This window comes from Arhodomonas sp. AD133, assembly GCF_051195215.1.
Lineage (GTDB): Bacteria > Pseudomonadota > Gammaproteobacteria > Nitrococcales > Nitrococcaceae > Arhodomonas.
Window position 1 is genome coordinate 1 of sequence record NZ_JBNAZM010000017.1, and the last position, 57671, is coordinate 57671.

Consider the following 57671-nt stretch of genomic DNA (forward strand, 5'->3'; position numbering starts at 1 on the left):
AATGCCGGGTTACCCGCTTCGAAAAAAGTCGCCCAATACGACTGAGGCAAGAGCGTCGATTTAACGGCGCTTACGGTTCAATGGAGGAGAGCCAGAGGCGTAGACAACCAGGCAGGGAAGCCCACGAGGACGACGGTTCCGAGACAAGACGACTACGCAGGAAGCGTTGCGGGGGGCTGGTCCTGCCTGACCCGGATCAACAGCACAAGGAATGGTGTCAATTCCGATTGAGGTGCTACCAATGGAACCCCGACTTCGTCAGCGACTACCGGCGCCCCCAGCCCGTGCACCGCGACGGCCACGCCGTCCGCTTCTTCGCCGTGGCCCCTGGGCACATTCGTCGGCATGTTCGGATCGGCCGTCGCCTTCTACCATTACTGGCAGTGGGACTTGTCACGGCAACTCCAGGCCGTTGCCACTGAGGCACGAAGCGCGCTCGCGGCCGCACGAGAACGTGAAGCAGCAGCAGACGAGCGCCGAGCTCGGTTGGCCGAGCGCCGTGCCGAGCGAGAGCGAGAGCGAGAGCGGCAAGCTGCGATCAAGCGGCACGCCGGACGTGCAACTTCTGGCGGCAGGAATTATGAAACGAACCCCACGCGGAAAGCAAAGCACTATCGGCGACTGGCCTGCAATCGACTCGACTCTCTCCGCTGACACTGAAAAGCGTGGCTAACGCATTGCATCCGAACTGCAACGCGGAGTCACCATTACCACTCATCTAGTCTTCTCCTAGTCTGCTAGCGCACCACCTTCACTCTGGTTTCACACCCCACGTAGCGCAGATCACCGCCCGCAGTCTAAGGCCGCTGAGCCATAAGAATGGTTAGCCAGCGTCACGAGGTCATTACTCACACTGCGTCACCTGTCTTTTGCCCGGTACCGGACCACTCTGGACGAACTGGCGCAAACATCGGCTCTGGCGCCTCGACACTCCGTCACCCATCAGACACTCAATGAACCCAGCACTAGAGCTTCATGCAGACACGCCTGGACGCAAGTTTCGCTCAAATTCTTTCCGTTGCTTGTCCCTGTTTGTCCCTGATTGTCCGTGCTTATCGGTGATTGTTGATGCTCTCCAACATTCACACCGGATTGCTCCATACTCCGTGTTGACTCCAAATTTTGAGACGGAAAGCTGCAGCTCAGCCACATTTCGGTTGCGTTTTGACACCATCCACCATAGAATGCCAAGTAAGCCAAAGACCTGGGTCAAGCACTAATGGAACACGCACTAACGGAAACCGACCTGAAGGAGCTCAGAGCGACGGTGAAGGAGGCCGCTGATTCTGCTACGTGGGCCGCGTTAGCAGGGGACGGCACGGCGGAGAAGCTCATCGCCCTAATCGACCGCGAGCTAGCTCGAAAAGAGAAGGCGCGACGTGCAAGCACAGTTGAGCCAGAGGAAATCGACGAGCTCCCTCCAGAACTGATCAGCCAGCTTTCGCTATCCAAGTCGGACCGCGAAGAAATGAAGATCGTGCAGGTGCTGAATGATGCAGGCGGGACACTTTCGCTAGACCGCCTACTGATAGAGCTATACCGGGCCACCCGCGATATCTATCAACGGCGCCAACTAACCCAGCGGCTCTACAGGATGATATCGAAAGGCATGGTCCGAGCCGTACCTGGTCGAAAAGGCGTATACACAACGGACCCCGGAGAGACAGAAGAGGAGACATGAAGAGAACGCAGGACGCGCCGGCCCCTTGGCCGAGGGACCGACGCGGAAAACTGCCAGGCAGGGAGTCGGAGAGGACCCTACCCCCTTGATGACAGCGATGAGGTTAGTGTCGTTTTATCAGTGCATCACGACTATAGCCTCACCTGTCGCTGCCCTCAAGGTGAATCACCTCTCCGAGGGAGGTGTTCATGTAAGTGCGGAGCAGAAAGAAGCGTAAGCCGGCACCGCCGGGGTTTCGTTGGCAGTGTTGCCGTTTCCGTCGAGTCAAGAACTCGAATAGGTATCTCGATGCCTGGGAATACGGCTACGACGCCTGGTGTTTCCTCGTACGGTGCTAGGAGGCAAAGCGACGTGCCAACCCCCGGTTGGCACGTTGACTATCAAGGTGAAAACGCAAACCTGACAGGTGAACCGATCATGGCTAAGACATTTAAGCCTGGAGAGCGTGCCAAGCGCTCAGGTCAGTACGCAATCGAAGGTCCCCGAGGTGGACACACCGGCAAAGAGCGAACCGTTACACGAGGGGAGCCGTTGCCACCAACACCTAAGCAGGGCCAGAAGTACCGGCTGACCGATCCCACCAAGCACTAATTGACCCATCATAGGCGACCGCAATGGCGGTCGCCTTCCGTTCACCCTCCCGACCACGGGCATCCGCTCCCTTGTAGGTCGCCGCACAGCAAGCCCCACCGAAGCACTCTACGCACACGGCTAGAATCACGATATGTGCGGCCGCTACGAACACCACTCACCCCGGTACGAGTACGCGGAGAAGGTCGGGCATTCTGTGCACTGCCGGCGGGCGTGGGTGACAGAGAAGAAGACACCGAGGTCGATCAACCTACCGATGAAAACAATAGCGACGAGCGGTCATTGTCGAGTGCATACGTTGTGCATACCCTAAGATCATATGGATGTGGAATGGGACCCGGCCAAGGCGAAGGCCAACCAGCGCAAGCACCGGGTGAGCTTTGCGGACGCTGCCGGCGTTCTGTTCGATCCCGAGGCGTTGGTGATGGAGGATCCGGACGCCGAGGACGAACAGCGGCACGTGGCCCTGGGCATGGATCACCTGGGGCGGGTGCTGGTGGTGGTGTTCAGCTATCGCGGTGAGGCGGTCCGGCTGATTTCGGCCCGCAAGGCGAGTCCCGGCGAACGCCGGCAGTACGAGGGTTGAGGGTATGCGCAACGAGTACGATTTCAGCAAGGCGAAGCGCGGGCCGGCCGTCTCCCAGCGCGGCAAGACCCGTGTGACGCTGTGGCTCGACAACGAGGTCATCGAGGCGTTCCGCTCGCAGGCGGAGGCGGCCGGCAAGGGTTACCAGACGCTCATCAACGAGGCGTTGCGGGAACACATCGGTGCGTCACCGAAGCCGCTGGACGAGGAGGCGCTACGGCGAGTGCTGCGCGAGGAGTTGAAGCACGCCGGGTAGTGTCAACGCGAACGGCTTTTATTGTGCCATATAGTGGCGAAACAGAATCATAACCCACTGATTGCAGGGGAATAGTAGCGCTTTGCGCCCTTTCCCGGCGCTCTTGTAATCTGCTGTTCGCTGGTTCGAGTCCAGCAGGGCCCACCAGAACATTCAGGTACTTGGCTGAAGCTCGCCCCTTGGGGGAGCTTTTTTATGGCTAAGTGTCGGCCAAGTGTCCACGGCCCCGCCCCGGTCACCTCCGTCGCAACCTAGAGACGCGAGCATGGCTTGGAAGCAATCGCCATAACACACTGAATTACTGGCGCTTTTGTATCGGTTACTCGACGCCCGACGTTGCCGGCACAGGTTCGGTGGCAATAGCCCGCACTGAAATGGAAGCTAGTCGTCGTGTGATTCAGTAATCCAAGTAAGCCCAGATGATATTCCGCCCCGCATTTACCTGGATACTCGCCGCTTGCGCCTTCGCCGCAGGCGCTCTCAGCGGTTGCCACGCTTACGGCGGTCCCATCGGCGACCGACCGCCCCAGCACCCGAGCGCTCGGCACGTGAACATCCCCGAAGGGCATATGCCCCCCCCCCCCTGGCGAGTGCCGCATCTGGTTCCCAGATCGACCGCCGGGCCAACAACCACCACCCGGAAACTGCTACGAGCTCGAGCAGCGCGTCCCGCCAGACGCCATTCTGGTCCGCGGCTAGACCCAACCCCGATCTCGCCGTTGCGACTACCTTGCTCTGTTTGAGCGCCCGTGGGTTTCGGTGCGGCAGTCCGGCGCAAGGCAACGCGGCTAGTGGTCACCTGTGGTTACCGGATCGAACGCAACGACCACCGTGGCCGGCTTCGCCGCAGTCCGGTTGCCGCGCGGCAGGTGATCACCTGCATGTAACGACTAACGTGGCGTACGCCCCATCTCTCCAAACACCGGCCGGCGCCCCCATGAACGGGGCATGGCTCGTCATTTCCGTTCCTCAGCATGAAGACAGTCACTCGTGACAAGCGCCAGATTGATCAAACGGTGCCTGCCAATCTTGCGGGTGGGAAGTTGCTGGCGGGCGACCATGCCGCGGACCTGATCGAACGACAGCCCGGTAAGCTCCGCGAACCGCTCCTTGGTCACCAACGGCCAGACCACCAGTTGCCCGGCTTGGAGGTCTTCCATATCCTCGTTCCTACACAGTCAACCACGTTGCAGCACACACGTTAATTAACGTATGCGTTAGTTGACGTTAATACGTGAGATAACGTATGTTAACGCTCGCCACACGCTTGCGTGCGATCCGACAATCCACGGGTATGGGCCGGACCCGCTTTGGCGAATACGTCGGCGTACCCTGGCGGACAATTGAGAACATCGAGCAGAAAGGCAGCACTCCCCGTGGTGATGTGCTGGCCGCAGTTGCAGCGAAGTTCCCGGAGTACAGTGTCTGGCTCCTCACTGGAACGGAGCAGCCGGAGCAACGACAAACACGGCCGATGGCAGCAGCAGACCTCGAAGGCCCCGACAGTGAGGCGGCCGCTCCGTAAACATCGAAACGCGTCGTTATCGCGTTTGGACAGCCCCCATTCGCTCAAGCTCGTACGGCAGGTAGCGCATTCAACCGGTTACTCCACATGTCCGGGCACTCATCTCGCGTGTGGGAGATGCTTCACGGCGAGGACGAAGATGCCATCCTTGCCCCGGTGGGCTTCAGTTGGATCGCCAACCGAGCCCGCTCCACAGCCCCCCCTTCTCACCATGGGCAATCACCGACTAGAAGCTGCCTTCCCGCACCTGACTCGCGAACGCCAATAGCGTCGTCCACGTAAGCATACTGCCGTGAAAACGGCGGCCACTTGTCGCCGAGGCCGATGGCGTCGTTGATGACGAGCACCTGGCCGTCGCAGGCGGTGCCGGCGCCTATCCCGATGGTCGGTATGGCGACGGACTGGGTAATGGTCTCGGCCAGTGTGTCCGGGATGTGTTCGAGCACGAGCAGATAGGCGCCCGACTCGGCGATACCGGAGGCTTCGATCAGCACGCGCTCAGCGTCATCGGCCTCACGCCCCACCTGCCCGAAGCTGTTGGAGGTCTGCGGTGTCAGCCCCGTATGCCCGACGACGTCGATGCCATGGTCGACGAGATGGCGGATGACATCGTACTTGGGACCTTCCAGCTTCACGCTGTCGGCGCCTGCCTCGAGGAGGCGCCGAGCGTTCGTCAACGCAGTATCCGCATCACGGTCGCTGCCATAGGGCAGGTCCGCGACGATGTGGGTGTCGCCAGCGCCTCGCCGAACCGCGCCGACGTGATACTCCATGTGCGCCATCGTGACGTGCCGGGTGCTGTCGAAGTCCATTTCCACCATTTCGACCGTATCGCCCACGAGAATCACAGGTAGCCCCGCTTTTTCGAGGCAACGTGCGACGGGGGTGGTATAGGCCGTCAGCATCGGGATCGGTGTTACCGACTTCATGTGACGAAGTGCTTCTGCACTGTGCTTCATTGCACGACTCTCTTTGCATGAACACGGGACGTTGCGTGCATTCGACGCTGACGCCGCAGCGATTCAATAGCCGTTCGGATAGTGCCCCGTCAACCTGGGCCCGGGAAGTACGTTACCGGATCCCGTTGCTACACTTCGTTGATGCCAAATCAGACCGCAAAGTCCCGGCCATCCGAGCCGAGTCAGCAGTCACGAGCCGGATATGACGGCCACGCGGCCGTTCGGCAGCTACAACGATGTCTACCGCCGGGCTCTCATTCCCCCATCGGCAACATCGTGGCGCGCCGCGGGTATCGACTGGAGCGCGTTCGCATCGGCGCACCGACGCTCATTGTCGTCCTGCGTGGTGAGAAGACGTTGTTTTACGGTGGCCAGCCCATCGTGGGCCACTCCGGCGACTGGCTCGGCTTGCCCGCAGGGTGCGAGATGGATGTCATCAACCGGCCGGAGCACGGTCTTTACCATGCACTGGCCATCCCCTTCAATGCCTCGGATATCGCCGCGGTGCGCGCACTGGCACAACCGCCCGCCATCGACCGGGCCACCGACATTCGTATTCACACGACACCACCGATGTGGCAGGCCTTGGTCCACTATGCGGAAACGCACGCGGACGCGCCGCCAGCGCTGCTCGCTCATCGCCGGCGCGAGGTACTGTTGGCGGCACTTCTGGAAGAGGCGACGCCGCAGCTCCTTATCGGTCCGGGCGATAGCACGGCGACGCGGGTCGCCCACCTGCTTGCCACCGATCCCGCCGCGCCATGGTGCGCGCCGGACGTCGCCCAGCGGCTTGCGGTCAGCGAGGCGACACTCCGGCGTCGGCTGGCCGCGGAGCATACGAGCTTCCGTGAACGCCTCGTGGAAGTGCGCCTGGCTACCGGGTTGAGCCTGCTTCAACAAGGTGGCGTGTCGGTGGCCGAAGCGGCGAGCCGATGCGGGTACGACTCACCATCGCGATTCGCCCAACGCTTCCGCGAGCGATTCGGTACTTCGCCATCCACGGTGTCCACACCCACGCAGTGATCGAAACGGGCGCGTGTTTGCGCGAAAGCGGATAACGCGAAGCTGGCGTCAGAGCTACCTTGACGCCTGTACACCCGCAAACGGAGCGACATCATGCGCCGCTTTCTGCTCTTGGTCGCCATTTCGTTCAGTCCGCTGGTCATGGCGGGCGAATTCACGCTTAGCAGCGGCGACCTATCGCCGGATGCCCCAGTGCCCATGCGGCACGTTTACGACGGTTACGGTTGCCAGGGCGAGAACATCTCGCCGGCGTTGAGCTGGTCGGGGGCGCCCGAGGGCACGAAAAGCTTCGCTTTGACCGCGCGCGACCCCGATGCGCCGACTGACGGCGGCTGGTGGCACTGGATCGTCTACGACCTGCCCGCGACGAGTGACTCATTGCGCCGCGGCGCGAGCGCCCAAGCGCTTCCCCAGGGCGCCGCGCAGGCAACGAACGATTTCGGCCAACGCGCATGGGGCGGTCCGTGTCCGCCGAAGGGCGATGAGCCGCACCGTTACCGGTTCAAGGTCTACGCCCTGGACACCTCAGAGCTGGAAATCCCCGAAGACGCCACCCCAGCCATGGCCGATGCCCGAATTCAAGCGCATGCGCTCGATAAAGCAACACTGACCATCCGGTACGGGCGCTGAAGGAAAGGCGCGGATGCGCCGATGGTGATACGCGTCACCCGTGCTCGGGCGAAAGGAAGCTTCATGCCCTCGTGCCTCCGTCCGGCATTGCCTTCGGGGCTTGGGCTGCCAGGTCACTGGCATCGTCAGGCTCCCGGGCGAGCGCGGCAAGGATGCCGCATTGCTCAACGGGGTGATGCCCGTCGCAAGCCGCCTGCAAGCGTTCGAGCCGGGCAGCCAGCGCGGTCAGCCGTGTAATGCGCTGCCGGACGTCAGCGAGGCGCTCTCCGACTTTCTCGTCGACGGCGTCGCACGGTCGCTGGGGAAGATCGGCCAGCTCCAGCAGCTCGGCGATGTCGGCAAGGGGAAAACCCAAAGCGCGGGCGTGGACGACGAACTGCAAACGCTGAATATCGGCATCCGTATAGTAACGGTAGCCATTCGCCCCCCGCTGCGGCTCGGGCAACAAGCCGACACGCTCGTAGTAGCGGATCGTGACCGTCGGGCAACCGGCGACCTGCGCGGCCTGGCCAATGGTGTAGGGCATGGCGTGTATGCCACCTCGATGCTTTACCTTATAGCGACTATAAGCCTTAAAGTGGGAGTCGTCATACACGATATCGGACGCCTGTGATGGCCGGATGCTGCCACGAGGACGACTGCCACCTCACCGCGCTGCGCCAGGCGCGCACGCTGTGGGTCGTGCTCATCATCAACGCCAGCATGTTCGTCGCCGAGTTCACCGCCGGCTGGATCGCCGACTCCACCGCGCTTCTCGGCGATTCCCTGGATATGCTCGGCGACGCTCTGGTTTACGGATTCAGTCTCTGGGTGATCGCGCGCAACACACGCTGGAAGGCGGTCGCAGCCGGACTCAAAGGCACCGTGATGGCAGTGTTCGGCGCTGCCGTATTGATGGAGGCCGCAAGCAAGGTAGTCTGGGGCGGCATGCCGCAGCCCCCGATCATGGCGCTTTTCGGCGCGATCGCCCTCGCCGCCAATAGTCTCTGCCTGCTGATGCTGACGCGTCACCGCGGCGATGACGTGAACATGCGCTCGTCGTGGATCTGCTCACGCAATGACCTCATCGCCAACGGCGCGGTGCTACTGGCCGCCGCCATTGTCGCCGTATCCGCCAGCCCCTGGCCGGATATCATCGTGGGTGTGGCCATCGCCGGGCTTTTCCTCCGCTCGTCAGGCCACGTGCTCGCAGACGCCCGGCGTACATACCGCGCATCGACACCCGCAGATAACGTGACGGGCTGACAGGCGACTCACCAGCCCGGGCCCCACCATTGCGAACGCCTCGACCATCGGCCGACCGCCCACATCCCGCCGCCCCGAGCGCTATGGCAAAATGACGCATTCGTCAGTAACGTTCGTGAAAGGTGCCGGCCAACGTCGTCTTTCCAGCGATGCCGGGCGATGGCGAGCCATTGGCCCCACGGGTGAGGCTGACGCGTGCCCTTGTGCAGGGATGCAGGAACGGGACAACACGACTATGGCAAGACAGCGTGGCTCTTCGGATACCAATCTACACGTCGCTTATTCACGCTTACGCCACGACCTGATCAAGCAGAAGTTCCAACCCGGGCAACGGCTCGTGGTCGCCGACCTGGCCGCCGCCTACGATGTCAGCAACACTCCGGTGCGTGAGGCATTGAACCGCCTGCACGAAGCGGGCTTCATTCACTTCGAGCGTGGCCGGGGATTCTTCGTGAAGCTGCCCTCGCCGGACGAGATCCAGGCGCTCTACGAGCTGCTGGCCGTGCTGCTCAAGCATGCGGTGCGAACCGCCGTCGGTGCCGGGCAGAAGGACGCAGTGCTGAACGCCCTCGCGAACACCCGCAAAGCGTTCACACGGACCGCGCAGGCTAGCGGCCCCCGCGAGGCGGGTGAACAACGGGCCGACGAGCTCGAAACCATGATCGAACAGCTCGTCCGGCTTCATTGCGCAGAGGAAGTGCTTCACGTCATCCGCAACACGCTGGATCGGACCCACTACGTGCGCTGCATCGACCTGGAGTCACGCACGGGCGTGGTCGACGTCTGCGAAGCAATCAGCGGTCTCGAGGATGCCGTCCACGACGAGGACCTCGCCCGTTGCGATGCGTCGATCGAACGTCAGATCACCGGCAAGATCCACCGGGTGCCGAGCCTCGTGCGCGAGGGTACCGGCCGGTATTACGCCCCGTACTAATCCGATCATAGGTAATGCGGCTCAGGGGCGTGACTCCCAGGCCACATAGGGCTCCTCCACCGTTAGGTGGCTGACCAGCAGTTTCAGCGCGAGAAGAGGCAGGAACCACTCGACGCCTGGCGCGGGCATGAGCAGATAGAGTTGCGAGAAAACGGCTCCGACACTCGCGAGGAGTGCCACACTGCGCTGCAGTCGGATGGGTACCTCCAGCGTGGCCACCGCCGCCACCAGGATATAGCCGTAAGCGTAAGCGAAATAGAAAATACTCCAATCCAGGAACAGCGCAGCGACGATGGCGACGTGAATGCCATGCAGCGCCACGAAACCAAGCTGCTCACGCCGACCCTGTCCATCACGGTGGTACCATCGCTTCGCGCTCGCGGTGGCGTTGGTGACGACGCCGCCGACGATGTCAAACGCCAGCAGCGCCGCAAGCACGTATTCGATCAGCGACCAGCCCGACACGGCGACCGCCGCATGCACGCAGACACCAGCAGCGGCAAGCGTCGCACTCACCGCCGAAAGCAACTGCTCGGCACGGGTCGCCCCCGGCCCGACGAACCGGTCCCAGGCACCGAGGATCCCGAAACGCGGTGCCGGGTAGCTCCAGTCCGATCGCATAGGGTCATTCCCTCCGTCTGCTCGTTGCGTCGTGGTTGCAGACGCCACCCCTGCGGGGTACCGCTCGGGGCTCCGCCTCCGCCACGGTCACGTCGTTACGTCATGCTCGATTGACGCCGCCGCGTGGGATCGTCCGTCGGCGGCGATCGCCTGGCCCATCGCCACCGTCAGCGCCCGCGGCAGGGCGAGGGCCACGACGTAACCAGGCAATGGCGTCCAGCCAACGAACCGGTACTGGGGGAAATGGCGGTAACGCCCGTCGAAACTGGCACCAGATATCTCCATGGCGGCGACTTCCAGCACTTCGAATCGACACCCGTGGCCGCAACGCAGGAGCTTGGCGAGCGCCTCCTTCGCCGTCCAGAAAGCGGTTCCCCAGAATTTCGTATCCACGCCCAGACGGTCACCCACCCCCTGCTCACACCGCGACATCTGTGCGCGCATGATCTCGGCGCGGTTGCACGCAGCACGCTCCAGATCCACCGCTATCGGGGTGACCGTCGGAGCGGCAACCGCGCAAGCCAACTGATCATCGTGGGAAATCGATATTTCGGTACTGCCGCCCTCATTCAGCACCGGCTGCCCCATGGCACCCGGAATGATCGCTGCCCGAGTGATGGGCTCGGCGACAGCGAGCGCCTGCTTCGCCGCGTGCCGGCCCAGCAGAAACGACAGCCGCCGCCGATCCGACGACACCTGGTCGAAATAGTCACGCTCCAGCGGGTGAAGTATCTCGCCGGCCCGGGCGACAGAGTTCCCGATATCCCGCGACCATGCGATTCGCGCAACGCGCTCGTGTCCCCCGCCGGAGACGGTGACCGCCGCCTGGCCGTTGGCCCCGTCGAAGCGCAACGCCCAGGGGCGCTCCGGTGTACCTCCCCTCGGGTCAGTCCGGTATTGGTTGCCAGACGCGGCTATCGTCATGCTCGCTACACCTTTCACTCACTCTATGACGGCCCGAAAGCATCCACAGACGCTCCGGCACGACTGTCTCGTTCAACGATGAAACGGTCGCGGGCTCGCTGGCAGCCCCCGGGCGGATACGGAATGGCGCTTCGCGGATTCGCAGACCATCGATGTCAGCCGCCATGGCTGGCACTGGTCTGGGTTGCCGGTGCCGGACAGCGGGTCTCGAGCTCGAGTGCGGCGTATGGCCCGACCGGGAAGGTGCTCGACGGTGTATCAGCGCGACCGCTGAAGGCGGTGGACACCGCACGTCTTCCAGTTACGAACAGCTCCCCGGCGTGTATGAAACCGAGGTCGCCGGTACGCAGGTAATAGGTACCGGGCCGCCCACGGATCTGCGCACGGAACGTCGCACTCGTGTCTTCGTGGCTTCCCAGATAACCGCGCGCCACGCTGGAGCCCGATATCCAGATCTCCCCGACGCGATCCACGCCCAGGGCGCGTCGCGAATCCGGATCGACGATGCGAACGTCCAGCGACGATGCCGGATCACCGCGAACCGAGCCGCAGGCGACCAGGGGCGTACCGCAGGGATCAGGCGTGACGGTCTTGCGATCGATCAGATCACCGCCATCGACGTAAAGAACGTTCGGCGCTTTCGGCCTGTCACACGCGCACACGCAAAGCGTCGACTCGATCAGCCCATAGCACGGCATGTGGGCTTGCGAGCTGAATCCGTTGCGGGAGAAGCGTGCACTGAAGCGTCGCAGCGTTTCCTCGCGAACCGGCTCGGCGGCGTTGATTGCCACCCGCCACCCGGAAAGGTCCACACCGGCAAGCTGGTGATCGCTGACGCGCTCGATACAGTGTTCATAACCGCCGTTGGGTGCACCGGCGATATCCACCCCGTAATCGCCGATAAGGCGGAGCCAGAGATAAGGGCGTTCCGCAAACGCCCTCGGCGACAGGAGCACACCGGTGCTGCCCTCATAGAGCACCTGGACCACAACCCCCACCAGCCCCATCGCGTGGTGAAGAGGCAGCCAGCTGCCGTGAACCGAATGCTCGTGACTGCCCCAGCGCGCCTGCATGAGGGCACTGTTATCCAGGAGATTGCGGTGGTCGACCATCACGCCTTTAGGCGGATTCATTGCCGCCCACGGGTACTGCAGCAGTGCCAGCACGTCAGGGCCAATGTCCGGCGCAACCCACGGTTCGGAGTCATCTTTGGCAAGCGCCGATATGGACGACACCACAACGTCCGCGTCGAGCTGGGTCCGGAAATACGTCACCATGCGCCCGCGCCAGCATTCGTCCACGAGTACGCAGGCGGGCGTTGCATCGCTGAGCACATGTCGCACGTGCGCGAAGTCGTGGCTCTCGCCGCTCGGCAACGGAACAGGCACGGGAATGGCGCCCGCATACAGACAGCCGAGAAACGCACGGACGAAATCCTCCCCCGTGGGAAACAACAGCATCACCGGCCGCTGGAAAACATCCAGTTGCCCGATCCGGGCAGCAATGGCCATTGCGTCACTATGTAACTCGGAGAACGTAACGTTTCGTTCTTCTGCCCCGGTCTCTCCGAGGAACGTGAACGCCGTTTTTTCGGGAATGTGCGCAGCGTGCCGGGCGACCAATTGAACGAGCGTGTCTTCGTCGCTGCCGGCCTTCGTATTCGACAACCACACGGCCAATCACCGTTCCCTGTTTACTAACCTTCTCAGAGGTATTGTCATGCATCAGCCGGTCTGTGCGCCGATGGGGCGCCGCGCCGCCACGAGCTCCTACGTCGCGTAATCGATGACGTATGGAACATATCCACGGGTCCAGTGGCGGTCAATCTACAGGAGAATACACCGAAAAAAATATTGTATTATATTTTCTTGAAAATATTGTTCTTGCACGCCAAGAAACCCCTTCTCGCAACTGCCGACAACGACCGTCATTCACTGATCTTTTCAGAGGTATTGCAAGGAGACGCAATCGGGTACGACGGGACAACCGCTCATGAATCTCCGGCACAGGCGCTGTTATGCTGCGGCGCAACACTTTGCTCTAGAGTAGGGGGTGTTCAATTGCAAGCCGGAGGCACCTCGCCATGGAACACTGGTATCTGCTGAGTGGCTCGGCTGACGCCGACGCGCCACAGTTGGTGAAAGTTCGAGCCCATGACCGGGCGGAGGCGCTGGGCAAGGGCCGTTCGCTGGGCTTCGACGAGCATTCGTGCGTTATCGACGAGCAGGCCACGGCCCGGCTGAGCCGCTACGGCGCCAATGTGGAATTTCTCTTCCGAAGCGCCCTGACACTGGACGAAGCACTGGTGTCGTGAACCCGACATCCGATGCCTGATAGCCCCCGCGAACCTTCGCGCGTCATGGCGTGCCTTGTTCGCGAATGCATTGATCGACCGGCGGCTCGCGCAAATCGTTTCGTGTTTCCTCAATGCACGCCCCGGTGCCATTACCCAGCGTCGCCGGCACCGGGGCGGCAATCACGACACTCCCGGCAGGTGGCACGATACTTGGTGCCGCACGCGAACACCGGTTTGGTGAGCATCCGCCCGGACATCGTAGACTTCGCGGATGTGCGGACGTTACGAACGACATACACCCCGGGATGCCTATGCCGAGCAATTGAGTCTTCGGCTGCCGCCGGGTGGGGACGAGCCTCGATACAACATCACCCCGGGCATGGTGGTGGACATCATCGTGGCCGCGGCCAGCGGTGGCCAAGCGCGCTTCGTTTTCGACGAAGCCTTCTGGGGGTTCAAACCCAACTGGGTCGAGGATGACAAGGCGCCCCGACCCATCAATGCGCGCGCGGAGAATGTCGCGCTCAGCCGTTACTTCCGTGACGCGTTCAGACACCGTCGCTGCCTGGTGCCGGCGGACGGCTGGTACGAGTGGAAGCGCACGGAGCACGGCGGCAAGCAGCCCTACTATGCCACCACCGGGACCCCACTCGCTTTCGCCGGACTCTATACACCGATGGACGAAAACGCATCGCGGCTGGGCCTGGCGATTATCACCGAACCGGCCCGCGGATCCGCGAAAGCGATTCACCCGCGCATGCCGGTTGTCCTGGACGCGTCGTGCTGGGGCGCGTGGCTGGACCCGGCACTGACCCGTCGCGAACGCATCCGCCGGGCGACCAGGCGCGTGCCGAGCGGGCAGCTCCAGCTGTGGCCGGTCAGCACGCGTGTCAATTCACCGAATCACGATGACCCGTCACTGATCGAACCCGACGAGGGCGGTCAATCAGCGAGCTGAACGCCGCCCGGGGCCGCAAGCGCGCCCCGGGCGGCGTCGAGGGACGCCCGGCTACTGCGCCTGGACGCGATCGAGCTCGGCCTCCAGCTCGGGCAGCGCTTCGAACAGGTCCGCGACCAGGCCGTAGTCGGCCACCTCGAAGATCGGGGCCTCCTCGTCCTTGTTGATCGCCACCACGATCTTGGCATCCTTCATGCCCGCGAGGTGCTGGATGGCACCGCTGATGCCCACTGCAACATAAAGCTTCGGCGCGACGATCTTGCCCGTCTGTCCCACCTGGTAGTCGTTGGGCACAAAGCCCGCGTCCACCGCCGCGCGCGAGGCACCGATCGCCGCGCCGAGCCTGTCGGCGATACGTTCGATGAGCGCGAAGTTCTCGCCGGAACCCAGGCCCCGGCCACCGGAGATGACGACCTCCGCGGCGGTGAGCTCGGGGCGCTCGCTCTCGGTGAGCTTCTCGTCGACGAACTCCGCCACGTCGGAATGCGGGACCGCCTCCAACGTCTCCACCGGGGCACTCCCCCCCTCGGTGGCCGCCGGCTCGAATCCGGTCGCGCGGACACTCACCACCTTGATGGCATCGCTGCTCTGCACTGTGGCGATGGCATTGCCGGCATAAATGGGTCGGCGGAAGGTGTCGGCGCTCTCGACGGCGATGATGTCCGAGACCATGCCGACGTCGAGGGCCGCCGCGACCCGGGGCAGGAAGTTCTTGCCGAAAGTGCTCGCCGGCGCCAGCACGTGGGAATAGTCCCGGGCCACCTCGGTGGCGAGTGCGGCAAGATCCTCCGCGGTCGGGTGCTCGTAATGGGGCGCATCGGCGTGGAGCACCTTGGCAACCCCCGACACTTTCGCGGCAGCCTCGGCCACACCGCTCGCATCGTGGCCGGCGATCAGGACGTCCACGTCGCCGCCGAGCTGACTCGCGGCGGTCACCGTAGCGAGCGTCGCCGGGCCCAGATTCCGGTTGTCGTGTTCGGCGATGATCAGCACGTTGCTCATGATTCAGATCACCTTCGCTTCGTTCTTGAGCTTGTCCACCAGCTCGGCGACGCTGTGGACTTTCACGCCTCCCTGGCGCTTGGGCGGCTCGGCAACCTTGAGGGTCGTCAGCCGTGGCGCGGTGTCCACGGCGAGCTCACCGGCAGTGAGCACATCCAGTGGTTTCTTCTTCGCCTTCATGATGTTCGGCAGCTTCACGTAGCGCGGCTCGTTCAGTCGCAGGTCGGTGCTGACAACCGCCGGAAGCTTCAGGCGTACCGTCTGGTTGCCTCCGTCGACCTCGCGGGTGACCGTGGCAGTGCCGCCTTCGAGCTGTAGCTCACAGGCGAACGTGCCCTGGCCCCAGCCAAGCAGCGCAGCGAGCATCTGCGGCGTCTGGTTGGCATCGTCATCGATCGCCTGCTTACCGCAAATCACCAGGTCCGGAGATTCACGCTCGACCAGCACCTTGAGCGCCTTCGCCACGCCCAGCGGCTGCAGCGCTTCCTCGGTGGATACCAGGATGGCGCGATCCGCGCCCATGGCAAGCGCCGTACGCAAAGTCTCCTGGCTCGCCTGCGCGCCGAGGGAGACAGCCACGATCTCCTCGATCTTGCCCGCCTCCTTCAAGCGCACCGCCTCCTCGACGGCGATCTCGTCGAAGGGGTTCATCGAATGCTTGACGTTCGCCGTCTCCACACCCGAGCCGTCCGCCTTCACGCGGACCTTGACGTTGTAATCCACCACCCGTTTGACCGGGACGAGTACCTTCATGATCGCTCCTGTCACTTGACTATCGGGCCTGTGGGATCTGCCACAGAAGAACACAGATCGTGGCCGCCGAGTGAGAACCTGAGATTCTGGCTGCCAACCCCGACGCCTCTGGGTTGCGCACCAAAGCCGCTCGAACCGGGATTACGCGTCGCGTCATCCACCCCACCCCGCCGCTTCACTCGTACGTGCGCTGGTCATCGATCACCTTGCCGTCATTGGCAAGCGTGCCCGTGGGCACCAGCGCCACCTCGCCACGCAGGTGGCAGACCTCCCGCAATCGCTCGGCGAGAGCGGCCTCCAGACCTTCGGGGTCACCGTCCACCTCGCACTGCAGGGTCATGACGTCTCGATGATCACTTTGCGTGATCACCAAACGCGCCCGTCGCACGGCCTCGCAATCCCGGGTAACCGCATGCACCTGCGACGGATGCACGAACAGACCACGTACCTTGGCCGTCTGATCCGCACGCCCCATCCATCCACGGATACGCTGGTTCGTTCGTCCGGTCGGGCACTCGCCGGAGAGAACCGCGGAGAGATCCCCGGTGGCGAAACGGATCAGGGGATAATCGGGGTTAAGCGTGGTGACGACAACCTCGCCCACTTCGCCCCCGGCGACCGGTTCGCCCGTGCCGGGGCGCACGATCTCCACGAGCACCCCCTCATCGACGACGAGCCCCTCCCGCGCGGAGGTCTCGTAGGCAATCAAGCCCAGATCCGCGGTGCCGTAGCATTGATGGACCTCAATACCACGCTCGCGGAACCGCTCCACCAGCGATGGCGGCAGCGGCTCGGCAGTCACAAGGCCATGGGTCAACGAGCCGATGTCCTCACCGAGCTCGTGCGCCTTCTCCAACAGGATGTTGAGAAACGATGGCGTGCCCGTGAAATACCGCGGACGCAGCTGCGCGATGGCCTTGACCTGAAGCTCCGTCTGGCCGGTACCCGCCGGGAAGACCGGGCATTCCAGCGCCTCGGCGGCATTGTCGAACATCGCCCCGGCAGGGGTGAAATGGTAGGCGAAGGTGTTGTGCACCAGCCCGCCGCCACGCCGAAACCCCGCAGCGACCATCGCCCGGGCGAAACGCCAGAAATCGGGGCGACGCGTCTGTGGCTCGTAAATCGGCCCCGGCGACTGAAACACTCGCTGCATGGCCCCGAAGTCTACTGCAGCGAGCCCACCGAAAGGTGGCTCCGCCTGTTGCCGCTCGATGAGCTCGGATTTGCGCAGCACCGGCAACCCGGCGAGCGCCCCCGCGTCCACGATTTCCTGCGGCGCCACTGCCGCGAGGCGTTCCGCGAAGTACGGCGACTTCGCCTTGGCGTGGGCGATCTGTCGCGGCAACGCCTCCCGCAGCGCCTGTGTCCGTTCGGCGGGCGTGCGGGTTTCGAGGTCGTCGTAGTGGTGCTCCATGGTCCGTCTCACTTTCCTGGCGTCCGGGGCAATCTGCGCTGCTCTGCAACGACTTACACGCTGAGCTACAAGTGAAAAGCGGCAAGTTCAAAGATCCAAGGCACCGACCGTCAGCACCACGCTCAACACTTTGAACTTTCAACTTTCCTCTTTGAACTTCCTCACAGCCAGCGCTTGCGCCGCTTGTAGCTCTTGAGGTTCTTGAACGAACGTCGTTCCTCGCCGCCGCCCAGGTAGGACTCCTTGACGTCCTCGTTGTTCATCAGCTCCTCGCGGGTGCCGTCGAGCACGATCTTGCCGCTTTCCATGATGTAGCCATAGTCGGCCATGCGCAGCGCGTAATTCGCGTTCTGCTCCACGAGCAGCATGGTCAGCCCCTGCTCGCGATTGATCTTGCCGATGATGGAGAATACCTCCTTGACCAGCAGCGGCGAGAGGCCCATGGAGGGCTCGTCGAGGAGCAGCATCTTCGGCCGCGCCATCAGCGCCCGGCCGATGGCGAGCATCTGCTGCTCACCGCCGGAGAGGTAGCCGGCGAGGCCGTTCGCGCGCTCGCGCAGCCGCGGGAAATAGTCGAAGACCATGTCGATATCCGCGCGCACGGCCTCCTTGTCCCGGCGCGTGAACGCGCCCAGACGCAGGTTCTCCGTCACGGTCATGTCCTCGACGATGCGCCGCCCCTCCATCACCTGGAAGATGCCACGCCGCACGATCTCCTCGGCGGGGCGATTGCTCACGGTCTCGCCCTCGAAGGTGACATTGCCTCGCGTAACCTCACCGTCTTCGGTCTTGAGCAGCCCCGAGATCGCCTTGAGCGTCGTGGATTTGCCGGCACCATTGGCACCGAGCAGCGCAACGATACGGCCCTGCGCAACCTCCAGGCTCACGCCGCGCAACACCAGGATCACATCGTCGTAGACGACTTCGATGTTGTTCACCGAGAGCACCGGCTCGGCGGTCATTTCCTCCGCGGGTCGGGACATGGCCCTGCCCTCCTCGTGATTCGCACGTGGGCCGGGGCGGCGACGCCGCCCCGGCGTCGCTTCGGCTTTACCAGCCGAGCCAGTCGTCGCGGCGCGGCAGATCGACAGTGGTGAGCTTGTTGAGCTCGAAGTCACCATCGCCCTGCCACTCGTTCTGGTAGACCATCACTTCGGTGGTGCCGCGATGGTTCTCCGGCGTCCAGGTGTGGGGCAGACACACACCTTCGAGCCCCTCCGGAACATGGCCGGACATGGACTCCAGAGCCGCCTTCACGCTCGGGCCGGTGATCTCGCCGTCCTCGGCGGCCACTCGCATAGCGTCGCGCATGAAGAACACCGAGCACACCGCCCGGGCATAGTGCAGGGCCCGGTCGCCGCCACCGGACTCCTCGGAGACCGCACGCAACGTCTCCATGCCGGGCACGTCGGCGCCCCACTGCGCGGCCCCCACGGGGAAGACGATGCCGTCACCGGCCTCGCCGGCAGCCGGGGCGGCAAGCTCGTCGAACCCCCAGACATTGGAGACGAACTGCACGTCCACGCCCACCGTGTCGCAGGATTTCAGCAGCGAGATATTCGAGCCCGACGTATTGGCGAGATAGGCATAGTTGGCGCCGGATTCCTTCAGCGACAGGCACTGCGCCTTGGCATCACCCGGCGAGAGCGAGTAGACGATCGGGTTCAGCACCTCGAAGCCCTGGCTTTCGGCGTACTCCGAGCAGGCCTCCTTGGGTGCGTTCGGATAGGGGTGGTTGTCGCCCATGTGCACCCATTTGGGAGTACCCTCGTTGCCGCCGCTCTCCCAGTCGTCCTTGGCCCAGGAGACCATCGCCCGGCAACCGTCGGTATAAGACGGGCCATAGAAGAAGTTGTACGGCGCCGCCGACTTGGTATGTGGCGACTTGCCAGTGGGGTCGGTGAGATGGCCCGAGTAGGACGCGGACATGTAGACGATCTCGTCGCGGGCGACGAAACGCACCAGCGCCTCGGTGTCCGCTGTGCCCCAGCCCTGGATCACCGGCGGATTGAGCGAGCCCGTCCAGCGCTTGTAGGCCGCAATGGCGCGTGGCGCTTCGTAGGAATAGTCCACCGTGTCACGTTCGAGTTGACGGCCGTCGATACCGCCCTGCTCATTGATGTAGGCAATGGCATCTTCGATGCCCTGCCCGTATATCTTGCCTACCGCGGAGGTCGGACCGGTGTAGGCGGCGAGGTGCGCCACCGGGATCGGATCCTCCGCAGCCTGGGCTCCACCGACAGCCAGGCCCAGCCCAGCGGCTACGGACAACGCGATTGTCGTGCTGCGCATCATTTTCTCTCCTTCAGTGCCAGTCACTGGCATTATTGTTCGGGCCGAAGCCCTTTGCCGGCCGCCCCGCAAGCGGCGGCTCCCGCCATGCCCGTCAGTAAGAGAACGGATACAGCTTCCAGTACGCCTTGGTGAGCTTCCACCGGTGGGCCAGGCCGTCCGGCTCGAAGATCAGGAACAGAATGATGGCAAGCCCGATGGCCATCTCCTTCAAGTACGCGAGTCCCTGGGTGATACCGGGCACGAACGAGCCGATGAAACCTGCCGTGGAGTCCATCACCTCCGGCAGCAATACCATGAAGGCAGTGCCCATGAGTGTGCCCATCACCGAACCGAGCCCACCGATGATCACCATGCCGAGAAACTGGATGGATAGCAGAATGGTGAAGCCCTCCGCGGAGACGAACCCGAGGTAGTGCCCGAACAACGCCCCACCTATGCCTGCATAGAACGAGGAGACGCCAAAGGCAAGGATGCGGTACTTCGTCAGGTTGATCCCCATGATCTCCGCGGAGAGGTAGTGATCACGCACCGCCACGAACGCGCGCCCGTCCCGGCTGCGCAACAGGTTGGCGCCGAAGAGATACATCACCACCACGAAGGCCAGCACCACGTAGAAGTAACGCTGATCGGTGTCGAAGTAATAGCCGAACAGCGACAGCGGCTCGGCCAGCGCCCCGGCGGAACCGCCGGTGAACCACGCTGCGCGGTTGAAGAAATCCTCGAGGATGAACTGCGCGGCGAGCGTGGCGATGGCCAGATACAGCCCCTTGATGCGCGCCGCCGGCACGCCGACGATCATGCCCACCGCCGTGGTCATCACCCCGGCGAGCGGGATGCAGAGGATCACCGGCAACCCCGTGGTGTTGTACAACCAGGCCGAGGCGAACGCGCCGAAGCCGAAGAACGCGGCATGGCCAAGCGAGATCTGGCCGGAGAAGCCCACCAGGATGTTCAACCCCAGAGCGGCGATCCCGTAGTAGCCGATCTGGATAAGTAGATTCAGGTGGTAGCTCGACAGAATGAACGGGCTGACCAGCAGCAGCACCACCCCCGCGATCGCGAAATTGCGCGACATGGGCGTGGGAAAGATCGTGGTATCCGAGGCGTAAGTGGTGCGGAATTCCCCGCACCGCATGCTGTTTGCACCGAGAGCCATGTAGTCTTCTCCTCCCCCGTCTGCGGCCGGCGCATGGCGGCCGTCAGATGCGTTCGATGTCGCGGGTGCCGAACAGGCCGTAGGGCTTGATCATGAGAATGATCACGAGCACGTAGAACGGCACGATCTGGTAGAGGTTGCCCCAGCCGAGCCACTGGCCGTCGACGTACTGGGCAAGATTCTCGATCACCCCGATGATCAGCCCGCCGACGATGCCGCCGACGATGGAATCGAGCCCACCGACGATCGCCGCCGGAAAAACCTTGATCCCGAAGAACGACAGCGCCGATGACACGCCGTTGACCATACCGATGACCACACCGGCAAGCGCGGAGACCATCGCCGAGATGGCCCACGACAGCGCGAATACCTGCTTCACGGAAATTCCGAGGCTCGCGGCCACCTGCTGATCGAACGCAGTCGCCCGCATGGCAAGTCCCATGCGCGAGTACTTAAAGAACCAGAAGAAGCCGACCATGATCACCAGCGAGATGATCAGGCTCATGAGATAGGCGGTCTGGACGTTGAGTCCCAGGATGTTCACCGACTCCACCGGGAACACCTCGGGGAACGGCTTCACGAACTCACCGAAAATCCACGACAGCAGCGCCTGGAAGAAAATCGACAAGCCGATGGTGAGCATGATCACCGAAATAATGGGCTCGCCGATCATCGGTCGCAGCACCACCACCTGGAGCAGCACGCCGAAGGCGAACATGAACGCCAGCGTAAACAAAAAGCCGAGCCAGAAAGGCAGGCCGAATTTCACCAGCAACGCCCAGCACACCCAGGCGCCGATCAGGAGGAACTCGCCCTGGGCGAAGTTCACCACCTGGGTGGATTTGTAGATGAGTACGAAGCACATCGCGACGACGCCGTAGAGCGTGCCCACGATCACCCCGTTGACGAGCAGCTGGACCAGTAATTCCCAGTTCATCGTTGTCTCCTCCTCCCCTCGCGACCCTAGGCGGCGCCAGCAGCGCGGCTGTCGCCCGCTGCCGAGGGCACGCCGTTGTCCGGGGCCAGGTCCACCACGCGCAGGTCGGTGCGGATGCGTGAGGTCGTGCCGTCCTGGAAGGTGATGGTGGTATCCACGTGCACGTGGTCCTCGCCGCCGTAGATGGCGTCGATGATCTCGCCGTACTTCTCCTGGATAACGCCGCGGCGAACCTTGCGCGTGCGGGTGAGCTCGCCGTCGTCGGGGTCGAGCTCCTTGTAGAGGAGCAGGAATTTGCGGATGCGTTGCCACTGCGGCAGCGTCGCGTTCACCGCCTCCACCTCGCGCTGAATCAGCTCGTAGATTTGCGGGTGGGCGGAGAGGTTGGTGTAGTTAGTGAACGCAATACCCCGCTGCTCCGCCCATTTGGCGACAATGCCGTAGCGGATGCAGATCATGGCAGCGAGATAAGGCCGCTCGTGGCCGAGGATCACCGCCTCGGCGATGAACGGTGAGAACTTCAGCTTGTTCTCGATGAACATCGGCGAGTAGCGGTCGCCACCGGCGGTGGTGGCAAGGTCTTTGATGCGGTCGATGACCACCAGGTGGCCGTTACCCTCCTTGAAGTAGCCGGCATCGCCGGTATACATCCAGCCCTCGCGCACGTCCTCGGCAGTGGCCTTTTCGTTCTTGAAGAAGCCGAGGAACATGCCCGAATTGCGCGCCACGATCTCGCCGACGCCATTCTCGTCGGGCTGGTCGATGTGTACCTCGGCGTTGTCGAACGGCACGCCCACGGTGTCGAAATCGATGTCGTCACCACGGTGAATGGTATAGGCGCCGGCGAGCTCGGTCTGACCATAGAGCTGGCGTAGCGGCACCCCCATGGCCAGGAAGAACTTGAAGGTATCCGGGCCCAGGGCGGCGCCACCGGTGGCCGCCGAGCGCAGGAAGGTGAAGCCGAGGCGGTCCTTCAGCGCGCGGAAGAGAATCCAATAGGCGAGCCGGGATTGCTCGCCGCGCTCGACGGCCGCCATGCCCCATTTCATGCCCAGGTTGAACATCTTCTGCTTGAACGGGCTCGCGTCCATCATCCGCGCTTTCACGTCCGCAGCGATGGTCTCCCACACCCGCGGGGCAAGAAGGACGAAGTTCGGCCCGATCTCACGCAGATCGGCCATCATCGTCTCCGTCTCTTCGACGAAGTTCACGGTGATACGGCTGATCAGCGACTGCGCGACCGCATAGACCTGCTCCATGATCCAGGGCAAAGGCAGCACGGAGACGTAGTTGTCGTCCGGATACTTGGGATCGGCGCGGAGATAGGCGGTGCAGTGGTCGAGGAACGGACCGGCCTGCATCATCGAGAGCTTGGGCTTGGAGGTGGTACCGGAGGTGGTGATCAGCATCGCCACATCCTCTCCGCGGGTAGCCTCGACCATCTCGCGGTAGGTACCGGGCCGTTCCCGCTCCAGCGCGTCGCCTCGCTCGAAGAGCTCGGCCTGGCTGATCAGCCGCGGATCGTCGTACTTCCGCATGCCGCGGGGATCGTGGTAGACGATGTGCTTGACGGAAGGGCACTGCTCGCTGATTTCCAGCGCCTTGTCGACCTGCTCCTCGTCTTCGCACATGATGATCGGTGCCTCGGAGAGATCGATCAGGTAAGCGAGCTCCTCGTCGAGGCTGTCCTGGTAGACACCGAGGCTCATTGCGCGCAGTGCGTGCGCGCCCACCTCGCAGTGCAGCCACTCGGGACGGTTGCCGCCGATGATCGCCACGGTATCGCCATGGCCGACACCGAGGGCCTTCATGCCCAGGGCGAAACGCGAAACCGCGTGCTCGTAGTCGCGCCAGGTATACTCGCGCCAGATGCCGAACTCTTTCTCCCGCATGGCCACCTCGTCGGGCCACTGTTCGGCGTTGTGGGCGAGCAGCTTGGGGAAGGTGTCGTACTGGCCGGTATCCGGCAGCTGCATGGTTCGCTCGGCCATCACGCCACCTCCCCGGCCGATTCGTCCTCGCCGAGATAGGCCTCGCGCACACGCGGGTTGGCCATGATCTCGTCGGGGTTGCCGTCAGCGATCTTCTCGCCGAAGTCCAGCACGGCGACACGGTGGGAGAGGTCCATGACCACCCCCATGTCGTGCTCGATCATGATCACGGTGATCCCCCACTCCTCATTGAGGTCGACCACGTAGCGCGCCATGTCCTCCTTTTCCTCGTGGTTCATGCCCGCCATGGGCTCGTCGAGGAGAATGAGCCGGGGCCGCAGTGCCACCGCCCGGGCAAGCTCGACACGCTTGCGCAGCCCGTAGGACAACGTTCCGGCCACGGACTTGCGGATGTGGGCGATCTCGAGAAAGTCGATGATGTCCTCGACCTGCTGGCGATGGTCGAGCTCTTCGCGCTGCGCCCCGCCGAGCCAGTAGAACGAGCCGGTGAAGAAGTTGTTCTTCAGATGATGATGGCGCCCGACCATGATGTTCTCGAGCACCGTCATATGGTTGTAGAGCGCGAGGTTCTGGAAGGTGCGGCCAATGCCGCGCTCGCAGCGGCGGTTGGGGCGGAAAGCGGTGATCTCTTCACCGCGGAAACGAATGCTGCCCTGCTGCGGCTGGTAGCGTCCGGAGATGCAGTTGAGCAGCGACGTCTTGCCCGCGCCGTTGGGACCGATGATGGAGAACATCTCATGCTCCCGCACCTCCAGGCTCACATCGCGCAGGGCCTTGACGCCACCGAAGGACAACGTGATGCCGTCTACCTTCAGCAGCGCATCACCAATCCTCGATTCAGCCATACCGAGCTCCCCTGTCACTGGCCCCGCTCCTGCGGGGGCCTGTCTGGGTGGCGGGAGAGGCTGTGCCTGCGGCCGCCGTACCGTCACCCGGTTGGGGCGCCGGCAGGTGCGCGGTCGCGGGGTCCGCTTAGCCCCGTCAAGTGCGCCGCCCCGCCGGGGTCGCCGGACGGGGCGGGCACGGTAACGGCTCGGTCGATCATCGACCGGACCTCTCCTCCTCCTGCTTCCATCGCCATCGTTGGCGGCGGTCACGCCGGCGGGGCACTTTGTGGTCCGAGTCGGGTCGCGCCCTCTGCCGGTGACTTGAGATTACGTTTACGTAAACGTTAGTTCAAGCCCCGTGAACGATGCAACAGCTTTGCTTAAGCGGCGCGGCGGGTGCCGCGCCGCAGTGGCAAGTTGAAAGTGCTGAGCCGGGACACCGGTGCCGCCGACGCCCGCGGCTGTTTGCTTTCAACCTTGCACTTGGAGCTCCATGCCGCTATCTGGGCGCCATGCGGATCGCGCCGTCGAGGCGGATCACCTCGCCATTCAACATCACGTTCTCGCAGATGTGGCGCACCAGCGCCGCGTACTCGTCGGGACGGCCCAGGCGCGGGGGGAACGGGGTCTGCTCACCCAGACTCGCGCGCACCTTGTCCGGCAGACTCGCCATCATTGGCGTCTCGAAGATGCCCGGGGCGATCGTCATCACCCGGATACCGCGGCCGGCGAGGTCGCGGGCGAGCGGCAGGGTCATACCGGCCACGCCGGCCTTGGAGGCGGAATACGCTTCTTGCCCGACCTGGCCATCGAACGCGGCAACCGACGCTGTGTTAACGATGACACCGCGTTCGCCCTCGGCTTCCGGCTGCGCCTGCGCGATTGCCTCGGCGGCGAGACGCACCACGTTGAACGTGCCCACCAGATTGATCTGCACGGCACGTGCGAATGTCTCGAGCGCGTGTGGCTCACCGTCGCGGTTCAGCACCCGCTCACCATGGACGATGCCGGCACAGTTGACCGCCCCGTTCAGGCCACCGAAGGCCGAGCGGGCCCTCGCGACCGCCGCCTGCACCGCGGCCTCGTCGGTAACGTCGGTGACCTGCGTCACCGCCGCGTCGCCGAGATCGGCGGCGAGCTGCTCGACGCCCTCGGCATTCACGTCCGCCAGCACCACCCGGGCGCCGTCGCCCACCAGCGTCCGTGCCGTTGCCGCACCGAGCCCTGAGCTCGCCCCCGTGATCAGAAACACCTTGCCATCGATCCGCATCGCAATGACTCCTTCGCCCCGCGGGGCCGTCGGTGGCGGTCCGAGGACACTTAAATATGTCAATACTCGGCAGCCGCCTGAATTGACCTGTTACCGGACTCGCAAAATTGACGTTAACGTAAACGTAACTAGAATAAACCTGCAAGCAACCGCCCGACCACGGGCGCGGCCGCGTATCGGCCAATGAGGAGGAGCGCCGCCTGCCGGCGGCGATATCACATGACGGCGCGCAACGCGCCCCGACCTGACAGGTGCCCCATGACCCGGAGCGTTCCCCTGTTCATCGAAGGCCGCTTCGTCGATAGCGAGGCCTCGGAGTGGATCGACGTCACCAACCCGGCCACGGACGAGGTGATCGCCCGGGCGCCGGTGACCACCGACGATGAGATGGCCCGTGCCATTGCATCGGCCAAGGCGGCCCAGAAGGATTGGGCGCAGGTCCCCGTCTCCGACCGCGCCCGGTACGTGATGCGCTACCAAGCGCTGCTCAAGGAACACCACGACGACATCGCCCGAATTCTCGCCGAGGAGACCGGCAAGACCTTCGCAGACGCCAAGGGCGATGTCTGGCGCGGCATCGAGGTGGTGGAGCACGCCATGGGTGTGCCCACGCACATGCTTGGCGAGACCATGGAGCAGGTCGCCCGTAACGTGGACACCACGAGCTGGCGCCACCCGCTCGGCGTGTGCGCAGGCATCACGCCATTCAACTTCCCGGCCATGATCCCGCTGTGGATGTATCCGCTCGCGGTTGCCTGCGGCAACAGCTTCGTACTGAAGCCTTCCGAGCAGGATCCGCTCACCCCCGTTCGGCTCGCCGAGCTGTGGGTGGAAGCGGGCTTCCCCGAAGGCCTGCTGCAGGTCGTCCACGGCCGCAAGGAGCAGGTGGACACGCTGCTCACGCACCCGGACATCAAAGCGATCTCCTTCGTGGGTTCGCCAACGGTGGGTCAGCACATCTACCGTACCGGCACCCACCACTTGAAGCGCGTGCAGTGCATGGTGGGCGCGAAGAACCACACGATCGTGATGCCCGACGCCAACAAGGAGCAGGCCCTCAACGCCCTGGTGGGCGCCTCCTGCGGCGCTGCCGGTCAGCGCTGCATGGCGATCTCGGTGGCGGTTTTCGTCGGCGAGGAGACCCGCGGCTGGGTCGAGGACCTCAAGGCCGCTTTCGAGCAGATCCGCCCAGGGAGCTCCGACGACCCGGACGCCGCTTTCGGCCCGCTCATCAGCCGCGGCGCCAAGGAGCGCGTCGAGCGCATCCTGGGCACGGTGGAAGCCGAAGGTGGACGACTGCTGCTCGATGGCCGTGGCTACGAGGTGTCCGGCTATCCGGATGGCTACTGGGTGGGCCCGACACTCGTCGACAACGTCACCGCCGAGATGACCTGCTATCAGGAGGAGATCTTCGGGCCGGTGCTGAATGTGGTCCACGTGGATACGCTCGATGACGCCATCGAGTTCGTCAACGCCAACGCCTACGGCAACGGTACATCGATCTTCACCGATTCGGGCGCGGCAGCGCGCAAGTACCGCCACGAAACCGAGGTGGGACAGGTGGGTGTCAACCTGCCCATTCCGGTGCCGCTACCGTTCTTCTCGTTCACCGGCGGCAAGGGCTCGTTCTACGGTGACCTTCACGCATACGGCAAGGATGCAGTGCGCTTCTATACGGAGACGCGCACAGTGATCGAGCGCTGGTTCGAGTCGGACATCCCGGACGGCCACGGCCCGAACATGACCATCAACCTGGGCTGACCGTGGTGGCTTTGCTCCCGCTCTCAAGGGAGCGGGGGCAACGCAACGGCCGGCTACCAGCGACCACGGCCCGCGAACCCCGTGCAGAGTGGATGAAGCGACGCGAAACACACCGTCTCCGGTTGATCCAGACCCCAGAGGCGGATTGCGCAGCGCTCCATCCGCCCTGCCGCGCCACGGCTGCACATTAAGGACACCGCCCATGGATTTCGCACTCTCCGAAGAACAGACCGCTTTCCAGGACACCGCGCGCGATTTCGCGCTCAACGAGCTGGCACCTCATGCCGCGCGCTGGGACGCCGAGGGGATCTTTCCCAAAGACGTCATTGCCCAGGCCGGCGAGCTGGGCTTCTGCGGTCTCTACGCGCCGGAAGATGCCGGCGGGCTCGGGCTCACGCGCCTGGACTCGGCGATCATCTTCGAGGAGCTCGCCGGCGGCTGCACCTCCACCGCCGCGTTCATTACCATCCACAACATGGTCACCTGGATGATCACCACGTGGGGGAGCGACGCGGTCAAAAGCGAATGGGCCGCCCCCCTCACCACCGGCCAGCGCCTCGGCTCCTACTGCCTCACCGAGCCGGGCGCAGGCTCCGATGCGGCAAGCCTGCGCACGACCGCCAGGCGCGAGGGCGATCACTACGTGCTCAACGGCACGAAGGTGTTCAGCTCCGGCGCCGGCGACACGGACATCCTCGTGGTCATGGCCCGCACCGGGGGCGAGGGTGCTGCCGGTGTCTCCGCCTTCGCAGTGCCCGCCGGCCTCGACGGCATCAGCTACGGACGCAAGGAGGAGAAGATGGGCTGGAACAGCCAGCCCACCCGCTCCATCTCCTTCGACGACGTGCAAGTGCCCGCCGACCACCTGCTCGCCGAGGAAGGCCAGGGCTTCAAGCTCGCGATGAAGGGCCTCGACGGTGGGCGCATCAACATCGCAACGTGTTCCGTGGGCACCGCCCAGGCGGCGCTCGTCGCCGCCCAGCGCTATCTCCACGAGCGCAAGCAGTTCGGGCAGCCTCTCGCCAGCTTCCAGGCACTGCAGTTCAAGCTCGCGGACATGGCCACGGAGCTCGTCGCCGCGCGGCAGATGGTGCGGCTCGCCGCCTGGAAGCTCGACCAACGCGACCCGGACCTCACTACCTACTGCGCCATGGCCAAGCGCTTCGCCACGGACGTGGGCTTTCGCGTGTGCAACGAAGCACTACAGCTCCATGGCGGCTATGGCTACATTCGCGAGTATCCGCTGGAGCGTCACGTGCGTGACACGCGGGTGCACCAGATTCTGGAGGGCACCAACGAGATCATGCGCGTGATCATAGGCCGCCGCTTTCTCATGGACGACGCCCCGGAGACGATTCGATGAACGACTACACCAACCTCACCGTCGAACGCCGCGGGCACACGGCGCTGATCACCATGAACAACCCGCCGGCGAACACCTGGACCCGGGAGGGGTTGATCGACCTGAAGCGCCTCATCGAGGAGCTGGACGCCGACCGCGACGTCTACGCCCTGGTGCTCACCGGCAGCGGCGAGAAGTTCTTCTCCGCCGGTGCCGACCTCAAGCTCTTCGCCGATGGCGATCACGGTGTCGCCGCCGAGATGGCGCGGCGCTTCGGTGAAGCGTTCGAGACGCTCGCCGCTTTTCGCGGCGTCTCCATTGCCGCTGTCAACGGCTTCGCCCTCGGTGGCGGGCTCGAAGTAGCGCTCGCCTGCGACGTGCGGATCGCCGAGCCCAACGCCAAGCTGGGTCTGCCGGAAGCCAAGGTGGGCCTGCTGCCCTGCGCCGGCGGCACTCAGCGTCTGCCCCGGCTCGTGGGCGAGGGCTGGGCGAAGCGCATCATTCTCTGTGGCGAGCAGGTGAACGCCGAGCAGGCGCTGCGCATCGGTCTGGTCGAGGAAACCGTCGACCAGGGCGAATCACTGGACCGGGCCCTCGCCCTCGCCGAACAGGTAGGCAACCAGAGCCCCATCGCCGTCGCTTATTGCAAGCGCCTCATCGACGGTGCCCAGGCCCGTCCCATGGCGGACAACCTCCCCGACGAGCGCGAGCGCTTCGTACGCCTGTTCGACTCCGAGGACCAGCGCGAGGGCGTGGGCGCATTCCTGGAGAAACGCAAGCCGCAGTGGCGGAACCGGTAGGGGGCTTGGCCGGCAAGACGGCGCGTCGCCGGTTCGGTGCTTGTAACCGGACGCCGGGTGACAGTTTCGAGTTGAAAGTTCCAAGTCGCGGGCGGGGACGGCACCGTGGGTGCGTCTCGCCACTTGCCACTTTCAACTTGGAACTTGTCACTTCCTGGGAACTAGCCACTTTCCACTAAAAACGCATTTCGAGGAGCCTGCATGACCGACCAGCCCGTGATTTTCGAGGAACGCACCGCCGGCAACGGCCGCAAGGTGGGCTTCGCGCGTCTTGATGCCGAGAAGGCGCTGAATGCGTTGAACCCGGCGATGATCGCCGCGCTCCGCCCGCAACTCGATGCCTGGGCGAGCGATCCCGATATCGCTTGCGTCGTCCTCCACGGCGCCGGGGAGAAAGCATTCTGCGCTGGTGGCGACGTGGTCACCATGTACCACGCCATTCGCGAAGCCGACGGCGGCCCGAGCGAGGTCTGCGAGCAGTTTTTCGAGCAGGAGTACCGGCTCGACTACGCGATTCACACCTATCCCAAGCCACTGCTTGTATGGGGCCACGGTATCGTCATGGGCGGCGGCCTCGGAATGATGGTAGGGGCGAGCCACCGTGTTGTAACCGAGAGCTCGCGAATCGCCATGCCCGAGATCACCATCGGACTGTACCCGGACGTGGCCGGCACGTGGTTCCTCAACCGCATGCCCGGCCGGGTGGGCCTCTTCCTGGGCCTGACCGGTGCCCAGATGAACGCCGCCGACGCGCTCTACACCAGCCTCGCGGACTATTTCGTCCCCGGCGACCAGCGTGACGCGATCTTCGCGGCCCTCGCCGAGGTGGACTGGGACGACGACCCCGAGCTCAACCGCGGACACCTCTCGGTGCTGCTGCGCCGCTTCGCCGACGTCTCGCGGGATCAGCGCCCGGAGTCCAATGTTCTCCAGCACCTGGAGTTCATCGACCACGTCACCGACCACCACAGCGTCGAGGGCATCCTCGAGTCGCTACGCACCGCCGCCCCGGACGACAAATGGCTGGCGACCGCGGTCAAAACCCTGGAGCGAGGCTCGCCGACTTCCGCTCGGTTGATCTTCGAGCAGTTCCGCCAGGGCAAGTACCTCTCACTCAAACAGGTCTTCCAGCGCGAGCTCAACATGTCCGTGCAGTGCACCATGCACCACGACTTCCCCGAGGGCGTCCGGGCCCTGCTGGTGGACAAGGACAAGGCCCCCCGGTGGCAGCCATCAACCATTGCCGAGGTGGACGACGCACTGATCGAGGAACACTTCCAGCCCCCGACAGGTCTCGATCCATCCCCGCTCGCTGACCTGCCGGAATAGCGGCCAGGGAGTAACCACTGAAGACGCCAAGAACACCAAGGTTCACAAAGAAGAGGCGTCGGCCGGCTCCGGGCGAGTGGCGCAAGCCCGGAGCCGGCTGGTTGCAAGCATCCGCCCCGTCGCAGGACGGCGAGTGCGAAGCACTGGGCGACATGCCAAACGCGCAGATGTCAGCTGCCAGAGCACGTAGTCTGACGATCGATCCCACCCGGTGACCGGAGCGATTCATTCCGGTGTGTTTTGCGTCTCGGGGGTTACCACTCTCTCACCCCCGATCCGCCTGTTAAACTTGCGCCATGGACGAGCCACGTTTCATTCAGCCGGAATGGCCGGCGCCGGAGAACGTGCGAGCGGCGACGAGCACGCGTATCGGCGGCGCGAGCCGGCCGCCGTTCGATACGTTCAACCTCGGCGCCCGCGCCGGCGACGACGCGCTTAGCGTGAAGGAAAACCGCCGCCGCCTGCGTGAAGCGCTTTCCCTGCCGGAGGAACCCCGCTGGCTCGCCCAGGTTCACGGCACCCGTGTAGTCGCGGCAGGCACCGTCCAGCGTGATGAAAGCCGGGCCGATGCCGCCGTGACGGACCGCCCGGGTGTGGTGTGCGCGGTGCTCACCGCGGACTGTCTGCCGGTGCTCCTGTGCGACCGCAAAGGGCGTCGCATCGGAATCGCCCACGCCGGCTGGCGGGGTTTGAGCGGCGGAATCATCGAGCAGACGATCAAGGCGACGGGTGTCGCGCCGGGCGAATTGCTCGCCTGGCTCGGCCCGGCCATCGGGCCGGACGTCTACGAGGTCGGTGCCGACGTGCTCGACGCCTGCCGGGCCTCCGACCCCGGCTGCGAGCGCTGCTTCCGACCGGGGCGCTCCGAGCGCTGGTACGCCGACATCTACGCCCTCGCCCGGCGGCGCCTTGAGGCCGCGGGCGTGCACGCCGTCTACGGCGGCGGGCTGTGCACCCATACCGACGCCGAGCGCTTCTACTCCTACCGGCGCGACGGCCGTACGGGCCGGATGGCCACGCTCATATGGCGCACGCGATAACGAATAACGATTACGTTTTTCCGAGGAGACGACATGCAGGTAATCAGCGGCGAGCAGGTAGCGAAGGCCCTGCCCTGGCCCGCGCTCGTCGAGCGCATCGCAGCGCTGTTGCGCTCCGGCTGCGAAGCCCCGCCACGCCATCACCACAGCATCGAACGCCCCGGCGGCACGGCCACCATGCTGCTCATGCCCGCCTGGCAGCACGACGGCTACATCGGTGTGAAAATGGTGCACGTGTTCCCGCAGAACGCCGACCGCGGCCTGCCCGCGATCTCGGGCCTGTACCTGCTTTGCGAGGGCGATACCGGCGTGCCGCTGGCCTGCATCGACGGTAGCGAGCTCACCCGCCGCCGCACCGCCGCCGCCTCGGCTCTCGCCGCCCGCTACCTGGCGCGCGAGGATGCCGGTCGGCTGCTCATGGTGGGTACCGGCAAGCTGGCGCCGATGCTCATCGAGGCCCATGCAGCGGTTCGCCCGATCCACTCCATAGGGGTGTGGGGACGCAATCCGGAGAAGGCCGAAACCATCGCCGCCGAGTACCGGGCGAAGGGCTTCGACTGCGATGCGGTCACGGATCTCGCCACCGCGGTCAGCGAGGCGGACATCGTCACCTGCGCGACCCTCTCCACCGCCCCCCTGGTTCATGGCGAATGGCTGCGGCCAGGCACCCACCTCGACCTGGTGGGCGCCTTCCGCGCGGACATGCGCGAGAGCGACGACGAAGCGGTGCGCTGCGCAGACGTCTTTGTCGACACCCATGCCGGCGCCCGCGGCGAGGCCGGCGACCTCCGCCAGGCGGAAGCGAGCGGCGCCTTCGACTACGACGACATCCACGCCGACCTGGAGGCGCTCGCCCGCGGCGAACACCCCGGGCGCGAAAGCGCCGATGAGATCACGCTGTTCAAGTCCGTGGGGGCGTCGTTGGAGGATCTTGCCGCGGCCATCGAGGTTTGGGAGCAGGTCGGCGCACCCGGGTGACAAGCAACGTAGGAACCGTCGGTCGGCTGCCCCACGCAGCCAACAACGACCCACGACGTGGCGCCATCGCTGCGCCGAGGCGTTTGACACCGCCGGTGTCGGGCTCCGCCCTACGGCGGTCCCGACCTACACCACTGCCCCACGCGCCTTGGCAGCTCCGACGCCATTCAACGCTGGTGCCTCAACGCTCGCTGCGCGTGGAAATCGTGGGATTGCTCCCTGTAGCCCGAAGCCGCGCTTTCCACTTGAAACGTGTGACTCGCAACTCGCAAACCCGAGCGGCGTCCGGCCGCGACCGAACCTTGTCACTAGCAACGTGCAACCGGCAGCCGGATCTCTGCAACGAGGCCGCCGCCTACGGCGTTGTCGAGGCTGAGCTCGCCGCCGAGACCATGAATGAGGTTACGGGCGATGCCGAGGCCGAGGCCGAGGCCCTGGCGGTTGGCGCGCTGGCCGTGCTGGGCGCGGTTCCAGGGGCGGAACAGCGCTTCGCGGGCGGATTCCGGGATGCCCGGGCCGTCATCGCGAATACGAATACACACTTGCTCGCACTCGCGCCTTAACGTGACTTCGGCGCGTTCGCCGTAGTCGAGGGCATTGTTGAGCAGGTTGCTGACGGCGCGTTTCAGCGCCAGCGGTCGGCAATCGTAGGCCACCGGGCGCAGATCTGCGTCCACTCGTCCGCCACACAGCCGCGCATCGCGCACCAGCTTGCCGAGGAGGTGGTCGAGCTGCACCGTCTCCACGGCCTCGTCGAGCTCGGTTTCACGCACGCTTTGCAGCGCCCCGCCGACCATTTGCTCGAGCTCGTCGAGATCCGCCTGGAACTCATCCCGCCGGACCGCGTCGTCGAGCATCTCGGCACGCAGTTTCAGCCGCGTGATGGGCGTGCGCAGATCGTGGGAGATCGCCGAGAAAAGGCGATTGCGGTCTTCGATGAAGCGGTGGATGCTCTGCTCCATATCCACGAACGCACGCCGGGTACGCCGGTATTCCTCCGGCCCCCGCTCGGGCAGCGGTGCGTGCCCGAACCCCTTGCCGAATGCGCCCGCGGCCTGGGACAGCGCCTCCAGCGGCCGGGTAATCGAACGCACCACCGGCAGAGCCAGCACCAGCACCGTTACCACGGGCAACAGCATCAGCGCGAGGCGGTCGCGAGTCAGCGGTTCGGCTTTCTCCAGAAAATACGGATCCGGCATCACCGAGGCGAGCAGCAGCCACTCGCCGCTGGCAAGCTCCACCTGCGCGGCCAGCACCGGCGCCGGCTCTCGCAGCACGGCCGCCTCGGTCCATGAGCCAGGAAGGTCCGTGAGACGTGCGCCATCCGGTGATACCTTCAGCATTGCGGGCATGGCGAAGCCGACACGAAACCGATAGCGCCCGCGCAACGCCCCGGCGAGCGTTTGTTCCACGCCCGACAGCGCCGCGTCACGCAGCGGTGACGGCGCGATACCGGCCACCGCCACGGCGCTGTCGTTGAGTGTGAGGAAAAACCGGGTACTGCCCATCTCCCGGAGCTGCTCGAGAACGATAGGGCGATAGCTTGCAGGCAGGTCGGCGAAAAAACGCACCGTTCCCGCCATGCTCCGGGCGAGCTGTATGGCACCGTTGCGCGCCGCGACGCGGGCATCCTCGCGGATCTGTTCCGCCCACAGCCAGGACGCCATTAGCTGCGTGGCGAGCACGCCGGTAACCATGACCAGCACCAGCCGGCCGAGCAGCGATTGAGGCCACAGCCGCTGCAACGCCGTGGCCATTGTCAGCCGCGCTCGGCCGCCACCTCGGCGGCGAACACATAGCCCGCGCCACGCACGGTCTTTATCAGCCGGGGTTGACGGCCATCGTCACCGAGGCGCTGGCGCAGGCGGCTGATCTGGACGTCCAGGTATCGATCCAGCGGCGAGGGCTCACGGCTGCCGGTGGCTTCGGCCAGCTGTGCGCGCTCGACGATCTCGCCGGCGTGCTCCACCAGGTATTGAAGCAACTGGAATTCCTGGCCCGAGAGGTGGATGACCGCACCGTCCGGCCCCTTCAGGTAACGCTCGATGACGTCCAGGGAGAAATCGTCGAAGCGGTAGCCCCGAACCGCGCCATCGCCCTCGCCCGCATCCACCCGGCGCAGGATGGCCTTGATGCGCGCGAGCAGCTCGCGCGGGTTGAACGGCTTGCCCAGGTAATCGTCCGCGCCGATTTCCAGGCCCACGATACGGTCGGTGTCATCGGCGCTGGCGGTGAGCATGAGCACGGGCACGTCGGACCGGCGGCGAATGGCCTGGCAGAGGCTGAAGCCGTCCTGATCGGGCAGCATGATGTCGAGCACGATCAGTGCGATACGGTCGACGAAGCGCTCGAACTCGGCGAGCGCCTCGGCGCCGTCGGCAGCGCTCAACACGGCGAAGTTGTTCCGCTCCAGGTAGTCCTTGAGCAGGGTCCGGATCTTGTGATCGTCGTCGACGACAAGGATCTTACGGGTCATGATCGATCGCCTCGAGCGCCGCGGCAAGCCGCCGGGCGGTCGCATCCGCGTCGGCTTCACCGGCGGTGAAAAAGCGATGCACCTCGCTGATGAAAACGTTGCGTACGGTTTCGGTGGTGGCCATACGGTGCACGAGACTCGGCGCCGGGGCCGGCTCCCTGTGGAAGGCCCGGCGAGAGCCTCGCGCACAGGCATCGAGTACCTCATCGGCAATGTCCCGACGTGCCGGAAACGTGCCTTTGGCACGGCTGAATGCACGTTGCACCCGCGGCGTGAGAACCACGCCCGCAAGCCGGCTCTGGGCGTTGCGCCCGGTCGGTTCGAGCCCTTTGAAAAACGCCATCGTGTCGATGCTGTAAAGGTGCGCACCATCGGTGCCGGGCGCCGCCCGGCAGCCGAAATCCTCGCCGAGGTGCTTGCCCATGGCCAATAGCTCCCCTTTTGCCCAGTCGCCCATGATCTGCATTGCAGCCCGACCTTCGGCAACGTCTGCCGTGACGGACTGCCATGGTCGCTCCCGCAACTCCGGGCCCATGAACGCCCGTAGCCGGCGGAGGCGGCGCAGGCTGTCGGTGAAGGCGGGTTGCCTCAGTGCCCTGGCATCGAGATCCACGAACACACGCCGATAGAAGGCGGTTCCGCCGCGCGCGAGCACCAGCACTTCCAGCAGCGTCGCCACCTGCCAGGGCTGTGCCGATTGTGCGATAGGCGTCACGCCAGCGGCCTTCAGCGCCTGCGCAGTCGCCACAAGGCTTTCCCAGTCCGTCGGCGCGTCCAGCCCGAGCCGTGCGAACACGCGGCGGTTGTAGAGCAATGTGTTCACCCGGTGCACCGCGAACGGCGCAGCGACATAACGCCCTTCGTGCCGGACGAGCTCGTCGATCACCGGCGGCAGCGTGCCCTGCCAGTCCTGCGCCTGCGCGACGACGTCCAGGTTGCGAAGAAAGCCGAGCCGAGCCCACGCGGCCATGGACGCACCATTGATCTGTGCCACCGACGGCGGCTCACCCCGCAGCACCCGCGCCCGCAACACCTTCAGCGCACCGGTGCCGGCACCGCCGGGGATGCTCGCGTCCCGCAGCCGCACTCCGGCGTCGCCGGCAGCCTCGCGCAACACTTCGAAGGCGCGCTGCTCGCTCGCCGACGTCCACCAGTGCAGCACATCCAGCGTAGCCGTCGGCCGCTGGGCCAGGGCCGAACCGCTCACGCACGCGATCGACAGCGCGATGCCGAGCGCCAGTCTACCCCAGCGCGGCAGCGACTCGGGGGCAGGAGCCCCCCGATTACCTTGCATTTCGTAACGAATTGTCACCTCCCCTCACCAGGCGGACGGTCACGGTAAAACCGCAACCATCACGCGGGGACGCGCCGGCACGCGGCCACCCCAGGCCCCCGCCGTTACATTCCGCAACATGCCCCCACGCTGCCGCCACGGTGGCGGCAACGGCAACGCCGCGCCCCCGCTCGCCTGCAGGTCTTTCGACAGTGTAACGCGGCGGCCGCCGGCACGATTTCCGGTCAGACGACACGGCGTTTCAGGCTTGCGGACACCGGCAGGAACGCCGGCTCACCAACGAGCATTCGCGACGAGGAGGAGTTCATCATGAATCGGTTCACCCGATCCGCGTTGGGGGGGCTCGCGCTGGCCGTCGCCAGTGGTGCGGCCGCCGAGACGACGCTCAAGATCGAGTCCTGGCGCGTGGACGACAAGGACCTCTGGGAGGACACCCTGATCCCCGCGTTCGAGGAATCCCACCCGGACATCGATCTGAAGTTCGTGCCCACCACGCCCACGGAGTACGACTCCTCGGTGCGCGCACGCCTGGAGGGCAATACCGGCGGCGACATCATAACCTGCCGGGCTTTCGATCAGTCGCTCGCGCTGTACAAGCGCGGCCATCTCATGGCGCTCAACGGCAAGCCCGGCATGGAGCACTTCCCGGACTCGGCCAAGGTCGCGTGGCAGACGGACGACGGTGAAAGCACCTACTGCATGCCGGTCGCCTCGGTGATCCACGGCTTCTTCTACAACAAGGCCGTCTTCGAGGAGCTGGGCCTGGAGAAACCCGGAACCGTGAAGGAATTCTTCGCGGTGCTCGACGAGCTCGAGGCAAGCAGCTACGCCCCCATCGCGCTGGGCACCGCCGACCAGTGGGAAACGCATCAGGTCGTCTACACCGGCATCGGCCCCAACTACTGGCACGGCGAGGAAGGCCGCAAGGCGCTGCTCGCCGGCGAGGCGAAGTTCACCGACCCCGAGTTCGTGGCCGTCTGGAAGCAGCTCGAGCGCTGGCGCGAGTACCTGCCCCGCGGCTACCAGGCGCAGTCCTACGCCGACTCCCAGAACCTCTTCGCCCTGGGCCGCGCAGCCATCTATCCGGGAGGCTCCTGGGACATTTCGTATTTCAACGACAACGCGCTGCAGGACTTCGGCGCCTTCGCCCCGCCGGTGCCCGAAGCAGGCGATCAGTGCTACATCAGCGATCACACCGACATGGGCATGGGCATCAATGCGGACTCCGAACACCAGGCAGAAGCTCTCGCATTCCTCGAATGGGTCGCCTCCAAGGAGTTCGCCGAGCTGTATGCCAACAACGTGACCGGCTTCTTCCCGCTCTCCGAGCACACCATCGACATTCAGAATCCGGTCGCCGCGGAAATGGTGAGCTGGCGCGAGGACTGCCAGTCAACTATCCGCCTCAACGCCCAGATCATGAACCGCGGCGACCCGAACATGGAGTCGGCCATGTGGGTCACTCACAGCCGCCTGCTCAACGGCAAGATCGACGCCGAGAAGGCCGCGAGCGTGATTCAGCAGGGCTTCGAGCACTGGTATGAGCCGCAGCAGGACGGGGGTTCCTGACGCGCTCTGCTCATTCCCCGCGGGCCGCACACGGAGGTGCGCCCGACACGGGGCGTTTGCGAACACAACCGATGCCGCCTGCGAGCGGCCGCGGAGATCCATGTCATGAACACACAGCGCTTTCCCTGGCACCTGGTGTTCTTCCTGTTGCCGGCGCTCGCCATCTACACCGTCTTCAGCGCCTGGCCGCTGGTGGACACCCTGCGCCTGTCGTTGTTCACCGAATCGGAAGCGGGCGCGCGCAGCTTCGCGGGGCTCGCCAATTTCCAGCAACTGCTCTTCGAGCCGCAGTGGGCCGAGCAGTTCTGGAACGCCATGTGGAACAATGCCAAGTTCTTCGCCATTCACATGCTGGTACAGAACCCCATCGGGCTGCTGCTCGCTGCCTTGCTCTCGCTGCGTGGCGTACGCGGCGGGCGCACCTATCGCACACTCATCTTCCTGCCGACGCTGCTGTCAGTCGTGATCATCGGCTTTATCTGGCAGCTCATCCTGTCGCCGCTGTGGGGCGTCTCGGCGGGCCTACTCGACGCCGTGGGCCTGGGAAGCTGGTTCGACGCCTGGCTCGGCAAGGAAGACACGGCTCTGACCACCGTGGCGCTGATCTCGGTGTGGCAGTTCGTGGGCATCCCCATGATGCTGATCTACGCGGCGCTGCTGGGCATCCCCGACGAGCTCACCGACGCGGCCATCGTCGACGGCGCCTCGCCCATGCGGGTGTTCTGGCAGATCAAGCTGCCACTGGTGCTGCCCACGCTGGGGCTGGTGACGATTCTCACGTTCGTGAACAACTTCAACGCCTTCGATCTCATCTACGCGATCAAGGGCGCGCTCGCCGGCCCCAACTACGCCACCGACATCATGGGCACCCTCTTCTACCGCACGTTCTTCGGCTACCAGTCCCAGGTGGGCAGCGCGACCCTCGGCGCATCGGTGGCCACGTTGATGTTCCTGGTCATTCTCTGCGGCGTCGGCGTGTACTTCTACGTCATCCAGCGCCGCCTCGTGCGCTATCAGCTGTAGGGCCTGCATTCAGATCCCGAACGCGGCGCGTTCGGAATCTGAACGCAGGCCCTAAGGGAGGTGCAAGATGCAGTCTTCTCCGGCCACACGCCCACTGAACGCCGCGCTGGTGCATGGGGTGCTCGCCACCTACACCGTGATCGCGCTGTTCCCCATCGTTCTGGTGATCGTCAACGCGTTCAAGAACCGCATGGGAATCTTCAAGTCCCCCCTCGCCCCGCCGACGACGGAGACCTTCTCCGTGGAAGGCTTCAGCAAGGTGCTGGAGAACGCGAGCTTCGGACTGTTCTTCGGCAACAGCCTGATCGTGACCGTGGCTAGCATGGCGCTCATCGTGCTCTTCGGCGCGATGGCCGCCTGGGCGCTGACGGAATACAACTTTCCGGGCCGGCGCTTTCTCGCGCTGTTTCTCGCCTTCGGAATCATGATCCCGATCAAGCTCGGCACCGTGAGCATCCTGGAGCTCATGGTGAGCCTGGACCTCGTGAACACCCGCACCGCGCTGGTCCTCGTGTACACGGCCATGGGCCTGCCGGTGGCGGTGCTCATTCTCTCGGAGTTCATGCAGCAGGTGCCCAAGGAGCTCAAGGAGGCGGCGCGCTGCGATGGCGTGAGCGAGTACCGGATCTTCTTCCAGATCGCGCTGCCACTGGTGCGCCCGGCGCTCGCCACGGTGGCAGTGTTCGTGATGATCCCGATCTGGAACGACCTGTGGTTCCCGCTGATCCTCGCACCCGCGGAGGACGTACAGACGGTGACCCTCGGCGTACAGCAATTCGTGGGGCAGTACGTCACCGACTGGAACTCGGTGCTCGCCGCACTCAGCCTCGCGGTGGTGCCGGTGCTCATCCTCTACATGCTCTGCGCGCGGCAGATCATTCGGGGATTAACCAGTGGGGCCGTGAAATGACCGGGGGTGTGTCTACCGCCGTGCCGGGGCCGGGCGGGCATGGACGGCTGCCGGACACGCCGTGGATACATCCCTGTAGGCTCGTAGGCAGCTTCCCTGCTGCCTACGGTCCGTCATCCGTCCATGTCCGCCCGGCCAGCCACCCCCGTGCCGAATTCCCCGGCGGTGGCCGGCGGCGGTGTGGGGGCATCACCCCGGACCGTCGGCGGCAGGGATGCCGCCGTCGAGCTTACAGGGACGTATTCACAGCGTGTCCGGGGTGATGCCCCCACACCGCCGCCATTCCCCCCAACACCGGATTCAGGAGGAGATTCCCATGGCTACCGTGACCTTCGACGGTGTCGGCAAGCGCTACGGCCGCACCGAAGTACTGCGCGACATCGACCTGGCGTTCCGCGACGGCGAGTTCGTCGTGCTGGTGGGCCCGTCCGGCTGTGGCAAGTCCACGCTGCTGCGCATGCTCTCCGGCCTGGAACCCATCAGCGACGGCGAGCTTCGCATCGACGGTGAGCGGGTCAACGAGCTGCCACCGGCCGAGCGCGGCATCGCCATGGTGTTCCAATCCTATGCGCTCTACCCGCACATGAGCGTGTACAAGAACATGGCATTCGGCCTGAAAATCGCCCGCACCAACCGCCGGGAAACCGACCGGCGCATCCGCGAGGCGGCGGAAATTCTCAAGATCGACCACCTGCTCGAACGCTATCCGCGCGAGCTCTCCGGCGGCCAGCGCCAGCGCGTAGCGATCGGCCGGGCCATCGTGCGCGAGCCGCGGGTATTCCTCTTCGATGAGCCCCTGTCCAACCTGGATGCCGCGCTGCGCGTGCAGACCCGGCTCGAAATCGCGCGCCTGCACCAGCGCCTGCGCTCGACCATTGTCTACGTCACCCACGACCAGATCGAAGCCATGACCCTCGGCGACCGCATCGTCGTGCTCAATGACGGCAACGCCCAGCAGGTCGGCTCGCCGCTGGAACTCTACCAGCAGCCCCGCAACCTCTTCGTTGCTACCTTCATCGGCTCGCCCAAGATGAACCTGCTGGAAGGCACCATCGAGCGCGCGGACGAGCACGGCGCCCGCGTGCAGCTCGACATGGGGGCGACCGTGGAAACCCGGGTGCACGCCGCAAACATCGAGCACGGCGACCGCGTGACCGTCGGCGTACGCCCCGAGCACATCGACGAGGACGCCGGCCACTCGGAATGCCTTGAGGGGCAGGTCGGTATCGTCGAGCACCTGGGCGAGGCAAACCTGCTATACCTCACTCTCGCCGACGGCAGCGAGCTCGTGGTCCGCGGCGACGGCAGCCGGCCGGCAAGCGTGGGGGCACGGATCACCGTCTCCGCCGAGCCAAGCGCGTTCCACGTCTTCGACGCCGACGGCAACGCCCTCACCCGGCTGGAGCCCGGCAACCTGATCACCGCCGACAAACTCGACACTCAACGGCGCAGCGCATAGCACAGCCGGTGGCCACTCACCACGCTCCGCCGCCCCCGCTCACCGGGCCCCGATGGCCAATAGCCTGGTGCGCGGGAGGCGGCGCGCAGCGACTGTCACGGGTAAGGGTGAGCCGGTACCCTATACGGTGAACCGCTAATCAGGACGACAGGGTGAGATCACCAAGACGCATGACGCTCAAAGATCTGGCTGACTCGCTGGGCGTATCCACCGCGACCATTTCCAATGCCTTCAACCGACCCGACCAGCTGTCACCGAAACTGCGCGAGCACATCCTCACCGAGGCACGGCGACTGGGCTACGCGGGCCCCGATGCCAAGGCGCGCAGCCTTCGCACCGGGCGCTCGCGGATCGTTGCGGTAATCCTCGCAGAGAGTCTGACCTTCAGCCTCAACGATGCCGTGGCCAGCGAGCTGCTCTCGGGCATCGCCGAGGTGCTCGACGCCCATGGCCATACCCTGCTGCTGCTCTCCGGCCGGCAGACGCTCGCCCAGCCCCCCGGTTCGGCGAGCATCGCCGATGGCTATATCGTCTACGGGTTGATGCCACGCCTGCAGCTGCTCGCGGACCTCCCCACCGAGCGTCCGCTGGTACCGGTGGACTTCGACATAGAGAACCATGCCAGTGTACATGTGGACAACGAACCGGCGGCCTACGCGATTGCCCGTCACGCGCTTGCGCGGCAACCGAAACGGCCTGCGGTGATCAATCTGCGCCTGATCGAGCAGCCCTGCAACGGCCGGATCACGTCACAGCACGCCTTGCTGCCAGCCCACCAGACCATCACGCGGGCCCGTCTCGCCGGCTTTCAACGGGCATTCGCCAACGCCGGGATCGACGCGAGCCAGGTGCCGATGTGGAACATCGAGGAGAACACTTACGAGGTCTGTGCACCGGTAATCGAGGAGGTTCTCGATCTCCCCCCGGGGGAACGACCGGACCTGCTGCTGTGCATGTCGGACCGCATTGCCCTGACCGCCCTCACCCTCGCCGAGCAGCGCGGCCTGCGCATTCCCGAGGATCTGCGCCTGACCGGTTTCGACGGCATCGCCGAGGGCCAGTACCGGGCCCCGCGGCTGACCACGGTGCGCCAGGACAGCGTCGAGAAGGGCCGCGTCGCCGCGCGCATGGTCCTTGGCCTGGAGCCGGCCGAACCCCGCCGGCTCACCACCGAGCTGCTGATCGGGGAAACCTGCCCCTGACGCCGGTCCGCAGTGCCCCGCGGATGACCAACGTCCGGAATGCAGCGAGAACGCCCGCGACCGACGGTCGCGGGCGGATATCGAAGCGGTAAACGCCAGCCGACAGGCCGCGGTCAGAACCAGGTTTCGGCCTGTACGCCGAAGCTCCACTCGTTGCCGGTGAAGCCATCCGTGCCGAGGGCGTCGTCTTCGCTAAAGCCGTCGAGGTCCTCGTCCCAGTCACTCCAGGAGGCGAACACGCGGATTTCGGGACGCTGCCAGAAGCCGCCTACCTCGGGCTTGAAGGTGGGGGCGACGGTCAGCTTGGTATAGCTGCCCTCGACGGCATTGCGATCCTCGAATCCCTGTGGCTCCAGATCCATCCACTGGTAGCTGGCCTCGTACTGCATCTCGAAGTTCTCGGTCAGCTCGTTGGCCAAGCGCACGTTGAGGGTGGCCCAGTCGTAGGTGTCACCGTGACGATAGCGATCCTCACTGGTCTCGGCCAGGATGGCCGGGGCCACGCGCCAGGTCGGTGTCACATGGGTCGTGCCATACGCGGCAAGACGCGTCGAGACAGCATCGTCGATCAAGCGACCGTCGGAACCTATGCTCTTGGTCTCGGCGCCGAGCCCCCGACCGTGGAGCAACGCCGCCTTGAAGCTGCCGCCGGCGAGGCCGAAGAAGCTGTCGCCGTGATAGGCCAGCATGGTATGGAAACCTGTATCGGCCGCTTGTTCGTCCGCCCAGTCGTCATTGACGCGTTCGTCGTTGTCGGCGGCGGACATGCCGCTGACCATCCACTGCCAGCCACCGAAGTAGTTGTTGGTGGTCAGGATCAGGTTGTCCGTGCTGCCGGTGTCATTGGGGTTTTCCCGACTGACCCGGAAGTCGGAGAAGCTGCGTCCGTAGAGGGAGAGATTGGACGTCCAGTCGTCGGCCAGCTGCATGTCATAGATGCCGGCGCCGGTGCCGGAGAGAAAGACGACGTCGCTGTCGAGCCAGTGGATATCGAAGTTGTCGCGGTCGAAGCGCTTGCCGGCCCAGATAGCAGCGTCCTCGAAGGCCCCGGTAAAGCTCGGCAGGTCGCTGAGCTCGACGTAGACCTGACGCACGTTGAGGTTCGACTCCTCGGCGGTCCAGTCGTTACTGGTCCTGACGCCGTCGGCGAGCATGGTGCGGTAATGCGCCTTGGCGCCGTTATCGAACCGCATCCTGTAGTTGAGGATGGCCTCGGCGTAGGTATCCGGCTCGTTACCCAGTCGCCCCACCGCGCCCCCCACGGAGCCGGCCGGCGTCAGGTAGGGGCCGCCCTCGGTGCTCTTCCCGTCCTGGCCGATCAGCAGTCCGGAGCGGGCGTAGGCATTGAAGGAAAAGCCTTCCTCACCGCTGGCCTGGCGTTCCACCTTCGTCAGTCGTGCGTTGAGGCTTTCTTCCGATAACCGCTCCTCGGCCTGTTGCTCAGCCACCTCGGCACGCCGCTCGGCGGCACGAGCACGCTGCTCGGCGGCGATGATGCGCTCCTCCAATTCGCGCAGGCGCTCCTCGACGTCAACGGGCGCCTGGGCCGAGACCAGGCCGCTCGCACCGAGACCGGCAACCGCCATTGCGATGATTAACGGGGACTTCTGCTTGTGGAAAGCGGGGATTGTCATGGTAATAGTCGCCCCTTGTTGTCGTTGCGATGGGTCATGCCGAAACATGACGTGCCCCATGTCCCGGTAGTCGTGGCGACTCGCCGACCTGACCGGCGGTGTGCAGACCGAATGACAGTCCCGCCAGGGCAAGTAGCCAGGCCAGGACATGGAACACGCGTTGAACTTAATCGATTAAGATACGGAGCGCAAAACCTTCACCACATGACGAATGCGTCATGCCGATGAGCCCCTGTTGCTGAGGCGGCGATTGCGGAAGCTGGCGCGAACCCCCCGCTGGCAGGCTCTCGAGCGGTCCACATCGACGCGGGCGGCCTCGATCTGCCCTTCAGTGCTCGGCGTGAACGGTTCGCTCGAACGCCTGCGCGCTCCTGACAGGCCCCGGGCACCCCGGGTGCCTTCGTGGATGCGCTGGACACGATTTGTGGCGTCGGTCTCCTTTGGTGAAAGTCCGGGTTGCAGTCCGGGACCACCATTGCTTAACTGTCGAAGCGGATTCTTAATCGTTTAAGACAACCAAGGCGACACCGCTTGGTGCCATGGTGGCTCGACGCGGTAACGCCCTGCTGCCGACAACAAACCATTGAGGAGGAAGGCGCCATGAAGTCCCACAAGACACTGATCGCTACCGCCCTGGCCCTCGGCGGTAGCGTGGCCGGAAGCCCGGCGGTGGCCGTCGAGCTGACGATCTCATGCGGCGCGGTGGGGGCCGAGCTCGCCCTCTGCGAAGAAGGCGTCGCCAAGTGGGAGGAGAAGACGGGTCACCAGGTGGATATCGTCTCCACTCCGAATTCCTCCACGGAACGCCTGTCGCTGTACCAGCAGATTCTCTCGGCGCAATCCAGCGACATCGACGTGATGCAGATCGATGTGGTCTGGCCCGGGCTGCTGGCCAACCACCTGCTAAACCTGCGCGATCCCCTCGGCGAGGACGCCGCCGCCGGTCATTTCGACACCATTGTGGCCAACAACACTGTCGACGACCGCCTGGTGGCAATGCCGTGGTTCACCGATGCCGGGGTCCTCTACTACCGCAAGGACCTGCTCGCCAAGCACGGTTTCGAGGCGCCCGAAACCTGGCGGGAAATGACCGATATCGCCCAGGAAATCCAGGCCGCCGAGCGCGACGCCGGGAACGACAAAATGTGGGGCTACGTCTTCCAGGGCCGGGCCTACGAGGGTCTGACCTGCAACGCCCTGGAGTGGGTGGCAAGCCATGGTGGCGGCACCATCGTGGACGCCGACGGCGAAATCACCATCGACAACGCAGAGGCCGCCAGGGCCCTCGACCTGGCCGCCACCTGGATCGGGGAAATCTCGCCGAATGGCGTGCTCAACTACACCGAGGAAGAGGCTCGCGGCATCTTCCAGTCCGGCAACGCCGTGTTCATGCGCAACTGGCCGTATGCCTGGTCGCTGGCCCAGAGCGAGGACAGCGACGTAGCCGGCAAGGTTGGCGTGGTCAAGCTGCCGCACGGCCCCGACGGCGATAGCGCCGCGACGCTCGGGGGCTGGAACCTGGCGGTCTCGAAATACAGCGAGCACCCCGATCTCGCCGCGGATCTGGTGGCCTTCCTCACCGGCAAGCCCGAACAGAAGCGTCGCGCCATCGAGGGCGCCTATAACCCCACGATCGCCGCCCTCTACGAGGACGAGGCGGTCCTCGAGGCCGTGCCTTTCTTCGGCACGCTCTACGACACATTCACCAACGCCGTGGCCCGCCCGTCGGCGCCCACCGGCGACAACTACGGCCGCGTCAGCAACAGCTTCTTCAACGCCGTGCACGACGTGCTCTCCGGCGACCGCGGCGGCGCCGAGGCTCTCACCCGGCTGGACAGCGAGCTGTCGCGCATCAAGCGCCGCCGCTGGTAACGGGGACTCGTCATGACGACACGGGCTACCGATAGCGCCCCCCTCGCGGGGCGCTTCTACCAGGCCGGCCGTCGAGGCACAGACGTCCACACTCAGCGCGTGCGCGCGGCCTGGCTGTTCCTGATTCCGATGCTGATCACCCTCGCCATGGTGGCCGGGTGGCCGCTGTTGCGGACTTTCTACTTCAGCTTCACCGATGCCTCGTTGTCGGATACCGGAAGCGCCGCCTTCATCGGGTTCGAGAACTACCTGGTCTACGTCGACGGCGCCTGGTACGGCCTGCTCACCGACCCGGTGTGGTGGACGTCCGTGTGGAACACCTTGTTCTTCTCCGTCGTCTCGGTGTCGCTGGAGGTGGTCTTCGGCATCATCGTGGCCCTGCTGCTCAACGCCGAGTTCAAGGGCCGGATGCTGGTCCGGGCAGCGGTGCTGATCCCCTGGGCCATTCCCACCATCGTCTCGGCCAAGATGTGGGCCTGGATGCTCAACGACCAGTTCGGGATCATCAACCACCTGCTGATGGGCCTGGGATTGATCGACGCCTCCCTGGCCTGGACCGCCGACGCCTCGCTGTCCATGTGGGCGGTGATCATGGTCGATGTGTGGAAGACCATCCCCTTCGTCGCGTTGCTGGTGCTGGCCGCCCTGCAGATGTTGCCCAGGGACTGCTACGAAGCCGCCGAGGTCGACGGCATCCATCCGGTCAAGGTGTTCTTCCGCGTCACGCTGCCGCTGATCACCCCGGCCCTGCTGGTCGCCGTGATCTTCCGTCTGCTCGACGCGTTGCGCGTGTTCGACGTCATCTACGTGCTGACCTCCAACTCCACCAGCACCATGACCATGTCGATCTACGCCCGCCAACAACTCGTCGAGTTCCAGGACGTGGGCTATGGCAGCGCCGCCTCGACCCTGCTGTTTCTGGTCATCGCACTGGTGACCGTCCTCTACCTGTACCTGGGCCGCCGTCAGCTGGGAGTCGACCAATGAACAACCGGTATCAGTTGACAAGGCTCGCCAAGCAGATCGGCAAGTGGATCCTGATCGCGGTGATCCTAGTCTATGCCATTTTCCCCTTCTACTACGCCGTCATCACCTCGCTGAAGCCCGCGAGCGAGCTTTTCCAGGTCGACTACTGGCTGACGTCGCTGGACTTCGGCAACTACGCACGGATCTTCTCCGAGAAGAGCTTCGTGCAGGCCATCGTCAACTCGATCGTGGTTGCCGTTAGCGTGGTATTCATCGCGCTGCTGCTGGGCGTGACCGCCGCCTATGCGCTGGGCCGCGTACACTTCCGCGGCCGCACCACGGTGATGCTGGTGGTGCTCGGGGTGTCGATGTTTCCGCAGGTCGCGGTGCTCTCGGGACTGTTCGAGGTCATCCGCACCCTGAACCTCTACAACAACCCCGGTGGCCTGATCCTGAGTTACACGATCTTCACCCTGCCCTTCACGGTCTGGGTGCTGACCACCTTCGTGCGCCAGCTACCCATGGAGCTCGAGGAAGCCGCGATCATGGACGGCGCCACGCCCTGGGTGACCATCACCCGGGTGTTCCTGCCGTTGATGTGGCCGGCCATGGCGACCACCGGCCTGCTGGCCTTCATTGCCGCCTGGAACGAGTTCCTGTTCGCGCTGACCTTCACCCTTACCGACGACCAGCGCACCGTGCCGGTCGCCATCGCCCTGATCTCCGGCGGCAGCCAGCATGAACTGCCCTGGGGGCCGATCATGGCCGCCTCGGTCACCGTCACCGTGCCCCTGGTCGTGCTGGTGATGATCTTCCAGCGTCGCATCGTCTCGGGCCTCACCGCCGGCGCAGTCAAGGGATGATGCACACGATTTCAAGGACTTCCGCAATGCAAGAGACCCTGACCTGGTGGCGTGGTGGCGTCATCTACCAGATCTATCCGCGCAGTTTCATGGACGCCAATGGCGACGGCATCGGCGACCTGGCCGGCATCACCGAAAAGCTCGACTATGTAGCCGGCCTCGGCGTGGACGGAATCTGGCTATCGCCGTTCTTCACATCGCCGATGCACGATTTCGGTTATGACGTCAGCGACTACCGCGACGTCGACCCGATGTTCGGCACCCTGGACGACTTCAGGACATTACTGGCCCGGGCTCACGAGCTGGGTCTCAAGGTGATGATCGATCAGGTGATCAGCCACACCTCGGACCAGCACCCCTGGTTCCGGGAAAGCCGCCAGGACCGTACCAACCCCCGGGCCGACTGGTACGTGTGGGCCGACCCAAACCCCGACGGCACACCGCCCAACAACTGGCTGTCGATCTTCGGCGGCACGGCCTGGACCTTCGACTCCCGGCGTCGCCAGTACTACCTGCACAACTTCCTGACCAGTCAGCCGGACCTCAACTTCCACAATCCGGACGTGCGCCGCGCCCAGCTCGACAACATGCGCTTCTGGCTGGAGCTCGGCGTGGACGGCTTCCGTCTGGACACCGTCAACTTCTACTTTCACGACGCAGAGCTCCGCGACAACCCGCCGGTGCCGGCGGGCGGAGCCAAGACCCTGGGTGCCCCGGACGCCAACCCCTACACCTGGCAGCGCCATATTCACGACATCAGCCGTCCGGAGAACGTCGATTTCCTCAGGGATCTGCGCACGCTGATGGACGAGTTCCCCGGCACCACCACAGTGGGAGAGATCGGCGACGACAAACCGCTGGAGCGAATTGCCGAATACACCGCCGGCGGCAACAAGCTGCACATGGCCTACGGGTTCGACCTGCTCAACGAGCCCCACTCTGCGAGCTATATCCGTGAGGTGATCGAGCGTTTTCAGCGCCTCGCCGGCGACGCCTGGCCGTGCTGGGCGCTGTCCAACCACGACGTCGTACGCAGCGCTACCCGCTGGGGGGCCGGTGAGGATCCGGTGGCCTACCCCAAGGTGGCGCTGGCGATGCTCTTGGCGCTGCGCGGCACGATCTGCCTGTATCAGGGTGAGGAGCTGGGACTACCGGAGGCCGAGGTGCGCTTCGAGCGCATACAGGACCCCTACGGCAAAGTGCTGTGGCCGGAGTTCAAGGGCCGTGACGGCTGCCGCACACCGATGCCCTGGCGCGACGAGCCCCTGGGCGGGTTTTCCTCCGTCGAGCCGTGGCTGCCGGTGGAGGCGCGCCAGCTACCGCTCGCCGTGGAGCACCAGCAGGAAGACACCGACTCCGTGCTCAACGCCACGCGGGCTCTGTTGCGCTTCCGCCGTGCCCACCCGGCACTGGTCGACGGCGACCTCGAGCTGGTCGACGTGGGCGAGGAACTGCTCGGCTTCGTGCGTGAGGGCCACGGTGAGGCGCTGCTATGCGTGTTCAACCTGGGCGGCGAGTCCCGCAGCACCCCCCTGCCGCGGCCGGCCACCCTGCTGGATGGCCCGGGCTTCGAGGCCTCGCTGAACGGCGGGAGACTGCATATGCCGCCCTACCAGGCCGCCTACCTCCGGCTCGACGGCTACTAATCTTCTCGGAGGTATTGTCATGTGTCAGAGCGCCAGAGCGGTTCGGGGGCAAGGCGCGCTCGCGCCGGCGTGGCCGGGTCACGTCAAGCGAGCGCAACGCCGCCACCGGGCCGCTGTGGCGCTCCCTTCGGGCCGGACTGTGCGCCGATGGGGTCTGCGTTGCTCGCCGCTCATGTAGCCCGGCTACACCGCGCGCCTCGCGCCTTGCCCCATCGGCGCACAGACCGGCTGACGCATGACAATACCTCGGAGAAGATTAGTAACAACACACACGAACGCCGGCCCGCGAGGCCGGCGAGGAATCGCAAGATGGCAAGCGTGACCCTGGAGAAGATCAACAAGGTCTTCGGCAACATCCATATCATCAAGGATGTCGACCTGGAGGTCGACCAAGGTGAGTTCGTGGTCTTCGTCGGACCCTCGGGTTGCGGCAAATCGACCCTTCTGCGGCTGATCGCGGGGCTGGAATCGATCACCGGCGGCGAGCTGAGGATTGCCAACGACGTGGTCAATGATCTGCCGCCCCGCGAGCGCGGCGTGGGGATGGTTTTCCAGTCCTATGCGCTCTATCCGCACATGAGCGTCTACGAAAACATGGCCTTCGGCCTCAAGCTCGCCAAGACCGCCAAGGAGACCGTCGAGGAGCGAGTCATGGCCACCGCGCGCATCCTGCAGCTCGAGGAACTGCTGCACCGCAAACCCAGGGAGCTCTCCGGCGGTCAGCGCCAGCGCGTGGCCATGGGTCGGGCCATGTCCCGGGAACCGCGGATCCTGCTATTCGACGAACCGCTCTCCAACCTCGACGCCGCGCTGCGTGTGCAGATGCGCAACGAGATCGCGCGCCTGCACCAGCGCCTGCGCTCGACCATCGTCTACGTCACCCACGACCAGATCGAAGCCATGACCCTCGGCGACCGCATCGTTGTACTCAACGACGGCAACGTCCAGCAGGTGGGCTCGCCGCTGGAGCTCTACCAGCAGCCCCGCAACCTCTTCGTCGCCACCTTCATCGGATCGCCGAAAATGAACCTCCTCGAAGGCAGCATCGAGCGGGCGGACGCCGATGGCGCACGCGTGTGGCTGGACGTCGGCACCACCATCAATACGCGCGTCGACGCCGCCGCCCTGGGTCCCGGCGACCGGGTAACGGTAGGCGTGCGCCCCGAACATCTGGACGAGGACGCCAGCCACACCGAGTGCCTGGACGGACAGGTGAGCATCGTCGAGCACCTCGGCGAAGCCAACCTGCTCTACCTCACCCTAGCCGACGGCAGCGAGCTCGTTGTCCGCGGCGATGGCAGCCGACCGGCCAGCGTGGGTGCAGCCATGACCGTCTCGGCAGCCCCCGGTGCATTTCACGTGTTCGACGCCCGCGGCAACGCCTTGTCGCGCCTGAAGCCCGGCAATCTCGTCACCGCCGGCAAGCTCGACGCACAACCGCACAGCGCATAGCCACGGCCGTTGGACGATCCGACCCCGGGTCGTCCAACGCCGCCGTTTCTCGATCACCGGGAGCTGAAACATACGGGTCATAGTGTCCGCCTAGACTGCACGCCTGAGAAACCGTTCACACTTTCGCAGGCCGTCTATGCAGTCGATTCTCTGGCGGTTCATCACCGCCTACCGGGCCCATTTCGACGAAACACTCTCCTATATCGAGCTGGTGCAGGATATCTCGAAGCTCGAAGAGGCGCTGGCGCGGGCAGAGCGCGAGGGCGACCGGCGCGTACGCAACCTCGCCCGCAGACTGCGCGAGACCGCGCTGCCGGAGCACCCCCACACCGCCAGCCGGGAAGTCCCCCCTCCTGCGGTCCGGCCGTCACCGGCGACACCGCGCGCAGCGCGTCGCCGGCCGGAACACGCAGAGCTCGAGAACCGGTTGGGCGCCGTACTCGCCAACGGCGAACCCGACCTCGACCAGCGCGAGGCCTGGGATGCATTCGTGGACGAGCACCAGATCAACACCACGACCGCAGCCTCGCTGGAATTGCGCGTACGCCAGCTCAACGGATTATCCGCGCCCGACTGGCACGAGGAGCTGCGCAGCAGCATCCGCCGGCGATTGCTCGACGGCCACCTGCGCGAGCGGGACCGGCTGCGACTGTTCGAGACCTACATCCGCCGCGGCCGCCTGAGCATGGATGAGGCCGAGTCTATCCTCGAGAAGGAGGCACCACGGCCTCTGCGACGACGACCCCGGCTCCGGATCACGGTGGCCGCCGCGGCAATCGCCCTCACCGCAGCCGGCACCCTCGCCGCTCGCGGCTGGCTCGACGACCGCAGCGCGGCGGCACCGGCGGACGGCGTCGTCGAGGTCGGCGAATCCATCAGCGAAGACACGACGTGGACGGCAGACAACGAGTACCACCTGCAGGAGGTGATCTTCGTCGAGGGCAACACCACCCTGACCATCGAGCCGGGCACCAGGGTGCTCGGTGAATTCGGCTCGGCGCTGGTGATCACCCGCAGCGCCAGACTGCATGCCAGCGGACGGCCGGACGCCCCCATCGTATTGACCAGCGCCCGCCCCGAGGGCGAGCGCCATCCGGGCGACTGGGGCGGCGTCGTGCTGCTCGGCAATGCCGCGACCAACGTCGCGGCAGCCCGTATCGAAGGCGTGAACGCTGACGACCCGCGCGGGCGCTTCGGCGGCGCGAGCACGGTGGGCAGCTGCGGCACGCTCGAGTACCTGCGCATCGAGTTCGCCGGCTACGAGATCTTTGCCAACAACGAGTTGAACGGCCTCACGCTGGGGGGATGCCCGGCGGCGACGATCGTGCGCCACGTGCAGGTGCACAAGGCCCTGGACGACGGCATCGAGTTCTTCGGCGGCGACGCTGGGCTGCGCAATGTGGTCATCACCGATGCCGGCGACGATGGCCTCGACTGGGACATGGGCTGGACCGGACGGGTACAACACCTGATCGTCGCCCAGGAGCCCGGCCGCGGCGACAACGCCATCGAAGCCGACAACCTCAAGAGCGACCACAATGCGCAACCGCGCTCAGCACCGACGCTCTACAACGTCAGTCTGATCGGATCGGGCAACGCCGAGGCCGCCCAGCGCGCCATGACCCTGCGCCGGGGCACGGCGGCGACGTTGCGCAATTTCCTCGTCACGGACTTTCCCCGTGAGGCCGTGGACATTCGCGACCCCGTGACCGCCGGCCTCGCGGGCACCGGTGCGCTGAGCCTGGAAGGCGGACTGCTTTACCAGGTCGGCGGCGACGGCACCACGTGGGGGGCTGAAGAGACACTGGAACGCGACGACGACGGCGGCTTTCGCGAAGCGAACCTCTTCGCCCAGGCACGCGCCCACCGCCTCCAGCTCGGCGAGCCCCCGATGCTCGGTGACGGCGACACACCCGCTGCCCGCTTCACGCCACGCTCGCGTTCTCCCGCCGCCACCGGCGCGGTAACGCCCCCCAAGGGCGAGTTCTGGGACGAAGCCGCCGAGTACCTGGGCGCCGTCCGTCCCGGCAGCGGCGCGGCCTGGCTGACGGGGTGGACGGCGTTTCCGGATGCGTAGCAAGTCGAAAGTTGCAAGCATCAAGTTGAAGGCACGAACAACCCGGTTCGAGTACATCCTGGTTTTCCCACGCCAAGCGTACGCCGTTCATCTATAGCGGCCCGACGGTGAGGCACCAGAACGAACCGCGACTTGCAACGCGTTCCGGGTTGCGAACGGAAAAGCCACGTTTAGCGTGAATGTCGCCAGCACCCGCTCCGCGCGCACTCGCTACCCGATACCTGAAACGCGAAACGGCACCCACCACTTGCAACTTGTCACTTGATACTTTCGACTCGCCGGACGTCAGGCCGGCGACTAGCTCACGCTCCTGCCGTTCTCGTCCTCTTCGCCGAAGGCGGCGCCGGCAGCGTGAGCAACCCCCTTCAGGATGTTCCACTCGGCTCGGATACGCCGCAGACTCGTGTGCCAGAGGTCGTGATCCTCGTCGGATTGACCTTCGGTGACATCGAGCTGGTGGTAGATCTCGAGAGCGCGGTCGGCGCAGGCTTCCAGCGAATACGCTCTGGCAGTGTCGTCGACGGCCGCGAGCCAGTCGTCCCAGCCCGCCGCGTGCCGGGTCATGGCCTCACGCACGGCGCCGGCGAATGCAGCCTCGTCCGGCGCGGTGAGCAGTCGCCCGTTGTACCCGTCGCGTACGACTTCCCGCGCCCCGGGGGCGTCGATCGCCACGACGGGCAGCCCCGCCGCCATCGCTTCCGCAAGCACCATGCCCTGGGTCTCGCTGCGCGAGGCGAACGCGAACAGGTCCATGGCGTGATAGGCGTCGGAGAGCGACGGTTGCACGAGCTTGCCGGCAAGATGCAACCGGGCGCCAACGCCCCGGTCCTCGCAGGCGCGGCGTATTTCCTGCTCCGCGGGACCGGCCCCCACCACGAGGAAATGCGAGTCCGGTTCGGCAGCGAGCACACGCGCCACCGACCGAGCCAGGAACCCCAGGTTCTTCTCCTCGGCGAGCCGGCCCACATGGCCGATGACGAAGGCGTCCTCGGGGATACCGTACCGGCGGCGGATCGCCGCACCATCGCCGTCCCGGAACCGCTCCAGCACCACGCCGGTGGGCACCACCTCGACCGGGGTGCGCACGCCACGCTCGCGCAGGATTTCGGCAATGCTCTCGCTGGGGGCGAACACCCGGTCGCAAAGGTCGGCGTAGCTGGTGGACAGCTGCACCACGAAGCGCTTGAGAAGCGGCGAATCCCCCGGGACGTAGTGCGTGTACTGCTCGTACATCGTGTGGTGGGTGAACACCAGCGGCAGATCCCACGCCGAGGCGATACGAAGGGCTGTCGAGCCGATCAGGAACGGATGATGGGAGTGGACGATATCGGGCTCGAAACGCTCCACGGCGCGCTCGAGGTAACCGGGTACCGGCAGCACGACCGAGAAGTCGCTGCCGTTGAAGTTCTGAATCGCGGGGATACGGACGACGTCCTCTTCGTCCTCGGGCATGCCCTCGAACTCCGGAGCGACGACCAGAACACGATGCCCGCGGTCACGGTAGGCACGCGTGAACGACTCCACGGAACGCGCCACGCCGCCCACATGGGGCACGTAGGTGTTGGTCATCATGATGATGTTCATGCCTGCGCTCTCCATTTCAGGGTCACGCCGCCGGTATCCGGTGGCGAGCTCACACTCTGCGCACCGGCCGGTGCCACATCAACGGCCGTCGGCCGTTCCCGCCAGTCGGCCGCCCAGCGCACGACCACCCCTCCTTTGTCGCCGGCCGCCGGTTCGATGTCCACCGTCACGGTTCCGAAACGGGTGAGCGCCGGACCGAAGTGCATCCGCTCACCCGCGGCAAGCCACTGCGGCGGAACACCGCCGGCGAGCACCAGGCGGTCCCCTTCCTCACGCACGAAAGCATTGCGTAGCATCGCGACCCACTCCGCCGCCGCCCATACGTGCTGGCCGTCTCCCATGCAACCGCCGAGCGTGCGGGGATGAATGGCCTCGGGCCACTGACCGGTGGACGTTGCCAGGTCGGCGACGGCACGCACCAGGTCGTGGCAGCGCGGGTCTCCGGCACGCATGAGCACCTGCGCGAGGTGGAGCGTGAGATAGGCATTGACGCCGGAATGAATCATGTCCTGGAAGAAACCGCCGTGAACCCGTGCGTTGTCCATGAGCCAGTCGGCGGTGCCGAGCAGACGCGCGTCGCCCGGCGGCAGCAGCTGCAGCGGATAACCGGCGACCAGCGACCCGACGGCACCGCTGTCCATGCGGCGGTAGGGTGACGCCGGCATCGCCTGCATGCCGAGGCGCCTGGCGTCTCTGTCGTGACAAGCGCGCATGACGCTGCTGAGCTCGTCGGCCTCCGCGCGGAAACGCGTCGCAGTGGCCGCGTCTCCCTGCCCGTCGAGCACCTCCGCAGCGGCCTGCAGCCCGGCAACCGCCCAGTAATCGTCCCAGTAGTAGTAGTCATTGGGGCCAAAGTGCTCGGCGGAGAAACCGGCCGGCAGCAGGCCGGCGTGCGGGCCGTCACCAACACGTGTGCGCTTGCGCACGATCCAGCGCCCGCCCCGGCGAAGAGCATTGAGCCAGCTCTCGGGCAGATCCTCGCCCGTGAGCGCCCGATAGCGGCCCATGATCCACATGGCCTCGCCGTTGGAGTCCCATTCCCCGTCCTGGGAATGGAAATAGCCGGTGGACTTGTGCTGACGCTCCGGGAAGCGGGCGAGCATCGCGCGGGCACGCTCGGGAAGGCCTGCGCACAACAGAGCGTGGATGATGAACGCCGCGTCCCGGAACCAGAAACGCTTGTAGGTATAAGGCCCCGGGTAGACGTCGTCGACGCTGTGCAACACCAGAGTCCGCACCGCGGCATCGTAGAGAAAGCGAAGGCGCGCATCGGGCACATCGAGCCGGGCAGTGCCGGCGAGCGCCTCATCCCAGCCGGTTCGGACAGGCAAGTCGGCCTCGCGCCGAAGTGGCACGCGGACCCGCAGTCGCCTGGGGGCACTGCTGTCGGCGCGAAAGAGGGCTGCCGCCGTGGCAAGGCCCACGTCGCACTCGTCGGCGTCCAGCCCCTTGGGATCATTGAGGTGAATGGCCACGTCGCCCATCGCGTAATCGCTAGCGTAGTGCGCATCGGCAGCGGCATCGAAGTAGACCTCGGCGGCGTCGTCGACATGCCAGCCGCAGCGGTCTGGGTGCAGCGCCACGCGGTAGACGAAGCTGATGCCTTCGGGATTGTACGGTCGCAATGCGAGGACCAGGTGCCCTCCCGGTTCCGCACGCGCCTCGTAGTCGAGCACCAGCTCCGGAGATCCCTCGCGCTCGCGGCTGACGCTCGCGCGCATGAGCAGACGCAGACCGTTTCGCACCACTTCGGTGACCACTGCGATGCCGTCGCTCAAGTCCAGGTACTGCGACGCATTCGCCTCCCGCGACGGGTGCAACCGATCACCGTCATCACCGATCACCCAGGCATCCAGTGACCAGCCATCATAGAACGGCGTCACCAGGCCCCGGGGATCAACGATGGGCAGCCCGCTGTGATCGGGAAGCCCGACGGCAGTCCAGTTGCGGTGGGTGAGATTGACGTGCGTGACAGAAAAGGCCCGCGGTACGAAAGCGTCGCTGTAGGGGTCGAACTGCCGTTCGATCCACCAGGGCCAGACCCAGTCGAGGTTGTGCTGGATCACGCGCGTATTGATCAGGCCGCGGGCGTGAAACACCACACCCGCGCGCAGCAGTTCGATGGGCTCGGAGACCTCCGAAGGCTGGGCGAAACGCTGCAAACGCGCGATCAGGGCGAGCGGATCGAGAAATCCATGCGCGCGGGCGGCGCGCCGGATGAGGAATCGCCAGGGTAGCCAGTTCCAGCGCAAGCTCACCTCCGCAACGATCGCGGCAGTCGACGGGACGAAGCCTCAGGGCAGCTCCACCAGGCTGCAGTCAACGCCATGGCGATGGCTCTCCGGACTCTCGTCAGGATAGCCGTACCACAGAAGCCCGATCACCGTCTCGATATCCGGATCTATCCACAGCAGGTCGTAGAAGCGGGGCTCGCGGATCACCGGCCCGGTGGACCACTTCACGCCGATGCCCTCGCTCCACAGATACAACGCAAGATTGTGGATCGCACAGGCGCAGGCTGCATAGTCCTCCCAGGCCTGAAGCTCGTCGCTGCTGTGA

50 protein-coding genes (1 of these 50 running past the window's edge) are annotated in these 57671 nt (G+C 65.1%); 27 read left to right on the top strand and 23 right to left on the bottom strand.

What is annotated here, in order from left to right; all coding sequences use genetic code 11:
- The first annotated feature begins 1219 nt into the window (after positions 1-1219).
- The 3 genes from ACPEES_RS11475 to ACPEES_RS11485 all read left to right on the top strand — a co-directional run bounded on the left by ACPEES_RS11475 (position 1220) and on the right by ACPEES_RS11485 (position 3114).
- Complete coding sequence (locus ACPEES_RS11475; protein WP_435103625.1) at positions 1220-1681, top strand: hypothetical protein; 462 nt, start codon at positions 1220-1222, stop codon at positions 1679-1681.
- A gap of 910 nt (positions 1682-2591) precedes the next feature.
- The gene (locus ACPEES_RS11480; RefSeq protein ID WP_435103626.1) at positions 2592-2858 is read left to right on the top strand and encodes a BrnT family toxin; all 267 of its coding nucleotides are present in this window, start codon (positions 2592-2594) and stop codon (positions 2856-2858) included.
- A gap of 4 nt (positions 2859-2862) precedes the next feature.
- Complete coding sequence (locus ACPEES_RS11485) at positions 2863-3114, top strand: BrnA antitoxin family protein (protein ID WP_435103627.1); 252 nt, start codon at positions 2863-2865, stop codon at positions 3112-3114.
- Positions 3115-4070: 956 nt separating this feature from the next.
- Here ACPEES_RS11485 and ACPEES_RS11490 read toward each other — a convergent pair.
- Complete coding sequence (locus ACPEES_RS11490; protein ID WP_435103628.1) at positions 4071-4274, bottom strand: hypothetical protein; 204 nt, start codon at positions 4272-4274, stop codon at positions 4071-4073.
- A gap of 86 nt (positions 4275-4360) precedes the next feature.
- Here ACPEES_RS11490 and ACPEES_RS11495 point away from each other — a divergent pair, with 86 nt between their 5' ends.
- Positions 4361-4639: a helix-turn-helix domain-containing protein gene (locus tag ACPEES_RS11495; RefSeq protein WP_435103629.1), complete on the top strand. Its 279-nt coding sequence runs from the start codon at positions 4361-4363 to the stop codon at positions 4637-4639.
- 206 nt (positions 4640-4845) lie between these two features.
- Here the strand turns inward: ACPEES_RS11495 and panB are convergent, their stop codons facing one another.
- A complete protein-coding gene (panB, locus tag ACPEES_RS11500; RefSeq protein ID WP_435103630.1) occupies positions 4846-5598 on the bottom strand; it encodes a 3-methyl-2-oxobutanoate hydroxymethyltransferase in 753 nt (250 codons plus the stop codon).
- A 276-nt stretch (positions 5599-5874) separates the two neighbouring features.
- On the opposite strand from panB, the gene ACPEES_RS11505 reads away from it, so the two are divergent.
- Both ACPEES_RS11505 and ACPEES_RS11510 read left to right on the top strand, forming a co-directional pair.
- A complete protein-coding gene (locus tag ACPEES_RS11505) occupies positions 5875-6621 on the top strand; it encodes a helix-turn-helix transcriptional regulator (protein ID WP_435103631.1) in 747 nt (248 codons plus the stop codon).
- Between the two features lie 93 nt (positions 6622-6714).
- Positions 6715-7251, top strand: a complete 537-nt coding sequence (locus ACPEES_RS11510) for a YbhB/YbcL family Raf kinase inhibitor-like protein (protein WP_435103632.1) — start codon at positions 6715-6717, stop codon at positions 7249-7251.
- A 61-nt stretch (positions 7252-7312) separates the two neighbouring features.
- On the opposite strand, the gene ACPEES_RS11515 is transcribed toward ACPEES_RS11510, so the two are convergent.
- Positions 7313-7777, bottom strand: a complete 465-nt coding sequence (locus ACPEES_RS11515; protein WP_435103634.1) for a Cd(II)/Pb(II)-responsive transcriptional regulator — start codon at positions 7775-7777, stop codon at positions 7313-7315.
- Between the two features lie 86 nt (positions 7778-7863).
- Here ACPEES_RS11515 and ACPEES_RS11520 point away from each other — a divergent pair, with 86 nt between their 5' ends.
- Entirely contained in the window at positions 7864-8496 is a 633-nt protein-coding gene (locus ACPEES_RS11520) for a cation transporter (RefSeq protein WP_435103635.1), read from the top strand.
- 235 nt (positions 8497-8731) lie between these two features.
- Positions 8732-9430: a GntR family transcriptional regulator gene (locus tag ACPEES_RS11525; protein ID WP_435103636.1), complete on the top strand. Its 699-nt coding sequence runs from the start codon at positions 8732-8734 to the stop codon at positions 9428-9430.
- Positions 9431-9451: 21 nt separating this feature from the next.
- Here the strand turns inward: ACPEES_RS11525 and ACPEES_RS11530 are convergent, their stop codons facing one another.
- The 3 genes from ACPEES_RS11530 to ACPEES_RS11540 all read right to left on the bottom strand — a co-directional run bounded on the left by ACPEES_RS11530 (position 9452) and on the right by ACPEES_RS11540 (position 12648).
- Complete coding sequence (locus tag ACPEES_RS11530) at positions 9452-10051, bottom strand: hypothetical protein (RefSeq protein ID WP_435103637.1); 600 nt, start codon at positions 10049-10051, stop codon at positions 9452-9454.
- Positions 10052-10138: 87 nt separating this feature from the next.
- A complete protein-coding gene (locus tag ACPEES_RS11535) occupies positions 10139-10975 on the bottom strand; it encodes a 4'-phosphopantetheinyl transferase family protein (protein WP_435103638.1) in 837 nt (278 codons plus the stop codon).
- Between the two features lie 155 nt (positions 10976-11130).
- Positions 11131-12648 carry an AMP-binding protein gene (locus ACPEES_RS11540; protein ID WP_435103639.1) on the bottom strand — a complete coding sequence of 506 codons (1518 nt, stop codon included), beginning with the start codon at positions 12646-12648 and terminating at the stop codon, positions 11131-11133.
- Between the two features lie 410 nt (positions 12649-13058).
- On the opposite strand from ACPEES_RS11540, the gene ACPEES_RS11545 reads away from it, so the two are divergent.
- Together ACPEES_RS11545 and ACPEES_RS11550 are read left to right on the top strand one after the other, a co-directional pair.
- Positions 13059-13289: a hypothetical protein gene (locus ACPEES_RS11545; RefSeq protein ID WP_435103640.1), complete on the top strand. Its 231-nt coding sequence runs from the start codon at positions 13059-13061 to the stop codon at positions 13287-13289.
- Between the two features lie 253 nt (positions 13290-13542).
- Positions 13543-14229 carry an SOS response-associated peptidase gene (locus tag ACPEES_RS11550; protein ID WP_435103641.1) on the top strand — a complete coding sequence of 229 codons (687 nt, stop codon included), beginning with the start codon at positions 13543-13545 and terminating at the stop codon, positions 14227-14229.
- Positions 14230-14280: 51 nt separating this feature from the next.
- Here the strand turns inward: ACPEES_RS11550 and ACPEES_RS11555 are convergent, their stop codons facing one another.
- From ACPEES_RS11555 to ACPEES_RS11600, 10 genes are all read right to left on the bottom strand, one after another.
- Positions 14281-15231 carry an electron transfer flavoprotein subunit alpha/FixB family protein gene (locus tag ACPEES_RS11555; protein WP_435103642.1) on the bottom strand — a complete coding sequence of 317 codons (951 nt, stop codon included), beginning with the start codon at positions 15229-15231 and terminating at the stop codon, positions 14281-14283.
- Positions 15232-15234: 3 nt separating this feature from the next.
- A complete protein-coding gene (locus ACPEES_RS11560; protein WP_435103643.1) occupies positions 15235-15984 on the bottom strand; it encodes an electron transfer flavoprotein subunit beta/FixA family protein in 750 nt (249 codons plus the stop codon).
- Positions 15985-16159: 175 nt separating this feature from the next.
- The gene (locus tag ACPEES_RS11565; protein WP_435103644.1) at positions 16160-17398 is read right to left on the bottom strand and encodes a phenylacetate--CoA ligase family protein; all 1239 of its coding nucleotides are present in this window, start codon (positions 17396-17398) and stop codon (positions 16160-16162) included.
- Positions 17399-17559: 161 nt separating this feature from the next.
- Entirely contained in the window at positions 17560-18381 is an 822-nt protein-coding gene (locus ACPEES_RS11570) for an ABC transporter ATP-binding protein (protein WP_435103645.1), read from the bottom strand.
- Between the two features lie 67 nt (positions 18382-18448).
- Positions 18449-19690: an ABC transporter substrate-binding protein gene (locus tag ACPEES_RS11575; protein WP_435103646.1), complete on the bottom strand. Its 1242-nt coding sequence runs from the start codon at positions 19688-19690 to the stop codon at positions 18449-18451.
- A 94-nt stretch (positions 19691-19784) separates the two neighbouring features.
- The gene (locus ACPEES_RS11580) at positions 19785-20849 is read right to left on the bottom strand and encodes a branched-chain amino acid ABC transporter permease (RefSeq protein ID WP_435103647.1); all 1065 of its coding nucleotides are present in this window, start codon (positions 20847-20849) and stop codon (positions 19785-19787) included.
- Positions 20850-20892: 43 nt separating this feature from the next.
- Positions 20893-21786: a branched-chain amino acid ABC transporter permease gene (locus ACPEES_RS11585; protein WP_435103648.1), complete on the bottom strand. Its 894-nt coding sequence runs from the start codon at positions 21784-21786 to the stop codon at positions 20893-20895.
- Between the two features lie 26 nt (positions 21787-21812).
- Complete coding sequence (locus ACPEES_RS11590; RefSeq protein ID WP_435103649.1) at positions 21813-23777, bottom strand: long-chain fatty acid--CoA ligase; 1965 nt, start codon at positions 23775-23777, stop codon at positions 21813-21815.
- The gene (locus ACPEES_RS11595) at positions 23777-24583 is read right to left on the bottom strand and encodes an ABC transporter ATP-binding protein (protein ID WP_435103650.1); all 807 of its coding nucleotides are present in this window, start codon (positions 24581-24583) and stop codon (positions 23777-23779) included. The genes ACPEES_RS11590 and ACPEES_RS11595 overlap by 1 nt, the downstream gene beginning before the upstream one ends.
- 481 nt (positions 24584-25064) lie before the next feature.
- Positions 25065-25835 carry an SDR family NAD(P)-dependent oxidoreductase gene (locus tag ACPEES_RS11600; protein ID WP_435103651.1) on the bottom strand — a complete coding sequence of 257 codons (771 nt, stop codon included), beginning with the start codon at positions 25833-25835 and terminating at the stop codon, positions 25065-25067.
- A gap of 258 nt (positions 25836-26093) precedes the next feature.
- Between ACPEES_RS11600 and ACPEES_RS11605 the strand changes: the two genes are divergently transcribed.
- From ACPEES_RS11605 to ACPEES_RS11630, 6 genes are all read left to right on the top strand, one after another.
- Entirely contained in the window at positions 26094-27596 is a 1503-nt protein-coding gene (locus ACPEES_RS11605) for a CoA-acylating methylmalonate-semialdehyde dehydrogenase (RefSeq protein ID WP_435103652.1), read from the top strand.
- A gap of 202 nt (positions 27597-27798) precedes the next feature.
- The gene (locus ACPEES_RS11610) at positions 27799-28959 is read left to right on the top strand and encodes an acyl-CoA dehydrogenase family protein (protein ID WP_435103653.1); all 1161 of its coding nucleotides are present in this window, start codon (positions 27799-27801) and stop codon (positions 28957-28959) included.
- Positions 28956-29738 carry an enoyl-CoA hydratase gene (locus tag ACPEES_RS11615; RefSeq protein ID WP_435103654.1) on the top strand — a complete coding sequence of 261 codons (783 nt, stop codon included), beginning with the start codon at positions 28956-28958 and terminating at the stop codon, positions 29736-29738. The genes ACPEES_RS11610 and ACPEES_RS11615 overlap by 4 nt, the downstream gene beginning before the upstream one ends.
- Before the next feature lie 201 nt (positions 29739-29939).
- Positions 29940-31067, top strand: a complete 1128-nt coding sequence (locus ACPEES_RS11620; protein WP_435103655.1) for an enoyl-CoA hydratase/isomerase family protein — start codon at positions 29940-29942, stop codon at positions 31065-31067.
- Positions 31068-31363: 296 nt separating this feature from the next.
- On the top strand, positions 31364-32107 hold the full coding sequence (gene pgeF, locus ACPEES_RS11625; RefSeq protein WP_435103656.1) for a peptidoglycan editing factor PgeF: 744 nt from the start codon (positions 31364-31366) through the stop codon (positions 32105-32107).
- Positions 32108-32140: 33 nt separating this feature from the next.
- Complete coding sequence (locus ACPEES_RS11630) at positions 32141-33085, top strand: ornithine cyclodeaminase family protein (protein ID WP_435103657.1); 945 nt, start codon at positions 32141-32143, stop codon at positions 33083-33085.
- A 308-nt stretch (positions 33086-33393) separates the two neighbouring features.
- Here the strand turns inward: ACPEES_RS11630 and ACPEES_RS11635 are convergent, their stop codons facing one another.
- From ACPEES_RS11635 to ACPEES_RS11645, 3 genes are read right to left on the bottom strand one after another with little or no spacing between them, the layout of a single operon-like run.
- Complete coding sequence (locus ACPEES_RS11635; protein WP_435103658.1) at positions 33394-34842, bottom strand: ATP-binding protein; 1449 nt, start codon at positions 34840-34842, stop codon at positions 33394-33396.
- A 2-nt stretch (positions 34843-34844) separates the two neighbouring features.
- Positions 34845-35561 carry a response regulator gene (locus tag ACPEES_RS11640; RefSeq protein ID WP_435103659.1) on the bottom strand — a complete coding sequence of 239 codons (717 nt, stop codon included), beginning with the start codon at positions 35559-35561 and terminating at the stop codon, positions 34845-34847.
- Complete coding sequence (locus tag ACPEES_RS11645; RefSeq protein WP_435103660.1) at positions 35551-36855, bottom strand: ABC transporter substrate-binding protein; 1305 nt, start codon at positions 36853-36855, stop codon at positions 35551-35553. The genes ACPEES_RS11640 and ACPEES_RS11645 overlap by 11 nt, the downstream gene beginning before the upstream one ends.
- 309 nt (positions 36856-37164) lie before the next feature.
- Between ACPEES_RS11645 and ACPEES_RS11650 the strand changes: the two genes are divergently transcribed.
- The 5 genes from ACPEES_RS11650 to ACPEES_RS11670 all read left to right on the top strand — a co-directional run bounded on the left by ACPEES_RS11650 (position 37165) and on the right by ACPEES_RS11670 (position 43018).
- Positions 37165-38424: an ABC transporter substrate-binding protein gene (locus tag ACPEES_RS11650; protein WP_435103661.1), complete on the top strand. Its 1260-nt coding sequence runs from the start codon at positions 37165-37167 to the stop codon at positions 38422-38424.
- 105 nt (positions 38425-38529) lie between these two features.
- Positions 38530-39447, top strand: a complete 918-nt coding sequence (locus ACPEES_RS11655; protein WP_435103662.1) for a carbohydrate ABC transporter permease — start codon at positions 38530-38532, stop codon at positions 39445-39447.
- A 67-nt stretch (positions 39448-39514) separates the two neighbouring features.
- A complete protein-coding gene (locus ACPEES_RS11660; RefSeq protein WP_435103663.1) occupies positions 39515-40357 on the top strand; it encodes a carbohydrate ABC transporter permease in 843 nt (280 codons plus the stop codon).
- Positions 40358-40673: 316 nt separating this feature from the next.
- A complete protein-coding gene (locus tag ACPEES_RS11665; protein WP_435103664.1) occupies positions 40674-41816 on the top strand; it encodes an ABC transporter ATP-binding protein in 1143 nt (380 codons plus the stop codon).
- Between the two features lie 170 nt (positions 41817-41986).
- A complete protein-coding gene (locus ACPEES_RS11670; RefSeq protein WP_435103665.1) occupies positions 41987-43018 on the top strand; it encodes a LacI family DNA-binding transcriptional regulator in 1032 nt (343 codons plus the stop codon).
- Positions 43019-43131: 113 nt separating this feature from the next.
- On the opposite strand, the gene ACPEES_RS11675 is transcribed toward ACPEES_RS11670, so the two are convergent.
- Complete coding sequence (locus ACPEES_RS11675) at positions 43132-44652, bottom strand: carbohydrate porin (protein WP_435103666.1); 1521 nt, start codon at positions 44650-44652, stop codon at positions 43132-43134.
- A gap of 600 nt (positions 44653-45252) precedes the next feature.
- Here ACPEES_RS11675 and ACPEES_RS11680 point away from each other — a divergent pair.
- From ACPEES_RS11680 to ACPEES_RS11705, 6 genes are all read left to right on the top strand, one after another.
- Positions 45253-46524, top strand: coding sequence for an ABC transporter substrate-binding protein (locus ACPEES_RS11680; protein WP_435103667.1), 1272 nt, complete (start codon positions 45253-45255; stop codon positions 46522-46524).
- 12 nt (positions 46525-46536) lie between these two features.
- Positions 46537-47511, top strand: a complete 975-nt coding sequence (locus ACPEES_RS11685) for a carbohydrate ABC transporter permease (protein WP_435103668.1) — start codon at positions 46537-46539, stop codon at positions 47509-47511.
- Positions 47508-48353, top strand: a complete 846-nt coding sequence (locus ACPEES_RS11690; protein WP_435103669.1) for a carbohydrate ABC transporter permease — start codon at positions 47508-47510, stop codon at positions 48351-48353. Before ACPEES_RS11685 ends, ACPEES_RS11690 begins: the two co-directional genes overlap by 4 nt.
- 26 nt (positions 48354-48379) lie before the next feature.
- Positions 48380-49999: an alpha-amylase family glycosyl hydrolase gene (locus ACPEES_RS11695; RefSeq protein WP_435103670.1), complete on the top strand. Its 1620-nt coding sequence runs from the start codon at positions 48380-48382 to the stop codon at positions 49997-49999.
- Between the two features lie 309 nt (positions 50000-50308).
- Positions 50309-51451: an ABC transporter ATP-binding protein gene (locus ACPEES_RS11700; protein ID WP_435103671.1), complete on the top strand. Its 1143-nt coding sequence runs from the start codon at positions 50309-50311 to the stop codon at positions 51449-51451.
- 136 nt (positions 51452-51587) lie between these two features.
- Positions 51588-53528 (top strand): hypothetical protein, encoded by a 1941-nt coding sequence (locus ACPEES_RS11705; RefSeq protein WP_435103672.1) that lies wholly within the window; start codon positions 51588-51590, stop codon positions 53526-53528.
- Between the two features lie 297 nt (positions 53529-53825).
- On the opposite strand, the gene ACPEES_RS11710 is transcribed toward ACPEES_RS11705, so the two are convergent.
- The 3 genes in view from ACPEES_RS11710 to ACPEES_RS11720 are tightly spaced (at most 42 nt apart) and all read right to left on the bottom strand, a layout consistent with a single transcriptional unit that may run on beyond the window.
- A complete protein-coding gene (locus ACPEES_RS11710; RefSeq protein WP_435103673.1) occupies positions 53826-55112 on the bottom strand; it encodes a glycosyltransferase in 1287 nt (428 codons plus the stop codon).
- A complete protein-coding gene (locus tag ACPEES_RS11715; RefSeq protein WP_435103674.1) occupies positions 55109-57364 on the bottom strand; it encodes a hypothetical protein in 2256 nt (751 codons plus the stop codon). The genes ACPEES_RS11710 and ACPEES_RS11715 overlap by 4 nt, the downstream gene beginning before the upstream one ends.
- A 42-nt stretch (positions 57365-57406) precedes the next feature.
- On the bottom strand, positions 57407-57671 hold the final stretch of the coding sequence (locus ACPEES_RS11720; protein ID WP_435103675.1) for a nitroreductase family protein. 335 nt of this gene lie beyond the right edge of the window; 265 of the gene's 600 nt are visible here — the last part of the coding sequence; its start codon lies off the right edge, out of view; its stop codon occupies positions 57407-57409.

Excerpts from the sequence above, each read along its gene's own strand:
- ACPEES_RS11695 (WP_435103670.1), top strand. The coding sequence starts at position 48,380 with ATGCAAGAGACCCTGACCTGGTGGCGTGGTGGCGTCATCTACCAGATC.
- ACPEES_RS11545 (WP_435103640.1), top strand. The coding sequence starts at position 13,059 with ATGGAACACTGGTATCTGCTGAGTGGCTCGGCTGACGCCGACGCGCCA.
- ACPEES_RS11535 (WP_435103638.1), bottom strand. The coding sequence starts at position 10,975 with ATGACGATAGCCGCGTCTGGCAACCAATACCGGACTGACCCGAGGGGA.
- ACPEES_RS11685 (WP_435103668.1), top strand. The coding sequence starts at position 46,537 with ATGACGACACGGGCTACCGATAGCGCCCCCCTCGCGGGGCGCTTCTAC.
- ACPEES_RS11590 (WP_435103649.1), bottom strand. The coding sequence starts at position 23,777 with ATGGCCGAGCGAACCATGCAGCTGCCGGATACCGGCCAGTACGACACC.
- ACPEES_RS11610 (WP_435103653.1), top strand. The coding sequence starts at position 27,799 with ATGGATTTCGCACTCTCCGAAGAACAGACCGCTTTCCAGGACACCGCG.
- ACPEES_RS11595 (WP_435103650.1), bottom strand. The coding sequence starts at position 24,583 with ATGGCTGAATCGAGGATTGGTGATGCGCTGCTGAAGGTAGACGGCATC.
- ACPEES_RS11565 (WP_435103644.1), bottom strand. The coding sequence starts at position 17,398 with ATGGAGCACCACTACGACGACCTCGAAACCCGCACGCCCGCCGAACGG.
- ACPEES_RS11490 (WP_435103628.1), bottom strand. The coding sequence starts at position 4,274 with ATGGAAGACCTCCAAGCCGGGCAACTGGTGGTCTGGCCGTTGGTGACC.
- panB (WP_435103630.1), bottom strand. The coding sequence starts at position 5,598 with ATGAAGCACAGTGCAGAAGCACTTCGTCACATGAAGTCGGTAACACCG.
- ACPEES_RS11670 (WP_435103665.1), top strand. The coding sequence starts at position 41,987 with ATGACGCTCAAAGATCTGGCTGACTCGCTGGGCGTATCCACCGCGACC.
- ACPEES_RS11510 (WP_435103632.1), top strand. The coding sequence starts at position 6,715 with ATGCGCCGCTTTCTGCTCTTGGTCGCCATTTCGTTCAGTCCGCTGGTC.
- ACPEES_RS11560 (WP_435103643.1), bottom strand. The coding sequence starts at position 15,984 with ATGAAGGTACTCGTCCCGGTCAAACGGGTGGTGGATTACAACGTCAAG.
- ACPEES_RS11675 (WP_435103666.1), bottom strand. The coding sequence starts at position 44,652 with ATGACAATCCCCGCTTTCCACAAGCAGAAGTCCCCGTTAATCATCGCA.
- ACPEES_RS11550 (WP_435103641.1), top strand. The coding sequence starts at position 13,543 with ATGTGCGGACGTTACGAACGACATACACCCCGGGATGCCTATGCCGAG.
- ACPEES_RS11485 (WP_435103627.1), top strand. The coding sequence starts at position 2,863 with ATGCGCAACGAGTACGATTTCAGCAAGGCGAAGCGCGGGCCGGCCGTC.
- ACPEES_RS11495 (WP_435103629.1), top strand. The coding sequence starts at position 4,361 with ATGTTAACGCTCGCCACACGCTTGCGTGCGATCCGACAATCCACGGGT.
- ACPEES_RS11525 (WP_435103636.1), top strand. The coding sequence starts at position 8,732 with ATGGCAAGACAGCGTGGCTCTTCGGATACCAATCTACACGTCGCTTAT.
- ACPEES_RS11530 (WP_435103637.1), bottom strand. The coding sequence starts at position 10,051 with ATGCGATCGGACTGGAGCTACCCGGCACCGCGTTTCGGGATCCTCGGT.
- ACPEES_RS11665 (WP_435103664.1), top strand. The coding sequence starts at position 40,674 with ATGGCTACCGTGACCTTCGACGGTGTCGGCAAGCGCTACGGCCGCACC.
- ACPEES_RS11660 (WP_435103663.1), top strand. The coding sequence starts at position 39,515 with ATGCAGTCTTCTCCGGCCACACGCCCACTGAACGCCGCGCTGGTGCAT.
- ACPEES_RS11620 (WP_435103655.1), top strand. The coding sequence starts at position 29,940 with ATGACCGACCAGCCCGTGATTTTCGAGGAACGCACCGCCGGCAACGGC.
- ACPEES_RS11705 (WP_435103672.1), top strand. The coding sequence starts at position 51,588 with ATGCAGTCGATTCTCTGGCGGTTCATCACCGCCTACCGGGCCCATTTC.
- ACPEES_RS11635 (WP_435103658.1), bottom strand. The coding sequence starts at position 34,842 with ATGGCCACGGCGTTGCAGCGGCTGTGGCCTCAATCGCTGCTCGGCCGG.
- ACPEES_RS11710 (WP_435103673.1), bottom strand. The coding sequence starts at position 55,112 with ATGAACATCATCATGATGACCAACACCTACGTGCCCCATGTGGGCGGC.
- ACPEES_RS11690 (WP_435103669.1), top strand. The coding sequence starts at position 47,508 with ATGAACAACCGGTATCAGTTGACAAGGCTCGCCAAGCAGATCGGCAAG.
- ACPEES_RS11555 (WP_435103642.1), bottom strand. The coding sequence starts at position 15,231 with ATGAGCAACGTGCTGATCATCGCCGAACACGACAACCGGAATCTGGGC.
- ACPEES_RS11480 (WP_435103626.1), top strand. The coding sequence starts at position 2,592 with ATGGATGTGGAATGGGACCCGGCCAAGGCGAAGGCCAACCAGCGCAAG.
- ACPEES_RS11650 (WP_435103661.1), top strand. The coding sequence starts at position 37,165 with ATGAATCGGTTCACCCGATCCGCGTTGGGGGGGCTCGCGCTGGCCGTC.
- ACPEES_RS11570 (WP_435103645.1), bottom strand. The coding sequence starts at position 18,381 with ATGTCCCGACCCGCGGAGGAAATGACCGCCGAGCCGGTGCTCTCGGTG.
- ACPEES_RS11585 (WP_435103648.1), bottom strand. The coding sequence starts at position 21,786 with ATGAACTGGGAATTACTGGTCCAGCTGCTCGTCAACGGGGTGATCGTG.
- ACPEES_RS11700 (WP_435103671.1), top strand. The coding sequence starts at position 50,309 with ATGGCAAGCGTGACCCTGGAGAAGATCAACAAGGTCTTCGGCAACATC.
- ACPEES_RS11640 (WP_435103659.1), bottom strand. The coding sequence starts at position 35,561 with ATGACCCGTAAGATCCTTGTCGTCGACGACGATCACAAGATCCGGACC.
- ACPEES_RS11475 (WP_435103625.1), top strand. The coding sequence starts at position 1,220 with ATGGAACACGCACTAACGGAAACCGACCTGAAGGAGCTCAGAGCGACG.
- ACPEES_RS11600 (WP_435103651.1), bottom strand. The coding sequence starts at position 25,835 with ATGCGGATCGATGGCAAGGTGTTTCTGATCACGGGGGCGAGCTCAGGG.
- ACPEES_RS11580 (WP_435103647.1), bottom strand. The coding sequence starts at position 20,849 with ATGGCTCTCGGTGCAAACAGCATGCGGTGCGGGGAATTCCGCACCACT.
- ACPEES_RS11515 (WP_435103634.1), bottom strand. The coding sequence starts at position 7,777 with ATGCCCTACACCATTGGCCAGGCCGCGCAGGTCGCCGGTTGCCCGACG.
- ACPEES_RS11575 (WP_435103646.1), bottom strand. The coding sequence starts at position 19,690 with ATGCGCAGCACGACAATCGCGTTGTCCGTAGCCGCTGGGCTGGGCCTG.
- ACPEES_RS11615 (WP_435103654.1), top strand. The coding sequence starts at position 28,956 with ATGAACGACTACACCAACCTCACCGTCGAACGCCGCGGGCACACGGCG.
- pgeF (WP_435103656.1), top strand. The coding sequence starts at position 31,364 with ATGGACGAGCCACGTTTCATTCAGCCGGAATGGCCGGCGCCGGAGAAC.
- ACPEES_RS11520 (WP_435103635.1), top strand. The coding sequence starts at position 7,864 with ATGGCCGGATGCTGCCACGAGGACGACTGCCACCTCACCGCGCTGCGC.
- ACPEES_RS11655 (WP_435103662.1), top strand. The coding sequence starts at position 38,530 with ATGAACACACAGCGCTTTCCCTGGCACCTGGTGTTCTTCCTGTTGCCG.
- ACPEES_RS11630 (WP_435103657.1), top strand. The coding sequence starts at position 32,141 with ATGCAGGTAATCAGCGGCGAGCAGGTAGCGAAGGCCCTGCCCTGGCCC.
- ACPEES_RS11605 (WP_435103652.1), top strand. The coding sequence starts at position 26,094 with ATGACCCGGAGCGTTCCCCTGTTCATCGAAGGCCGCTTCGTCGATAGC.
- ACPEES_RS11645 (WP_435103660.1), bottom strand. The coding sequence starts at position 36,855 with ATGCAAGGTAATCGGGGGGCTCCTGCCCCCGAGTCGCTGCCGCGCTGG.
- ACPEES_RS11680 (WP_435103667.1), top strand. The coding sequence starts at position 45,253 with ATGAAGTCCCACAAGACACTGATCGCTACCGCCCTGGCCCTCGGCGGT.